The organism is Pseudomonas sp. F220 (genome assembly GCF_057813935.1).
In genome coordinates, this window is record NZ_JBVASJ010000033.1 from 1 (window position 1) to 55,562 (window position 55,562).

Sequence of the window (55,562 nt, forward strand, 5' to 3'; positions counted from 1 at the left end):
AGTCAGATGGCGTTAAAACGAATGGGGCGGCGGGCTTGGCCATGTGCACTACTGCTCAGTGAGGTCGAAGTCTGGTCAGTATATCGATATGCTTTTAGATAAACGAATTACACGCTCAGGACACTAGGCTCTCAATTCGGCGCCTAAGAAACGCCCCAACCAGAGCGGCCCTCCGCACCCGACAGTCATGCGGCTTTTTTTCGTCTGCGGTTTTTCTACGCCTGCGAGAAAATCCCCGTTATGTCGGGAGTGGGCGAATACAAGACCCGAAAGGGGAATATGTCCGGCCCGTCTCTGGTGGGTTTCTTAGCTCCCGACACCCATAACGAATGCCCTAAGAAAGCAGCCAGAGGTAAAGGAAATGCCTAATAACCTGACCTTCACGATGAAGGTAACCCGTCGTACCCGCACAGCAATTCAAGCGCTTCCATCCAAGGAGGCCCGTCATGTCTGAACCACTCATACCCATCCTTTTCATTCGTCATAACATCCATCTTCATGCCCTTCTGATGGAAAACCAGGTTTGGTTCTGCGCCCATGATTTGGGGCGCTTGATGGGCAAGTACCTCGACGAGCGCATGTCGCGCAAGCTCGATGCGGACCAACGGTAGATGATGCTGGTACACGCTCACGGCGCAGCGGAGGAATGTCTAATGCTGAGCGAGTCAGGCGTGTACGCCTTGTTGGTTTATCACTATTGCCCGGAGTATCGGTTGTTGCGTGAGTGGCTGACACATCAGGTGGTGCCGGCATTGCGTGATGCACGGCCGTTGCAGACAGTGGAGCGGCCGACATTGAGTGTGCTGGATTGGCCGAAAATGTCCCTCTGCATGCTGCATTGGCAGGATGAGCCTTGGATTCGGTTGCGGGACATGCCTTGTGTGTTAGCAGATGGTCCGTTGGGAAATCAGCATGAAACCTGGTGGCGGAAAGCATCACGCGTTTTACGAGGGTTCTGATCGTTGATTGTTGTATTGAAACCATCCGTCGCCTGAGACACCGGCGGCGGATTTGTTTTATGTGGCATATTCGCCAACGCCATCGCTGGCAAGCCATGCTCCTACGGGGGGAGCTGCGCCAGGTTCGGAAATCCCGATGTTAATAGGGCCACAGGAAAATTCTGCGGCCCTTTTTTCTGCTCGCACCAACCGCTACGGACTCACCCACCCAACCCACTAATCCGCCACGGACACACCGCCTCCCTAACCCCACTCGGCCCGACAATCTCCGGCGTCTGCCCCAGCGACCGTGCGCTCAGCACACTCCCCACCCGTGCAATCAACTGATCAAACCCCAACGTCGCATCCTCCTGCTGCAGCTTGCGCAGTTGTTCCACCACGGCGTAGGTGAAGGCGCCGTAGCTGTTGGAGCCGACCTGGTATTCGCTGGCTTTTTCGTTTTCTCTGGCGGCGTAGAGCATCAGGGGCATGTAGGGGCCGTGGTGGCCGTAGAGTTTGCCTTGGCGCAGCAGTTGGGCTTTTTTGTCGGGGCGCAGGCCGGTGGCGGCGCCTTGGGTGCTGCGGGTGCGGGTGAGTAGGCGGGATTTGCTGTCGTGTGCGCTGAAGTCGCGGCCGTCGCTGTCGGCCGCATACACCCGACGGTCCCAGTCGCCGGCGTAGGGGTCCCAGCGCAGCATGCGGTGGCGGATGTCGCTGGGCGGGGTGATGCCGCGCACGCGGCCGGTGCCGCGGGTCATGCCGCCGGCGTAGCAGCAGTCGAACATCACTGTCAGTTTGGCGCCGTGGCCGTCCGGGTCGAACGGCAGGTGGCTGTAGAACTGGCGGAACAGTTTGTCGGTGAAGTGGGTGTTTTCGTCGTCCCAGTCGAAGTCGTAGAGCACCAGGGTTTCATCCATGCGGTCGGCTTCGCCACTGCTGCTGTAGGTCGGCAATTGGGTGCCGTGGCCGGAATAGAACAGCACTCGCTCGTCTCCGGCGTGGGCACCTTCCACCAGCCATTCGAGGCGCTCGACGAAGTTCGCCCGCGTCGCTCGGGCGTCGTGCAGTAAACGAATGTCGCCAGCGTCGTAGCCGCTTTCCTGGAGCATGCGGCTGATTAGGTAGGTGTCGTTGATGCAGCCGTCGAGGCGGGCACTCGGGTCCGGGTAATCGTTGATGCCGACCACCAAGGCACGGCGTTTGCGTTGCCCGCTGCGGGACAGAAACGCCGGCACTTCCAGAATGCGTGCCGCCACCACGTCGCGGGCCAGTTGTGGCCAGAGGCTGGTCTGGCTGGTGGGTGCCGACAAGTAGGCCTGGGCCGCATGGTTGAGGTCGAGCAGGTCATCACGCAGCGGCACGCTGAACTCGGTTTGCAAGTCGATGCGCGCCGAGTCCGGCGAAGTGATTGGCCGGGTCAGCAAGCCGTCGTTGGGGTTATAGAGGTGAAACCAACGACGGATGCCTCGACCGTTTTCGCTCAAGCGCATGACCCGCCCGCCCCACACTTCGCGCATCACCAGCGGCAGCGCAATGGGCGAGCCGAAGCTGACGAACACCCGGCCGTCGATGCGCTTGAGCGCCGAGCCTTTCTTGGCCACCGAACGGCGCAAGGCGTCGTAACCGATCAGGCTACCCAGCCCTTGGGCGAAGATGATCTGCGGGTCGAACGCCTCGATCTTCGCCAACAGATGCTGGGTCAGTACGGTGCGCAAGTCGGCGTCTTCGATCCATTGCACAATAGCGCCAACGGTGGTGCGTAACATTTGATTGACCGGCAGACCCCAGCTGCCGAAGGTCTCGTCGGCCTTGCCACTGGCGTCTGCCCGCAACATCGCCAGGCCTCGGGTGATCTGGGCGAAGTCCGGCCCCTCCTTGAGCTGATCATCAAAGGGTAGAAAATCAATGTCCTGGTCATCAATGACGCGACCGTTCTGCGCCAGTTGGCTGCGGATCAGCGTGCGCCATTGTTCCTGCCAGTTCGCGTCGGTGCCGCCCTGCCCGCTGGCGGCCTGCGTGAATCCCACACCGGGCAGGCAGAGGACTCGCAGTCGCGCGGGCGCAACACCCGGCCCGGGCTCAGCCTGCAAAGCTTTGCTGACAGGCTGCGCAGTGGTTGGAGCACCAGCGGGTTGACTGTACGCGGTGACCATCAGGTCTTGTAGACGCCGCAGTTTCGCCTCCAGGCTGTCCGCACTCGGCGCGGCGGACGTGAGGGCAGCCAGGCCGGGATCAACCAGTGCCCGGGTGCGGTTGTCGATGAAATTGCTGACGCCTTGGGCGCTGTTTTTCCAGATCTGCTCCGGATCAAGACCGTCGAGATAACCCGTGGCGCTGTCCACAACCTGCCGGCTTTGTGTCGCCAGTTCGGACTCGATCAATGGCAACCCGGCGCGGCTTGGGACCGCGGTGGATGCCAGTTGCAGCGGTGGAGTCACGCTCGCGGCGCTGCGCCAGATCGGCGCATTGCCGAAGTGCTGGGCCGCTACCACCCGTGGACCAAGGGCGCTGCGCGGTAACTTGAAATGATCGCAAAGAAAGGCCAGCAGGCTGGTGTGATCGTAATGCTGCTGGTCAAGTGCGCCCGTCCAGGGAATCAAACCCGGTTTAAGCCACGGCGATGCGAGGATCGCCGGCACACGAATGCCGAGTCGGGTGAAGGGGTTGGGCCAGTCGACATCAGACGTTGCATTGGGCGAAACACAGGTCGGTGGCACCACATGGTCATGGAAGCCGCCATGCTCGTCGTACAGCAGCACAAACAGCGTCTTGTTCCACAGGTCCGTGTTGGCCGACAAGGCATTGAACACCTCGCCGATAAACTGATCGCCAAAGCGCAGGTCTTCCGGTGGATGATGCGACACGTTGGGCCCGAGTTTGCCATTGAGCAGGCCATAGCTCGGCTCGATCCAGGACAGTTCGGGGAGTTTGTTACCGGCGACATCCGACTTGAAGTCGTCGATGCTCAGATGCTGCAAACCACCCTTGACCAGCGCCGCCAACGGGATAGCACCGTCGGAATAAATGCGCACATCGTGGCCCTTGTCCCGCAGTAGCGAAAAAATACTGTCGCCGCCAAACTGCGCAATCAGGCTTTTGATACCGGCCAGCACGGTACCCGTGGACGGCATCAGCAAGTGACCGTTGCTACTGCCGAGCATGGCAAAAAAACGGTTCGGCCAGGTCGGGCCCGGCACCGACGCAAACCAGCGGTCGCACACGGTGAAGTTGCGCGCCAACCCCTGGATCGCAGGCAGCGGATCGGCGGCCGGCGTGGCGCCGAACGGGATGTAGTTCATCGCCCGCTGGGCCATGGATTGGGACCAGGTTTTGTACACCTTCAGGTCCGTGCGGGCCTTGTCGTAGGCGTCCTGCGCAAAGCCATCGAGCTTGGGTGCGGTCAGGCTGGTCTTGAGTGTCACGTCCAGTTGTTTCACCACATCGACGAACTCATGACCGAGGTCGAAACCTTCGCTGTCCTTCGCAGGTGTTGCCGGTGGCGAGGGTGCGGGCGGCGCCCACAGGGCGAAGTAGTCCGCAGTTTCCGGCGCTTGGGTGATCACGATCGAACTGCCACTGGCCAGCGTCAGCGGATTGGTGCTGGGTGTGTGGCGGTCGATGCCCTCGCACGCAGGATTGATACTGCTGTAATCCCCCAGCAAATGATCGAAGGAACGGTTTTCCATCATCAGCACGACGACGTGCTCAATCTCGGCGGGCCAGTTGTTCGGCATGTTTCGCTCCCTGAAGTGAAGTGCCTGATTTCGACGTCTCTGGTTTCGAAGCGCTCAGGGCTTGGGCGGCTGGACGGTTTTGCTACCTGTCAGGCGAATCATCTGGCTCAACATCTTGAACCAGAAGTCGCCACCCAACGAGGCCGCTAGCGCCGCCGTCATGACCCCAAGCAACCAGTAGCCGAACCAAACCGTTTTGTTTTTCTGATCGTGCTGTAAAAATGCTGGCAGGTTATTCCAGCCGATAGCGCCCTGAGGCAGCGCCTGCAAACTGCTCAACGCAGAGTCAAACTGGCACTGGGCTTTGTCGTCCCGGCTCGCGCAGACTTGATCGAGCGTAGCTGGCGAGTTGTCTTTCACCAGATTGTTGGCCATCTGCATGCCCGCCGCCCGCAAGGTGTCATTACGCACCAGGCCTTGCATGAGGTCGAACGCATTGACGTTGAGCACCAGGCAAATCACCAGCGAACAGACCAGCGACACGACTTTGGCATTGCGTCGCGTCCAGCCTTGGGCGCGGTCCATGACCGCATTGATCCATTGTTCCAACCGGGTTTTAAACGAGCACAGGAGTTCCTGCGCAGTCGTGACCTTGGCTTGGGCCGCTGCGAGTAGTGTCGAGAGTGCACGACGCAGATGGTCCGAGGGAATTTGCGCGATGCCCTTGGCCAGCGCTTCGTTGAGTTGCTCAAGCGGGATATCCAGCACCGTGGTGTCGTCTCGGCGCAACAGCAGATCAATTACGACCTGCGCCAACATTCCCGGGTCCAGGTAGCTGGGACGTTTGCCGGGCGGCGCCATGGCCTTGATCACCGGGTGATCGAGTACCTGCTGAAAGAAGTCCATGTCCTTATCGGTCAGCGCTTTCAATTTGCCGGCGAACAGCAGTTTCAGCGCGTCGTAGAGGTACGCTGCCCTGACTTTCTGGAAGAAGGATTGAATAATTTCAGTGAGGGTGGTGATGCAGATTCCGAGCAGTGTGAACAGCGCCAGCATCCCGAGGATAGCGTCCAGAACGACCGATCCAAACATCCCGACCTCCTTGTTGGCATGGCTAACGACAGGATGGGCAGTCAGCTCGGGATGGCACCTTATGACAAGGACGGGAGCACTGCTGCCACTGCACAACGCTAGTTAAGGTATTGGGTCTTGTCCATTCGTGAGCACATCCCGCCCAATACCGGCGACGAGTGTAAAAGAGTGGGTGCACCCCAAAGCCTCACCCGCTATTAATAGGCCATCCCTTCTCAGGATCAGCGAGCCAATGAAATTCGACAACGCCTACTGCCTCAGCCTCGACGAAAAGCTGTCGATCTATGACGTGCGGGATTTGAATTTCGACGAGACGATGGCGTTCGATTCGGCCAAGGAAAGCTTTCAGTGCCCTAACGATGAGTGCCGCGCGGCGTTTGATGCGCAGAATGTGTTGGGTACGTTCAATGCGAAGAACGTCAACTATGTAAGGACGCCGCATTTCAAGAATCTGCCCAGCACCCGGCACGCTGAAAGCTGTCCTTATGTCAGTTCCAAAGCGTTGGTGGCCGGAGAGGATGCCGAGGGTGATAACGATCGGGAGGAGCATTTCCCGTCTGAGTTGCTGCTGACGCGTCGCCAGTATGTGCGCAAACCACCCAGTTCGGCGGCAGGTGTCGCCTCTCCACGGGATGAGCTGAAGACACCGTCTGCGAACACGCCGACGGAGCAAACGCCCCGTGAAACGGCGCCGGACAAGACCAGCGTGTTTGCCCACCCGGTGGAATGCTTTGTGTCGAATTTCGACGACAAAGACACCCTCAAACGCATGCCTCTGAAAATTGGCGAGCACACGGCGTCTTATGGGTCGTTTTTCAAGAAGATCGAGTACCTGCAAGACAACAAGGGGCTGATTTACTGGGGCAAGATCAAGGAGATCAAAGACTACAAAACCAGCTTCCGGATCGACTTCGAGAAGAAGGTCTGGGTCGAGAAGAAGCCTTACTCAGTGAACGTCTACCTGAGCAAACAGCTGATCGAGAACTACCGCAAACGCAAAGCCTTCCTCGAAGAAATCAAGAACGCCATTGATAGCGAGCGGGAACTGTATTGCTTCTTCTATGGCGTGACGCCGGAGTTGAAGCAAGTGCCGAGCAAGAAAAACCCCGAGCAGACGTTCGGGGTATTCAGTGGCGATATCGAGAATCTGGACCATTTCATCATTCGCGAGGTGCCGGGGTTGGAGGGGAAGTAGCAGGTCAGACGATCCCCTGCGGGGGTTTTAGATACCCAATTCAGCTTTTCGAAGCGCCCATTCTTGAGCATAACGTTCTCTGTTCAGCTGACTGCGCAGCTCACGAGCCTCTTGGGCACTTGCCTCGCTGGCCCCACAGAATTTCTGTAACCAGTGGATCAGCATTTCCTCATCAGGAAAGTAGAGGTTTTTATGGCCCTTGCTGCCTCGAGGGGTTCGGTTGGTCCAAGTGTCATAGCCTGACGCAGCTACTTCATCCGGTAGCAGACACCCTGCATCGGCGGCGTACTCTTTGAAAATCCATACTATTTCGTTGAGATGCCCCTGAGCACTCCGGTCGCTGCGCCGGTAAAAACTGAACTCCCGATTGAACTCCGTGAAACGCTCATGCATGGATGGGTACTCGACCCACTCCAGCACTCCACTCTGCATCGCATGATCCAGCATGTTATTCATCCAACGCTGGGTGAAGGCCTGAACAAAGCCGTCCACATCGGCTTTTTTCATGTCGGCGAAGATCATGCAATATCGTGTTTGCAGGTGAATCGCCAGCAGTACGTGTTTGCGCTGGACGCTGATGGCATGCACCAGCCATTGCGAAAGCGCTGACGTCGAGTCGCCCGCGTGATCGTCAGCGATAGTGACCGAAGGTGGGTTTTGGACAGGCGTGATTTTCTTACCCTTGTGAACACGACTGAAAAAATCGCTGGCTGCCTCGGTGCAGTTGAAGACCAACATCCCCATTCCTCTTTGATAAATGTCCGTCCTCAGAACGACTCCCGTCACTCCTGGCGCACGATTTCTTCCACCCACTTCAGCTCGTAGGGCTGTCTGACGACGTCCTCCACGCCGCGCAATGTGTCCTCACTGAGCACCGACAACTCGGCGTCGATCAGCAAATTGTACATGACCATAAAACGCAAACTCATAACTGCGGATGAGCGACTGAAGTAGTCGAAGGCTCGAACCATATCCTTGTTCCGGTTGTGTACCAGGTCATACAACATTCCATACCGGGCATGTGCGGAGAGTGCGTCGTGTTAGCTAATGGTTTGAGCGTCGTCGAGAACACCCTGGCAGAAACGGTCCAGGGCCAATTGCCTCAGAAGCTTGAATTTTTTCCAATCGCTTTCAGATATTTGCATGAGGTCCTCCTATGAAAATCCATGAATAGGGAAACGAGCACGCGCCTATTTTTGCGGCAATTGCAGGTTCATTCCAACCGAATTTTTTCTGATCACGTTGTAAGGCAATGTCCTGTGGCACACCCGCCGCTGGGTGGGGGGTTAAGCTTCTACGCGGTCCGTAGCAGCTGCCGAAGGCTGCGTTCGGCTGCGCAGCAGTCGTAAATCATGCGTATGCGGTTTGACTGACAGATCGCAGCGCCTGGTTTTACGACTGCTGCGCAGCCGAACGCAGCCTCGCAAGCTCGACAGCTGCTACATGAGCAGAACGCAGGCTTGCAGGTTCGGCAGCTGCTACGGAGGAATGTGTGCAGCCAGAAATTCCTTAACTGAGCACTGCCTCGGCCTTACAGCAGCTCAAAACTCTGTACTTTCACATTCTGAGAGTCCAGTCCGATCAGCACCCTGAACTCACCGGATTCCGCCGCGTACTTCAAATGCGCGTTGTAAAACTTCAGATCATCCTCGCTGAGGGTGAAATAAATGACTTTCTCTTCCCCAGCCTTAAGCATGACCTTCTGAAAGCCCTTCAACTCCATGACGGGGCGACTGATGGATGCCCTCACGTCCCGAATATAAAGCTGCACAACCGTCTCGCCCTCTCGCTGCCCGGTATTTTTCACGACGACGCTCGCACCCAGCGTATCGCTGCGCTCCATGCGTTTGCTGGTCAACGTCACCTCGGACACACTGAATTGCGTGTAGCTCAGACCGAAACCAAAGGGGTAAAGCGGACCGTACGCCTCGTCGAAATAGCGAGAGGTCACTGCGCGAGGATTATCCGCCCGGGGTGGCCGGCTGGTGTTCAAGTGGTTGTAGTAAGTCGGAATCTGGCCCACGGAACGTGGGAATGTAATCGGCAGTTTCCCGGAAGGGTTGTAGTCTCCAAACAGCACATCAGCGATCGCGTTGCCGCCTTCGGTACCGCTGTACCAGGTTTCCAGCACAGCATCGGCGATGGCCTGTTCCTTTCCAATGGAAAGTGGACGGCCGTTCATCAGGACCAGCACCAAGGGTTTACCAGTGGCCTTCAGTGCTTTTATCAGATCGGACTGATAGCCCGGCAATCCCAGGCTGGCACGGCTCGCGCCTTCATACGACATGCCGCGGGACTCCCCTACCACCGCGACGACGATGTCGGCCTGCTCAGCGACCTTGACCGCTTCCTCGATCATTTGTTGTGCAGGGCGTGGATCGACCTCCACATCGGACGGGTTGGCGCCGGGCTGATTCAGATAGTTGAGGACCGATGGGTCATCCGTGATATCGGCGCCCCGGGCGTAAAGCAATCGGGTTGGGTCACCCAACGCATTGGCGATACCGTCATAGACCGATACCGCCTGCACCGGCGATCCGATAGAGCTCCAGGTACCGAGGATATCGAGACGGCTTTTCGCCAAGGGCCCGACAACAGCCAACACTCCGTCCTTTTTGAGCGGCAATACATCGGCCTGATTTTTCAACAGCACCAGACTCTTGCGCGCGACTTCACGGGCCTGTGCTCGGTGTAGACGGTACTCGGCATTGATATCTTGCGGGTCTTCATGGGCGGCGTCAATTCGCAAATAAGGATCTGTGAAAAGCCCCAGATCGTACTTGGCTCCCAACACTGCTTGCACAGCCTCGTTGATTTCCTCCGGCAAGACATCTCCTGATTTCAACAGTCCCGGCAGCTCATCTCGATACAGCGTGTCGGTCATGCTCATGTTTACCCCTGCCTTGATCGCCCTCATGGCGGCCTCTCGGCCATCACGCGCCACGCCATGGGTAACCAAGTCGTTGACCGCATCGAAATCGCTGATGATCAGACCTTTGAAATGCCACTGCCTGCGCAACAAATCATGTATCAACCAGGTATTGGAGGTGGCGGGCATGCCATTGATTGCGACGTAGGTCAGCATCATGGCCCCCACGCCAGCCTTTACGGCAGCACGGTAAGGTGGCAAATAGTCTTGATACATCCTGGGCAGGCTCATATCGACCGAGTTGTAGTCGCGGCCGCCCTCCGTCGCACCGTACAACGCAAAATGCTTAGCGCTGGCCATGACACTGTCCGCGGCACCCAGTGTCGACCCTTGCAACGCGTTGACCATCACTTGGGCATAACGCGAAGCCATATAAGGATCTTCGCCCAGACCTTCAGACACCCGCCCCCAACGCGGGTCTCGGGCGATATCGACCATGGGGGAAAACACCATGTCCAGGCCATCGGAACTCGCCTCCTTCGCCTCGATGCGGGCGCTCAAAGCGACGGCGTCCATGTCCCAGGTGGAAGCCAGACCGAGGCCAATCGGAAACAGCGTGCGATGACCGTGAATGACATCGTAGGCAAAGAACAACGGGATTTTCAAACGACTGCGTAAGGCGGCGTCCTGAAACGCCCGGAGGTCCGAACGACCAGCCACATAAAAGAGGCCACCGACTTGCCCAAGGGTAGCCTCTTCAAGAAATGTCTCTTGAGGCATTTGCTGGCTGATGCAGTTCAGTCTGAGCTGACCGATCTTTTCTTCAAGCGTCATGCGCTGCATGAGATTGGCGATGAACAATGCTTTGTCATCCCCGGGAACGGAATGCACCTCAGCCCACGCCGACTGACAAAGCAGCAAAATGATCAGGCTCACCACCGTTGTCATTTTCACTTTTGTCCGTCCTCGGACCAACAGTAAGGTTGCTGAGCCCTAGACTCGGCCAAAGGAAAATCAATGTCTACAGGCAGCTCCAACAACTAGACGAGAGTGAACAATGGGGGTGGCTACCGCTTTCCCAAGCGCAAAAACGCTACCTGGCACCCCATGCTCATCATGATAGCCATCGAAGGGCTTGGGACATGCCGAGTACCAGGGCAAGCGCCAACAGCCTGTCTGAGCGGAAAAATAGAATCGATCAAAAAATGAGTTTGATCCGGGGATAAAACAACTGTACAAAAACACAGTATTTTATTGAATCGCCACTCTCGAGCCCCGGAGAAAACCATGGCCTCTCTTGCGATGAAAATCACCCTCGAACGTATCGCCCTTTATCAATTCACCCCAGAACACTGCGCACAGGCTCGCGAGCTATTGGGCTGGAGCCGGGAGCAGTTATCTGAAGAGTCAGGGGTTTCAGTAGACGCCATCCAGCGGTATGAAGCACGAGGTGACTTGCTGGACGTCACTCGTTTGGCCTTGGCATTTCGGCTGGAGGCAGAAGGTCTGGTGTTTTTCCCGGGCTTCGCGCCGGGTAGAGGGATGAACATCAAAGGTTCCACACCTGATCCGGTCGGGCGGGATGATTACGCGATGATTGAGTAAGCGCAGTTTCTTCGTTGACGATTATCCCCATATAGGTATATTTTTAATGAGTACATGGAAGCCACTCCTATGGGTTAGCAGTAGCAAAAAAGACCTCAAACAACTGCCCGTGGATGTCCAGGATGTTTTCGGATTTGCCCTCCACCTGGCACAAGATGGCGGGAAGCATCCGCAAGCGAAACCATTGAAGGGCTTTGGCAGTGCAGGCTTGCTTGAGGTGGTTGAAGACTTCGACACAAATACTTATCGAGCGGTTTATACCGTTCGATTTGGTACGGCCATCTATGTCCTTCACTGCTTCCAGAAAAAGTCGACCAAGGGAGTCGAAACCGCACACTGCGAAATAGATCTGATCAAGAAGAGACTTCGGGCGGCTCAAGATCATGCAAGAGGATCGGAACATGATTGAAATCGAAGAAAGCACCGGTAACGTCTACAAAGACCTTGGGCATGCCGACGCCAATGAGATGCGGGTTAAAGCCCAACTTGCTGCAAAGATCGGCGAAATCATCAAGGCACAACACCTCACTCAGGTTCAGGCTTCAGAGATTCTAGGGCTGTCGCAACCGAAGCTCTCCGAGATGCTTCGGGGAAAGTTTCGCGGCATCAGCGAAGCGAAGATGATGGAGTGCCTTTCCCGACTGGGACGCGATGTGCAAATCATCGTCAAATCGGCCCCAAGATCGAGGCGCGAAGGTCGGATTGAGGTGGTTTTCGCTTAAGGCACCAGTTATCTCAGGCCAGATGGGTGTGACCCCGCTTCCGACGCTCTGGCAGTTACGTCTATCCAGCGCCTGGCCCGGCTGGGCACAGGATTACACGCTGTTGACGACGATCTGATCAGCCACGCTTTCGACCTCCAGCCACCATGCGCCTCCACGCTGGGGTTGAGTCAGGTTGAACGCTTCACCCATTTGCGGCGTGGTGATGGAGACATTTCGCTCCCAGGCCAGGGCCAGGATACGGTCGAAGGGTTCGTGCCAGGCATGCATCGACAAGTCGAACGTGCCGTTGTGGATCGGCAGCAACCAGCGGCCCTTGAGGTCGATATGCGCTTGGAGGGTTTGCTCTGGCTGCATATGAATATGCGGCCAATCGACGTTGTAGGCGCCGGTTTCCATCAGCGTCAGGTCAAACGGGCCGTACTGCTCGCCGATGCGTTTGAAGCCATCGAAATAGCCGGTGTCACCGCTAAAGAAGATCCGGGTGTCACCGTCGATCATTACCCAAGACGCCCACAGCGTGCTGTTGCCATCGAACAGCCCGCGGCCGGAAAAGTGTTGCGATGGCGTGGCGATGAAGCGAATGCCGTCCACCTCCGTGCCCTGCCACCAATCCAGTTGGCGCACTTTGCTGGCGTCGATGCCCCATTTGATCAAGGTATCGCCCACGCCCAGTGGCGCGAGGAAGTATTTGGCTTTGTCGGCCAGTTTGAGAATGGATTGATGGTCGAGGTGGTCGTAATGATCGTGGGAAAGAATCACCGCCTCAATCGGTGGCAATTCTTCCAGGCTGATGGGCGGCTGATGGAAGCGCCGCGGGCCGGCCCATTGCACTGGCGACGCGCGCTCGGCGAAGACCGGGTCGGTCAGCCAGAACTTGTCGTGCAACTTGAGCAACACAGTCGAATGGCCCAAGCGAAACACGCTGTGATTCGGCGCAGCCAACAGCGCTTCGCGGGTCAGGGTTTGAACAGGAATAACCCCGGCCGGGCGAGTATTGCGCGGTTTGTGGAACAGCATGTTCCAGAATATCCGCAAGGTTTTGCGAATGCCTTCGCGCGGCACTGTCGCGTGGTTACGGTAATGACCTTCGTCCTGCAAAGACGCTTTGAGGCGGGGGGCGCCGTGGGCGCGAGATGAGAGAGTGGCCATGATTGATGTGACTCCAAGGAAACCCGTGAGGTTCCGGTGTTCCGTTGTTGGACGATAACTGGCCAATGCATGCACGCTTCAGCCGAAAACTCTATTTCTTCACTGCGCATTTACACTGCACCGTGTAGTTTCTAGATTGCAACAAACAAGAGATTAAGTAAACTGCTGAGTGTAATTTCCAATTAACCCGCCGAAGCCAATTTATGACAGCTCTACTGCGCCTCACCGACCGAAAACGCGAAGCCATCATCCAGGCGGCCATTGTCGAATTCCGTGCCAACGGTTTCGACATCACCAGCATGGACAAGATAGCCGCCACGGCCGGAGTTTCGAAGCGCACGGTGTACAACCACTTCCCCAGCAAGGAAGAGTTGTTCGCCGAGATCCTGAATAAATTATGGACCAGCATCAGCGCTCAGCAGGACACGATCTACCACAGAGATCTCCCGCTACGCGAGCAACTGGAAGGGTTGTTGCGGGCCAAACTGCACATGTTGGCGGACAACAATCTTCTCGACCTGGCGCGTGTGGCGATTGCCGCCACAATCCACACTCCTGAGCGGGCCCAGGACATGGTCGCCAGGCTGGGTGAGCGCGAGGAAGGCCTCACCGTGTGGATTCGCGCAGCCCAGGCTGACGGCAGGTTGAAACCCGTCGACCCGTGTTTCGCCGCACAACAGGTGCAGGGGCTGATCAAGGCGTTCGCCTTTTGGCCACAAATCTCCATGGGCCAGCCGGCGTTGTCGCCCGAGATGCAGACCACCGTTGTAGAGTCTGCACTGGATATGTTCCTAGCCTTCTATCAGCTGTAGTTCGCCCAGTCGCGGAGGGACTATCAGACTCCATTGAGCCTACGAAGGGCACTGATTGTTCCGCCTGGAATAAATGACACTGTTCATGCGGTTTATCCGACGAGCAGCGACGCCAAGTAAATCACGACAAAGTGTTTCTGAAAAAACGGGTGCAGGGCTTAAAAAAAACAACGAGGCAAAGGCCCCCACTGGAAACCCTTAGAGGTTTTCCTCAGATCCGAGTGCTCGGGGCTATAGTAGGCGCCAGTCCCATGGCATTGCAGAGAGCACTATGAACTCAGTCAAACCCGAAGTAGAACCCGGCGCTAAAGTCGATCACCTGCGTTTTCACCGCCCCCACGCCCATCTGGCGACCACCTTCGGCAATGACAGTTTTGCCTTGAAGGCCGAGGCCTTTGCACGGTTTTTCGGTACGCCGACCTTCCTCGGCGCACAAACACTGATTGTCGTCATCTGGATTGGCCTCAACCTGGCTGGAGTGACGCAATTTGACGTCTATCCGTTCATCCTGCTGAACCTGGCCTTCAGCCTCCAGGCAGCCTACGCCGCTCCGCTGATTCTGCTCGCTCAAACTCGCCAGGCGGCCCGGGACAAAGCCCATTCCGACGCTGATGCCCAGCACCGTGAAGCCATTGCCACTGCCAACTCCGAACGGCAGCTACAAGCCGCCCAGACCACAGCACAGCTATTGGAATTACTTGAGCAAAATACCCGTTTGACCGAGATGACCAAGACCCTGACCGAGCGTATCGAAAACCTGACCTCGGAAATGCATCAGCATTTTGTACGCAAGGATGAGCCCAAAGCGTGAGCTGAAAACCCAAGAGGTCCGGGCCATTGCTAAGGCAAACGAACGTTGCGCGCCAACTCATCGAACAGCGTCACCACCGAGCGCAAGGCGCGACAGTCCGGGCGGGTCAGCAGCCATAGGCTGGTGTCGTAACCGAGTAGGGGTTCACTCAAGGGTTGCATCCCCGTTTCGCCGATCAGGAAGTCCGGCAGCGCCGCAACCCCCAAACCGGCACGCACCAGTTCGGTGACCGACAGCATGCTGTTGCAGCGGTAACTTGGCAGCACGCCGGGCAACTGCTGACGACGCCAGGCGACGGTGGGGTGATCCGGCAGGAAGTCATCCGGCGCGATCCAGGCAAGCCGGGCCAGATCACTGGGGTCGACCGATTGCAGGTAGGCCGCACTGGCACACACCCGGTACGACACGGCTCCCAGACACCGCCCGACCAAATGTTCCGGCGGTGTGCTGGTCAGGCGCAAAGCAATATCGGCATCGCGGCGGCTGAGGTTGGCAAAATCGTTGGATGTACTCAATTCAAGGGTCAAGGCCGGATACGTTGGCATGAACTGCGCCAATGCCGGCAAGAGCAAACCTTGCAGGACCGAATCGGTACAGGTCAGTCGGACCGTGCCGCTGATGACTTCCCCACCCTGCTCCACGCCTATGCGCGCCGCTTCCAGTGCTTGCTCGGCACGCTCAGCCTGTTCGGCCAAGGCTTGCGCCATGCTGGTCGGTAGATAGCCTGCGCGGCTTTTGTCGAACAGTTCCTGACCCAGAGCAGCTTCCAGTCTGCGTACCGCACGAAACACCGTCGACACATCGACCTTCAACAGGGCTGCTGCACGGGCCAGAGAACCACCGCGCACCAGCGCCAGGATCAGCGACAGGTCCGGGTAATCGAGTTGATAGTGCGTTGATGCACTGAGCATTTGGGTAAACGCCAATATTGATTGCGCGAACGCCAATCTATAGTGGGGCTCAGGAATCAACAAGCCTTGGTCGCACCGGGAGAACCACATGCAACCCCCCTCAGATAAACCCTGCATCCACATCGCACTGATCGGTGACTACAACCGCGAAGTCATCGCCCACCAGGCCATCCCGCTGGCGCTGACCATGGCGGCCGAGAGTGCCGATTTGAAGGTGCAGTTTGAGTGGCTGCCCACCGATAGCATCACATCGGCCACTCAGCTGAATGACTTCGACGGTTTCTGGTGTGTGCCGGCCAGCCCCTATCGCGATATGGACGGCGCCCTCCTGGCCATCCGTTATGCCCGGGAACAGCAACGACCGTTTCTGGGGACTTGCGGCGGCTTTCAACACGCGGTGCTTGAGTACGCACGCAATGTGCTCGGCTGGGCCGACGCCGAGCATGGCGAGACGTCACCAGAGGCCGCCCGCGCGCTGCTCACGCCATTAAGTTGCTCGTTGGTCGAGGCCCTCGACGGTATCCGCCTGGTTGAAGGCTCGTTGATCGCCAACGCCTATGGTGCACTGGACATCCGCGAAGGCTATCACTGCCGCTACGGCGTCAATCCCGAGTTCGAAACGCAATTGCTGACGCAAAGCCTGCGTGCCACCGGGCACGATTCGGCAGGCGATCTGCGGGCCGTCGAACTGCGCGGGCATCCGTTTTTCGTCGCCACCTTGTTCCAACCTGAACGCGCCGCACTGACCGGCACGATCCCGCCGCTGGTCAGCGCATTTCTCCTGGCCTGCGCGAGGTACCGGGCATGATCGCCAAGACACCAGCGGCGCCCTACTACGCAGTGATTTTCACCTCTGTGCGTACCGAGGGGGATCAAGGCTACGGGCAAGCCGCCGAGCGCATGGTTGAGCTGGCCCGTGAGCAGCCGGGATTTCTCGGCGTGGAGTCAGCCCGGGGTGAGGACGGCCTCGGCATCACAGTGTCTTACTGGGCCAGTGAGGCCGCGATCCTCGCCTGGAAACATCACGCCGAACACACTGAGGTCCGCGAACAAGGGCGCGCGACCTGGTATGAGGCTTGTCATACACGGGTGTGCAAGGTTGAGCGCGCTTACGCGTTTGAGCGTTAGCCGAGCGCTGCGGCGTTCTTCAGAGTTCATCGCGAGCAAGCTCGCTCCTACAGGTCTTGCATAATCCTTGTAGGAGCAGCCGTGTTGTGGCTCAATGTTTTTGGACCATGATGTAGGAGTGTCGACCTAAGGAAGCATCATGGGATATCGGGTTGTTAGTGCCGAGGAAAAAGCGGAAGCCATTCGCTTGGTTGTGGACATGAATTACTCCATACCTAAAGCCTGTGAGCTTACCGGTGTGGGGCCCACAGCTCTGCGCCGTTGGGTTCTTCGCTGGCGCCGGGAGCATGCGGGAATGTTGCAACCGACTCGGCCACAAGATCAGGAATTGATCGAGTCGTTGCAGGCCAAATTGGCATTGCTCGAAGCCGAGAACCAAGTGCTAAAAAAGCAATTGCCCTCTCATCTGAAGGTTCTGTTCGGTCGAACCAAGTGATTGATGGCGTTAGAGGGGCAATGTCGATTCGACGCCTTTGCTTGATCTTCGGTTTGGCCCGCAGCAGCTATTACGCAAAACGAAACCCCAAGCCGCGCCGCCTTGTCCCGCAGCAACTGGAGCGCAAAATTCGTGCAATGCATGGCGCACATCGCGAAGCACTGGGTGCTCGCGGGCTATCCAGGGAGCTAAGAATAGAAGGCATTTTTATCGGGCGTTACCGAATGCGGACCTTGATCAAGAGGCTTGGCCTGTCAAGGCAACGTCCCCGTTATGCCCACTATCGCCGGGCTACCAAACCTGCCATCACTGCGCCGAACATACTTGACCGGCGTTTTAATCCAGTCCGGCCAGACACGCTCTGGGCAGGTGATATCACCTACATCAGAGTCAAGGATGGCTGGTTGTATCTGGCAGTGGTGATGGATCTGTTTTCACGCAGGATCGTGGGTTGGGCCTGTTCAAGGACTGCTGACACCGAGCTGTCTCTCAAAGCTCTACGGCTGGCGGTAGCGATACGTCGCCCAATGCCTGAGCTGTTGTTTCACTCAGACCAGGGCTGCCAGTACACCGCTGACCGATTTGTTGCATATCTTGCAGAAAGCCGAATCGTCCAGAGCATGAGCCGGCGCGGCAATTGCTGGGACAATGCGGTGGTCGAGCGTTACTTCAGAACGTTAAAACACAACTGGATGCCGGAAAACGGCTACCGGAATCATTTTGAGGCAGAGAAGGATGTGATCGACTTTATCTCGCATTACAACCACCGCCGTTGCCACTCTGCCTCGAACCACCTGCCACCGGCTCTGTTTGAAGAGCTGGCGGCCTAAGTACTCCTACAGAATGGTCCAAAAAAACTGGACCATTACACCGGTCGACGCTCGATTGCTCGCGATGACGTCAGACCAGTCAACCATTTCCTCGAGGAAACACCCCCTCAACCCAGCGCCGGTTACATCAAACTACGCAACGCCAAAATCTCCGGCACGTCCTCGCGGCGCATGTATACCCGCAGTGGCTCGGTGATATTGATGCGGTCGTCGATGTTCTGGTCCAGCAGCAACTGGATCAGCTCGCGCTTGAGGGTCATGGTTTGATCGGCCGCAGGCTGCCAGACGAACTCGCAGGTGGGGATGATCGCGTCATCGGCGACGTCCATGCCGAAGGAGTCTTCGCTGAAGCGAACAATATGTTGGCCAGTCTTGCGATTCAAACCGACGAAACCTTTGAGTTGGTCGGCGGCCTGGCAGATAAGTTCGGAAGTGATGCGCATGGTAAACCTCACTGTGGGTCCAGAAGGACGGGTGATCGATGGTTTACACGCGGGGCAAGAGGGCAACTATTTTCAGGTTTCCCTCTGACGGGGAAACTGCTGGCCAAAGAGTACTGCAAAGGACCGCACAAAAGCGCTGAAAAAATGCCTCTCATTCAGGTTTATGTCGGTTTCGCGATAGCACTGGCGGCGCTCAATTGTTAGAAAGGTACTTCTTTGATATCGCTCTCCACGAAAGGACTTCGAATATGCCTGCCACCTTCCGCAAAAGCGCCCTGATGCTGAGTCTGATGCTCAGCCTTGGCCAGGCACAGGCCAGCAACCAGCTGAGCCCGACCGCTCTGGCCAGCGCAACCGGCATTCCGCACCCGGCGGTGATCGCCCACCGTGGCGCATCCTTCGATGCACCGGAATCCACAGCAGCCTCTTACAAACTGGCGCGTGACCTGGGTGCCGATTACCTGGAAATGGACCTGCAACGCAGCAAAGACGGCGTGCTGTTTGCCCTGCATGACAACAACCTGCAGCGCACCACTGACGTTGCCATCAAATTCCCCGAGCGCAAGGACAGTACCGCCAACGAATTCACCCTGGCCGAACTGAAAACCCTGGATGCCGGCAGTTGGTTCAACAAGGCGCACCCGGACCGTGCGCGCCCGTCGTATGTCGGTCTGAAGATCCTGACCCTCGACGAAATCATCGATATCGCGCAAGGCAACCCGCAGCACAAACCCGGGCTGTACATCGAAACCAAGGAGCCAAAGCAGTTTCCAGGTATCGAACGTGACCTGAAAGATAAATTGCAAGACCGTGGCTGGCTGAGCCCGGCCGGCTCGAAACTGGCGAAAAGCGATGTGGCGGTCGGCCAGGGAAAAGGCAAAGTCGTGCTGCAAACCTTCGAGAAGAGCAGCCTGGAACTGCTGCAAAAAGAAATGCCGCAGGTACCGAAAATCCTTCTGTTGTGGGTCGGTGAAGGCAGTATCGAACCTGAATCCAACGTCAGCTTCGCCGCCAGCGGTGAGAAGGACAAGGCCGCTTACTACGCTAAACAGCAGCCCAAGGACAAAGCCGAATTCGAGAAATGGGTCGATTACGCCAAGGCTCAAGGAGCCATTGGCACTGGACCTTCGGCAGCCCTGACCGATGGCGGAGATCAAAGCTATTCGGACCTGGTACAACCGTGGATGAACAACTTCACCCACGACAAGGGTCTGTTGGTGCATGTCTACACCATCGACGAACCGGTGGATTACAAGAAGGTAATGGACGCCGGTGTCGATGGCATCTTCACCAACCGCACCTCCGAGCTGCTCAAGTACTTCAAACGCCCGGCACCGGCCAGCGTCGCGCAGTTACTGGAGGCTAACGGCTATTAGGTGATCAATCAGCCGTGAAGACACCCGAGTGGACAGGCCACCTGTCACTCGGGCATGCCCAAATGCCGTTCAGTTAAGGAAATTGTAGGAGCAGCCGGTCGACGCTCGATTGCTCGCGATGGACTCAAGAGCGCCGCGTTTAGCCAGTAAACACGCGTTATCGTTAACGACCATCGCGAGCAAGCTCGCTCCTACAGTGGACCACATTCGCTTAACTGAACGGCATTAGGGCATGACTACGGTCTGATCCACGGTTAACTGAGGCGTACAGCGCCCTGAGGTGGAATTAAGGGTGAATTAAGTTCGGCGAGCTAATCTGATCCCACTGACACAGCTCACCTCAAGGAAAGAACTCATGAAAACGTTGACCGCCCTGTTCGCTGCTGCCGCTCTGACGCTGACTGCTGGTCTGGCCCAGGCTGACGTACGCCCTGACCTGATTCCAGGTCTGCTCAAAGCCGGCACTATCATGGACCTGGAAAAACTCAACGAGGCCGCCCTCGCCCAGCATCCAGGCACTACAGCAGCCAACATCACCGACACCGAGCTTGAGCAAAAAGGCACGGCCTACGTCTACCAGGTCGAACTAAGCGATGCCAAAGGTGTTAAGTGGGACGTACACCTGGATGCCAAAACCGCACAGGTGCTGAGCAATAAACAAGACAAGTAACAGGAACACGGTAAAAGCCGCGCGGCCTTCGGGTCGCGCGTTTTTTTTGCGTCAAGTAGTTCGCAACACTGGAGATCTAATGTGGGAGCGAGCTTGCTCGCGATGGCGGACTACCGGGCGGCATCAATGTTGATTGTGAGGTCCTCATCGCGAGCAAGCTCGCTCCTACAGGGTCGGCAGGGTGTTACGCCGAGGTGCTGACCAGTGACCCCGACGTGCTGCTATTCGAATCCTGCAAGGCTTGCAAAAGCGCGGCAGTAGCGGTCTGTAATGAGCCGGAGGTGGTTGCGATCTGCGATTGCGCGGCGGCCACTTCCGCAGCTTTTGCGTCATCACTTTTCTGACCTGCCTGAGCCGCTTCAAGTTGCTGCTGTTGCTCCTGCAATAGCTTCTGCAGTTCAGCAATCTGCTTGCGCAAGGCCTTCACCGAATCCGACTCTGTGCTGCTGGAACTGCTGCCGCTGGAAGCCGGTGCACCGCCCGCTGCGGCCTTCGCTGTGTCATTCGTTGAGGTGCCTGCCGCCGACGCTGACGTGCTGTCTGTCTTGCTGGTGTCGGCGCCGTCGCTGATCGCGACTTTGCTGGAAGTGGTGGAAAGGGTCTGGTTGATCGAGACGGAAGTGATGCTGACCATGGGCGGTTGATCCATGCAGGTTTAGGGATAAATCCATCATCGACGTTAACCGTTCAGTCTTTAGATTTATCGTGTACCGGCCCGGACACCGAGCCGATACACACTCACACCTGGAGGTGTCCGGTCATGCACTCAGACGTGCTGTCACCTCGTTCAGTTGCCCCGACAACCCGTGCAGATTCTGGCTCGCCGCTTCGGTGCGCTGCACGTTGTCCAGATTGGTACTGGCGATGCTGGTGATCTCGGTGAGATTGCGCGAAATGTCTTCGGCCACCGAGGTCTGCTCTTCGGCGGCGGTGGCGATTTGGCGGTTCATGTCTCGAATCGCTTCAACCGCCGCAGTGATGCGCTCCAGCATTGCGCCGGCCTGAGTGACCTGCTCGACGCTTTCTTCACTGCGCGACTGACCACTCTCTATCGCCTGGGCCGCATCCACTGCACCGGTCTGCACGGTCTGGATGATCTGATTGATCTCGATGATCGACGCCGCGGTGCGCTGAGCCAAACTGCGCACTTCATCAGCCACCACAGCGAATCCACGCCCGGCCTCACCGGCCCGGGCCGCTTCAATGGCAGCGTTGAGCGCCAGCAGGTTGGTCTGTTCAGCAATCCCCCGGATCACTTCCAGCACCTTGCCGATGCGCCCGCTGTCGGTCTCCAGGCGACGAATCACCGTGGCGGTATTGGCGATTTCACCGCGCATCTGAGTGATGGTGTGAATCGTCCCCTGCATGACCTTTTCGCCCTGCTGAGCCGAGTGATCGGCATCATCGGCAGCCCGCGCCGCGTCGGCGGCGTGGCGGGCGACTTCCTGAGCGGTGGCAGACATTTCGTTCATCGCCGTGGCGACTTGATCGGTGCGGTTGAATTGCTCGTTGGTACCTTGGGCCATAAGGCTTGCAATCGAATTCAGCTCACCGCTGGCGCTGTCCAGATCCGAGGCACTGCGCTGCAAATGGCTGAAGGTTTCTGCCAGGAAATCCCTTAACGTATTGGCGGCAACGGCCAGCTTGCCCAACTCATCCTGACGATTGCTCGCCACCCGCTCGGCAAAGCGACCCTGGCTGAGTTGCGCCACATACTCGATCAGCTTGCGGATCGGCTCCACCAGATGGCGGTTGACCAGCCACAGGCTGAACAGGCCGATCAACAGGCCCGAAGCAAGCATCACCACAATTCCCAGCAGCACAGTGCGATCGGCGCTGGCGCTGATCAATGTCGATTGCTCGGTGCCTTGCTTGCGTAACTCGTTGACCAGCTCGCTCATTTGCTCACTGGCGGCACGGTCCACGCCTTTGACCGCAACGTCTCCGGCCGTTGGATCAGCACCCGCTGCGACATAAGCGTCGCGACCCTTCTGATAGGCCGTGCCCAAGGCCCGGTGTTCTTCACGCAGTCGCTCGATGCGTGCCTTGAGCTGTGCATCGATTCCCTGTTGGCTGGCCAGCTGGCCAAGAATGCCCTGAACATCGCGTTGGCGATCTTCAAATTGCTTCCAGTACTTGTCCAGCTCAGCCGGTTGCTTGCCACGTAACAGGACGTTTTTCCATTCCTGAACCTGAACCTTGAATTGCAGGTTGGCCTCATCGATCAGTTGCGAGGTATGCAGCGGGCCTTCGATCAGGTTTCGATAGCTCTGAACCCCGTTGGAGAGAAAGTGAAAGCAGGTCAGGGCGATCAACAACATCGCGAACAGGCTGCCGCTCAGCAGCGCCAGGATTTGAGCTCTCAGGGACTTTTGCAAAAACATCGTATGGGATCTCATGCCAGGGATAAAGCAGGCCATCTAGGGGCATGCATGACGTCCAGACATCCCTGTCACCAACAACCAGGCCTATGGCCCAAACGCGAAAGGTTACGTGAGCGTGATCGGCGCGCCGTGCGCATTCTTTAATGGGGCCGACCACCGGTCATGACTCGCGCCGCCAAACCGTCACAAAACTGTCAAACAGCCTTGCCATGATGCGGCTCAAGTGAACCTGTGAAACGTCCTACAGGCACATCCCGCCAGCGAGACTCCATGAACCACAGCATCGACCAAAGCCATCGCGATACTGATCTGTTTGGCCTGCTCTACGGCTTCAGTTTTCGCCCAGGCGAACGCGGCCGTGAGATCGATTCGGCCAAGGCTCTGGAATACTTGCAGCAACCCGGTGACCCCGACGAGTTTCTCTGGTTGCACCTGAACCTGGCCCACGCCGCCTGCGAGCGCTGGATGAAAACCCATTTGGCGTTGCCGGAAGAATTCTTCGAGGCGCTGCATGAAGGTTCACGCTCCACACGCATAGAACACGTCGATTCGGCGCTGCTGGCAGTGGTCAACGATGTGGTGTTCAACCTGAGCAGCATGGTGTCTTCGGACATCTCGACCCTTTGGGTCTGCGCCCGCAGTCGCCTGATCATCAGTGCTCGCCTGCAACCCTTGCACTCGGTGGACAAGCTGCGCTCCTCGGTGAAGGCCGGTGAGCGCTTTCGCTCACCGCTGGAACTGCTGGTGCATCTGCTGCGTGATCAGGGCGAAGTGCTGACCCAGATCGTGCGTAAAACCAGCATCAGTGTCGATCAGATCGAAGACCAGTTATTGTCCTCACGCCTGTCCACCAACCGCGCCGAACTGGGTGCCAACCGCCGGGTGCTGGTGCGCCTGCAACGCTTGTTGGCGCTTGAGCCAGGTTCGTTGCTACGGCTGCTCAACCGCCCACCGCAGTGGTTGCAGAAGGACGACGTCAAGGAGCTGCGCAAGTCCACCGAGGAGTTTGCGCTGATCATCAACGACCTCATGGCCCTGGGCGAACGCATCAAGCTGTTGCAAGAAGAAATCGCCGCCAACCTCAACGAACAAAGCAACCGCACCTTGTTCACCCTGACCGTGGTCACCGTGCTGGCGCTGCCGATTAACATCATTGCCGGGTTCTTCGGCATGAACGTTGGCGGTATCCCGCTTTCGGGCGACCCCGAGGGTTTCTGGATTCTAGTGGCACTGGTGGCGACCTTTACCGTGCTGGCCGGACGGTGGGCGTTTCGCAAACGGCAGGATTATTGAGTCAAGTGGGCTTAAAGGATTTCAGGCCCGGCACAATCCCTGTAGCAGCTGCCGCCAGGCTGCGTTCGGTCTGGGCTGCAGTCAGACAGAGCGGTCGTAAATCCTGCCTCCACGGTTAACCTGAAAAACTGCGGTGTCTGATTTTACGACTGCTTCACAGCCGGACGTAGCCTGACGGCAACTGCTACGAAATGCGCGCGGTCCCGGGAAGCGCACTCCGGCTCGTTAACCCGACCTGCAAGCCAAACGCCAACACCCCGGTCAACGGTGCCGAAAAACTGCTCAGCCCGCCTCCCACAAACATCAACACCAAGCCCAGTGCCGTCCCGCCAAACCAGGCCGTCAGCCCGACCGGGTTGAACGCCGCCACGCTGTGTATCGCCGTCACATCGCTACGCCCATAGAGAATTTGCGCAAGCGCAACACCCACCCACGCCACCACGAAAATACCCTGATAAGCCAGTGCCTTGAGCAGATAGGCGAACACATCCGCCAGCATCAGCCCATACACAATCAACCCCACCGCCACCGCCCACATCAGGTACGAACCACGCAAGCCGAAGCGGGCGAAGAACGCCTGCATGTTCAGCGTCGCGAGGTAGTAATTGGCGGTGTTGATCCGGGTCTGCGTAGCCCAGACGAACAGTAAGCCCCACAACCCCATCAACTGCAGAATCGCCATCACCACCGAAACTTCGTTCAGCGCACCTTCATGGGGAATGCTGCTGACCAGGTAGATCCCGGCTGCGCCGTTGAGCAGGAAAGTCACCGCATAAAACGGCATGCCGAAGTTCCAGCGACCGTGGTAGGTGGCGTCTTCAGGCTTGCCGAAGCGGGCGTAGTCGAAGGTGAACAGCATCAGCACCCAAACGCCCATGTAGGCGACGAAACAATCCCACCAGCCGAACGCGCTGGGTGTCGCTGGACCGAAATCCAGCCATTGCGGCTGGTAGCCATAGCGGACAATGGACAGGCCGACCGCGAACAGCAAACCGCCGAGATAGACCGGTAGCAGCACGCCGTTAAGCTTGTCCAGCCAGTGCTGCACGCTGCCCAGAATCATCGGCACGCTGTACAGCACCACCAGCAAGGCTGCGAGTGGATAGACCAGTTCCGGGTACAAATGATTGAGCGCCACGGCGATCACCGAGCCTTCGAACACCGCGTAATAGATCGCCGTGGAGAAGAAGATCAGCGTCGCCAGACAGGCACCCGTGCGACCGAACAACAGCCGTGAAAACAGCGCCACCGACAGGCCGCTGCGAATGGCGAAACGGCTGAGGACCGAGTTGATGAGACCGTAGCTGATCACCGACAGCAGCATGCCAATCAGCGCATTACGTGTGCCGTAGGACAACGCCAACGACGCGCCAACCACGATGTAGAACATCGCGCTGCACACGGCCCACCAGGCCATGGTCAGGGACAGTCGGCCCATCCGTGCATCTGCCGGGACCGGAACGCTGGTCGGGTCCTGCCCGGTTTGACTCGATTGCGATAAAGCAGCCATATGCGTGAACTCCAAAACCAATCAAAGGTTGAAGCGCGGGCAGCCGCCACCGCACCGAAGTGCGGTGATTGCTAACCTTTTGGCATTACCCGCGCCAAGCTGCGGGCAGAATCAGGACGGGAACAGCTTGCTCAGACAACTGAGTTTTTTCTTATAGGAGCGCCGAGCCTCCAGCGCCTCTTCGAGGGTCACCGCGACAAAACGGGCCTTTTGATTCGGTTGCATCTGACCGATCAGGTCAAGGTCAGCGCTGATCACCGTGCCGATCATCGCGTAACCGCCACCGGACACCGCATCGCGATGCAACACGATCGGTTCGAGCCCGGCCGGAACCTGGATCGAGCCGATGGGATAACAACTGTCGACGATGTTCGACGGATCGGAACCGGCGCCGAACGGCTGTTCGCGCGGCTGGAAAGTCAGCGCACTACCGCCCTTGAAGCGATAGCCGATGCGGTCCGCTTCCGAGCCGACGGTCCAGGGTTCGGCGAAAAAACTCGCCGCGGCAGATTCAGTCAGGCGGTGGTAATACAGACCCGGTACCACCCGCAGAGTGATCTCGCCGCCCAGTGCCTGACGCAACGCCATCGGCAAACTGGCCCCGGCGCGGCTCTTGCCACTGTCGATGCCAATCGGCAATTGATCGCCAATCGCCAGGCGTCGTCCTTGATAACCACCCAGCGCACCGAGGGCGTAAGTCGAACGACTGCCGAGCACCAACGGCACATCGATGCCGCCAGCCACTGCCAGATAAGCCCGGGCGCCAGCCTTGGGAAAGTCAAAGCGCAGCACCTGCCCGGCGCGCACGGTGAAGGCGGTGTCGGGGTGCATCTCGACACCGTCGACCCGTGGCGTCATGTGTGCGCCGCAGACCGCCACCAAAGCGTCCTGCTGAAATTCCAGCTCTGGGCCGAGCAACGTGCACTCCAGCGCTGCCGCCCCTGCTGGGTTGCCGACCAACTGGTTGGCGGCGCTCAGAGCGTATTGATCCAGCGCGCCGGATGGCGGAATGCCAAGGTGGTAGTAGCCTTCGCGGCCCAGGTCCTGGACCGAGGTGGCCAGGCCGGGTTTGAGCACCTTGATCATGCCAGCACCTCCTGCAAAGATTTGGGATAACCAATCGGGTCAGCCAGAAACGCGTCCAGCGAAAACTCCACCGGACGAATGCGCAGGTCAAAACGCCCGGCCTCGACTTCAGCCACCGCATGGTCGTAAGCCTCGCGATCCATGGGTTTGAACTGAACGATATCGCCGGGACGGAAGAACACCATGTGCTCTTTCAAATAGGCGAGGTTCTGTGCCGGGTCGTAGATCGGCGCCGGGGTGACGCCGAACATTTGATAACCGCCGGCACCGCGTACCGAGTAAATGCAGCCAAAGCAGCCGCCATGGCCGAGGGTCAGTTTCGGGGTGTCGGTGCGCGGCCGCAGGTACTTGGGTACCTGCAACTGCCGCTCGCGCTCGACCATCTGGAACATGAAGGGCAAGCCGGCGACGAAGCCGACCATCGAGACAAACCACGGCGCGCCACTGTGGGCGGCGATAAAAGCGTCGACGTCAGCCAGGCCATTGATCCGCGCGGCGTACTCCAGGTCCGTGGCGCTCGGGTCTTGATGGCGGTCGCGAAAACGCATCAGGGTTTCGTGGGTCCAGGGATCGTTGTACAGCACCGGAATTTCGATGATCCGCGTGTGTAACGTACGCTCGGCCACGGCCTCGGCTTCCGCGCCTTTCACCACTTCGAGCAGGGCGTGCGGAGCGATGCGATCCGGGTCGAAACGAATCTGGAACGAGGCGTTGGCCAGGCACACATCGAGCACGCCTTCGAGCGCCAGACGCTCCACTGCACGGGTCACCGCCATGCCTTTGAAGAACGCCTCCAGGGACATGCTTTCGCTGACCTCAGCAAACAGATGTTCATCGCCGCCAAAGCTGTAGCGGATTGGACTGCTCATGACTCACCTCCGCTGCGGCGCTCGGCCAGCCAGGTTTCCAGGGTGCCGGTATGGAAGTCGGCGCTGTGCAGCCACGGCTCATCCAGCAGTTCGCGATGCAGCGACAAGGTACTGGCCATGCCGGTCAACGTTGTATGTTCCAGCGCGATCCGAGCGCGAGCCAAGGCTTCGGCACGATCGCGGCCATGCACAATCAACTTGGCCAACAGCGAGTCATAGTACGGCGGCACGCGGTAACCGGGATACAGATGGGTATCGACGCGCACGCCGGCACCTTGAGGCCAGATCAGTTCTTCCACCAGCCCGGGACTCGGGAAAAAATCTCGCGCCGGGTCTTCAGCGTTCAGACGCATTTGCACCGCGGCGCCGTGCATCTGGATATCACTCTGGCGCAGCCCCAGCGGCTCGCCGCCAGCGATACGCAACATCGCCTGGACCAGATCGATGCCGGTGATCAGTTCACTGACCGGGTGCTCGACCTGAATCCGCGTGTTCATCTCGATAAAAAAGAACTCACCGGTGCTGTCGTCGTAGAGGTATTCCAAGGTACCGGCGCCCTTGTAGCCAAGGGCTTCAGTCAGGCGAACGGCACTGGAACAGAGAGCCTCACGTTGCTGTGAATTCAAAACCGGGGACGGCGCCTCTTCAAAGATTTTCTGCCGACGCCGTTGCAGTGAGCATTCGCGTTCGAACAAATGCACGGCATGTTTACCGTCGCCCAGTACCTGGACTTCGATATGCCGAGCCTTGCTGATAAAGCGCTCCAGATACACCGCTCCGTTGCCGAACGCCGCTTGCGCTTCACGCTGGGAACGAGGGAATTCCTCGGCCAGTTGGGCGGCGTTTTCAGCCAGGCGAATACCGCGCCCGCCGCCACCCGCCGAGGCTTTGATCAGCAGCGGAAAACCCACCGATTCGGCGGCCTTCAACGCGGACTCGAGGTCAAACAGTTCACCGGGCGAGCCCGGCACTACCGGCACGCCTGCAGCCTGCGCAGTGCGCCGCGCTTCGGCCTTGTCGCCCATGCGCCGAATGGTCTCCGGGCTTGGACCAACGAAGATCGCTCCGGCCGCTTGCACCGCTTCGGCGAACGCTGCGTTCTCGGACAGGAAGCCGTAGCCTGGATGCACTGCATTGGCGCCGCTGGCGTTCAAAGCGCCGAGCAGGGCCTCGACATTCAGGTAACTTTTATCGGCACGGGCCGGGCCAAGGACCTGCACCTCATCGGCCATGCGCGCCGCCAGCGAATCGACATCCGCCTCGCTGCACGCGGCGACAGTCGGGATGCCCAGTTCTTTCGCGGCGCGAATAATCCGCACAGCGATTTCACCGCGATTGGCGATCAACAGTTTGGTAATGCGCTGAGTCATGATCGCGTCCTCACTCGTCGTCGAGTGTCGCGACGATCTGACCCGGTTCCACCGGATCGCCGTCTTCCACCCTAAAGGCTGTCACACGACCGGCCGTCCCGGCGGTCAGTTCGGAAAACTGCTTCATGACCTCGATCAGACCAATCACGGTGTCAGCGCTAACCTGCGCACCGACCTCGACAAAGTCCGGCGACTCGGGCGTGGCCTTGCGGTAGAACGTCCCCGGCAACGGGGTGATAACAGTGTATTCGGCCATGTCTGTTCCTCTTGGAATAGTTGTAGAAAGGCAGGCAAAAAGTGAAACCAGTTTTGAACCCCCGCGTCTGAGCGCGTGGTGTTCCGTTAAAACGTCATCGGGGAGCGCACACCTCGATCCCGGCCTGATCGAGCGCGGCACGTGTAGCCTCGACCAGATCCAGCGCACCCGGCGTGTCGCTGTGCAGGCAGATGGAGTCAAATTCGATGGCCAGGTCTTCACCCTCGACAGTACGTACCAGGCCTTGCTGACAAGCGCGCAATACCTTGGCGGCGACGGCGGCCGGATCAAGTGCCCGAACGTTGCGGGTGAACACGATGGAGCCGCTGAGGTCGTAATCGCGGTCGGCGTAAAACTCGCGAATCACGGGTTGGCCCAGCTCGGTAGCAATGCGCCAGATCACTGAATTCGGCATGCAATACAGCAGCAGTTCAGGGTCGAGGCGGTTGAGGTTTTCGACAAATAGCCGCGCTGCCTCCTCGTCCCGGGCCAGGTGCATGTAGAGCGCGCCGTGGGGTTTGATGTGTTGCAGCGGCACGCCTTGAACGCGGGCCATTTCCCGCAGGGCGCCGAGTTGGTAGAGCATGTCGTCCACCAGCTCCTGGGCCGGTGCATTGATGTGCCGACGACCGAAACCCACCAAGTCGCGAAACCCCGGATGAGCACCGATGGCCACGCCCAGCCGTTTGGCCTGCTCGACGGTGCGACGCATCGTGCCGGGGTCGCCGGCATGGAAACCGGTAGCGATATTGGCCGAGCTGATGAAAGCCATCAGCTCATTGTCGACGCCATCGCCGATGGTCCACGGGCCGAAGCTTTCACCCATGTCCGAATTGAAATCCACTGCCTGCATCACGCTTGCTCCTGACTCTTGTGACTTCATGCAGGCCACGTTAAATTCCCGCCACCCCCTTGGGAAGATCTATTAACAGATAGGGTATCTTCTGAAAAACAGATACCTTAAAACCTGTCTACCCCTCAGGAAACGACCATGTCCCTTACCCTGCGTCAGGTCCGCTATTTCGTCGCCACCGCCGAAATCGGGCAGATTTCCCAAGCGGCGATCCATCTGAATATTTCTCAGTCGGCGGTGACCACGGCGATCAAGGAACTAGAGGGGATGCTAGGCACGTTGTTGTTTCAGCGCTCGGCCCAGGGCATGAGCCTGACCGATGCCGGGCGGCATTTTCTCAATCGGGCCTACGTGATTTTGCGCAGTGTCGACGATGCACTGAACAGCCCGCTACCGGACTATCGCGCCAGTGGCGTGCTGCGCGTCGCGGCCAGCTATACGGTGATCGGCTACTTCCTGCCCCATCACCTGCAACTCCTGAGCCACTGGCATCCGGACGTCGCCATCGAGGTCCATGAGCAGGAACGTCAGGCCATTGAGCAAGGCCTGTTGGAAGGTCGTTTTGACATGGCAGTGGTGCTGACCGCCAACCTCACCCACCCGGACATCGTCTCGGAAATTCTCTTCAATTCCGAACGTCGCTTGTGGCTGCCCAGCCATCACCCGCTGTGTGAGCGCTCGGCGGTGAGCCTGGCAGATGTGGCGCAAGAACCCTACATCCTGTTGACCGTCGATGAAGCCGAACAAAGCGCAATGCGCTATTGGGAACACGCCGGCCAACAACCCAAAGTACGGGTGCGCACCAGTTCAGTGGAAGCGGTGCGCAGCATGGTCGCCAACGGCAGCGGCGTGGCGATCCTCTCCGACCTCGTTCACCGCCCCTGGTCGCTGGAAGGCAAACGCATCGAAACCCTGACCGTGACCGACCCGGTGACGCCCATGAGCGTCGGCCTGGCCTGGCACCGCGAGCACGCCTTTACCCCGGCGATGCAAGCGTTCCGTGATTATTTCCACGATGCGTTCCTGGCGCCGCAGCAGCATTCGGTGCGGCGTTGATTGCGGTGGATCACGTCATCCGACTCAGCTGCACCCGCTCGCGCACCACGTCATATGCCCAGTGGTAGAGGTAGGTGTACGGCAGGAAAAACAGCAGCACGCCGAGGTCCAGGATCAATGCCTGCAACAGGCTGATGTTCAGCCACCAGGCAATCAACGGCACGCTGACCGCCACCAGACCGCCTTCGAACAACAGCGCATGCAGTACGCGGGTCCAGCCGTTCTGAGCCACGCTAAAGCGCTTGAGCAGACGGTCGAACAGGCCGTTGAACAGTACGTTCCAGCCCAGTGCGATCAAGCCAATGGCGATGGTCGCAACGCCCATATCGAGTACCGGCTTATCCATCAGCCAGGCGAGCAACGGCGTACACACTATGACGGCGAGAACTTCAAAACCAATGGCCTGGAAAATACGTTCAGTAATGGATTTGTGGGTGCTCATGACTAAGCTCCTTAAGTGACTGTGTTGCCATCATTGCCCATCCAGCCGATACTTCATAACCAATAACCATCGATCAAGGCGATAGTTCATGGCATCCCACGAAGTGTTGCTGGCGTTTGTCCAGGCAGCGACCCAAGGCTCGTTCTCTGCGGCTGCACGCAAGCTAGGCAGGAGTCAGTCGACCATCAGCGCGGCCGTCGCCAGTCTGGAAATCGACCTGGACGTGATTCTGTTCGATCGCAGCAGCCGTAAACCAACCCTTACCCCGGCCGGGCACGTGATGCTGCAGCGCGCCGAAGACATCCTGGCCGCGACCAGTCGGCTGGAAATGGCCGCCAGCCAGCTGTCACAAGGCTTTGAGCCGAAGCTGACCGTGGCCCTTTCCGACACCTATCAGTCCGACCGTTTCGAAGCGTGCTTGAGTGCATTCGAGCAGCGTTACCCGGACCTGGAACTCGAATGCCTGATCGCCGAATGCGACGACCTGGTGGCGCTGGTCCAGCGCGGCCGGGCGCAGATTGCCTTCGCCGAGATGCAACCGAGCTACCCGGCGGACCTTGCCAGTTCGACGGTCGACGAACGCACGGAAATTGCACTGTTTGTATCCCGCGAGCATCCGCTGGCCGCGCTGAAAAAGGTCAACAAGGACACCTTGCAACAACATCGAGAGTTGCGCCTGGCGACCATCGTCAATCCTTATGAAACCCGCGCGCAGGGCCGCGTCTGGTCGGCACCGAGTTACTTGATGCTGCTGGAAATGGCTCAGCGGGGGTTCGGCTGGGCGCCATTACCGCGCTGGCTGGTCGGCCGCTTTGGCGCCGGCTCACTCCATGAACTCAACGTGCGCGGCTGGCCACGGCCGGTGGCAGTGGATGCACTGTGGTCACGTCTGCATCCGCCGGGCCCGGCGGGGAGTTGGTTGCTGGGGAAAATGTTGGAGTAAAACCGCGCTTAGAACAGTTTCAGCTCTTCAAGCCGCCGCTCGATAAACCGCCGTTCCGGTACTTGCTGAGTCAGTTCAAGGGCACGCTGATAAGCCTCTCTGGCTTGCTCGACGCGCCCCAACTGCCGGCAAAACTCGGCCCGTGACGCATGTGCCAGGTGGTAATCGAGCAACTCGCCTCGGGCCAGAATCCCCTCGATCAATTCCAGCCCCGCCAGCGGTCCATCACGCTTGGCCAGGGCCACCGCGCGATTCAACTCGATCACCGGTGAAGGCACCGCCCGCAGCAATACGTCATAAAGCCCGACGATCTCGACCCAGTCGGTTTCCTCTGCTGTCGGTGCTTCGGCATGCACCGCCGCGATCGCGGCTTGCAGGCAGTATGGGCCGAAGCGTCGAGTGCTCAGCGCCTGCTCCACCCACCCACAACCTTCGGCAATCAGTTCGGTATTCCACAGCGAACGGTCTTGCTCATCCAGCACAATCAGTTCGCCCGCCGCCGAGGTCCGGGCCGGGCGTCGCGACTCGTGCAGCAGCATCAGCGCAAGCAGCCCCATCACCTCGGGTTCCGGCAGCAACTCCATCAGCAAACGAGCAAGGCGTATGGCCTCGGTGGTCAGATCTTCACGCGTCAACTGCGCGCCCATCGAAGCCGAGTAACCTTCGTTGAAAACCAGATAAATCACCCGCAATACGCTGTCCAAACGCTCGGGTAGTTCAGCCATGGACGGCACTTGATAGGGGATTTTTGCGTCACGAATTTTCGCCTTGGCGCGCACGATGCGCTGGGCGATGGTGGCCGGTGCCGTGAGAAAGGCCCGGGCGATTTCCTCAGTGGTCAGGTCGCAGATTTCTCGAAGCGTCAACGGTACCTGAGCGTCCGCCGCCAAGGCCGGGTGACAACAGGTAAAGATCAATCGTAGACGATCATCCTCCACGTCTTCCTCGCTCCAGTCGGCCTCTTCGAGCTCTTCCACCTGGCTGACCAACGCCGCCTGAGAGGCACTGAAACGCGCCCGCCGACGCAACCCGTCAATGGCCTTGAAGCGCCCGACCGACACCAGCCAGGTGCGCGGATTGTCTGGCACGCCGTCACGCTGCCAGCGCTCGACCGCGACGAAGAAGGCCTCATGCAAAGCCTCTTCGGCAAGGTCGAAATCACCGAGCAGGCGAATCAGGGTCGCGAGTATCCGCCGTGACTCGGTGCGATAAACCGTCTCGACCAGTGCCTTGACCGCCCCGCTCGCGTCCCCTGGCATCAGTCAGGCATGCCTTCGGTTACCAGCGTTACCAGTCGGTCCAGGCTTTGTCCCCAACCGTCATGAAAACCCATCGCCTCGTGAGCCTGACGATCCTCTTCAGTCCAGTGAATGGCGCGCGCGGTGTAGAGCGTTTTTCCGTAGACCTCTTCAAGGGTCACTTCGGCGGTCATGAAGGGTTTCCCCGAGGGAATCCAGCCCGGTTTGAAGGCATCGGTGAAGACGATCCGCCGTGGCGCGACGATCTCCAGGTAGACACCCTGGGTGGGATATTCGCTGCCGTCCGGCGCGCGCATCAGGGTGCGAAACTGGCCTCCGACCCACAGGTCCATCTCACATTCCGGCGTGGTCATGCCATGGGGGCCCCACCACTGCGCCAGCAATTGCGGTTCGGTCCAGGCACGGAAGATCTTGGCGCGGGGGGCATCAATCAAACGGCTGATGGATAACTCAAATTCAGCAGGCTGCTGCTGAGCTGGTTGAGCGGTCATCGAGTATCTCCTGCTTATGAGTGTTATCAGGGATTCAATTCACGTACGGGGCGCACTTCAACACTGCCAACCCGGGCCGCTGGGATGTTGCCAGCGACCTGAATGGCCTCGTTGAGGTCCTTGGCATCGATCAGATAAAAACCGGCCAATTGCTCTTTGGTTTCAGCGAATGGCCCGTCGGTGATCGACAACTTGCCATTGCGCATGCGCACGGTGGTGGCGGTCTGCACCGACTCCAGCGCCTCGGCAGCGAGCATCCGGCCACTGCCCTGAACCGACTCGGCGTAGGCCATGCACTCCACATCCTTCGGGCTGTCGGGATGACTGTGCAGCTGATGCTCGTCGCTGTAGACCAGGCATAGGTATTTCATGAAATTCTCCGTCATCAAGCTGATCAACTATGGCTGCTGATTCGAGGTTTGGCGAAAATCCCGACGATCAGGGTTGCAGATCGAACAACGCCGTACCGCTCATCGTGATGAGTTGTCGAGCGGCCGCTGGTGCACAGCGTTCAAATCGAGAAGACACCACTAGTCGTCTGGCATAAACCGAAATCGACACGATCGACGTGTTGCCACAAAAATATTTCTGCCCGCCGCAAACTCGTTAGAATCCAGACCTCACATTCGTCGCAACACGGACATCGCTCGTGACTACTCAGCTTGTGCCCTACGAAAGCCTGACTCCCACTCAGCGCCAACAAGTCGAAGCCATCGAAATCCCTGCGCAGCAAAAGGAATTCTCAGGCGATATTCACGGTGCCTTGCACAGCCTGCTGTCCAAACCCAACCCTGGCGTCAAAGGCTTCGCCCTGCTCTCGCAGGAAATTCCCGTGGCCTTCCTGCTGCTCAAACGTCCGCCGTGCCTTCCCCATTGGGCCGATGAAGACACCGCCACACTGCACGCCCTGCAAGTCGACCACCGCGTCCAAGGCAAAGGCTATGGCAAAGCCTGCCTGCAAGCCCTGCCGCTAGTCGCTCGTCAGGCCTGGCCGGAAATCAATGGGTTGATGCTCTCGGTGGACGCTCACAATAAAGTGGCGCTCGACCTGTACCTCAAGCAAGGTTGGGTCGATACCGGCGAAGCGTATAAGGGCCGGATCGGCTATGAACGCAGGCTGGCCCTGGCCTTCTGAACACGCGACAGTCTTTATTGAGCCAAAAAAAGGGCCGCGCTGAGGCGCAATGCTGTTCAGTTAAGGAAATGAGGTCTCTTTTGTAGGAGCAGCCGGTCGACGCTCGATTGCTCGCGATGGACTCAAGGGCGGCGCGTTTATTCAGAAAACACGCGTTATCGTTAACATCCATCGCGAGCAAGCTCGCTCCTACAGGGTCGCAGCGCTCGCTTAACTGAACAGCATTGCGCTCTGAGGCGGCCCTTGGCGTTTACATCACAGACTCAACGCCATTTCATGCCAGGCCATCCCGCCATGGTCGGATGCTGAAGCCTTGAGGTAGATAAAACCGAACTGCTCATAAAACGGTACATGCCGCTCTTTGCACATCAGGTGGATGCTTGCCTTGTTCAGGCCTCGCATGCGGGTAATGAACTCGCTCATCAAGCGCTTCGCCAAACCCTGCCCTTGATAATCCGGATGCACCACCACCGACATGATCACCACATGCGGCCCGTCCGGGTCATGGCCGATCAGTTCCTTGAAGGCTTCATCAGCCATTTCCACCTGGTAAGCAGCGCCGGAGTTGATGAAGCCTGCGACCACACCATCGACTTCAGCCACGATAAATCCCTGAGGCCAAGTGGCAATGCGCGTGGCGATTTTCTCCCGGGTTGCGGCTTCGTCGCCCTCGTAAGCAACCGATTCGATGGCAAAACAGCGGTCCAGATCAGCGGACCGGACCACGCGGATAACAGTGTTTGACGATTTCATAGGAGACAACGGCTACCTTGTAAGGTGAAGACGACAGACGCAATGGCAGGTGATTTTAACAACAGCTGAGGACAGGGGATCTTTGATGCGGCAGTTTCTGACAAAATTTTGGATGCAACTCGATGATGGCCTCACCAAGGACGTCTTCGACAATCTCAGAAACTTTCTGATGTGCGCCCTGCTATTCGCTGCGGGCAACGATGCTTTACGCGGCGACTCGCGGCTGTTCCTGGGCTTGTTCGTTTCTCATCTGGCCGGTTGGGGGTTGATCTGTCTGGCGGCGCTCCTAATGCTGTTGAACATCTGCGATGGCCTGAAAAAGCTCTCGAAGCTGCGCTATCACGTCGCCCTTCAAGTGCTGGTGTGTTTGCTTTACATCATCCTGGCGGAGCGCATCGTCGAGATGGTCTGGAACTACAGATCGCCTTGATCGCGAGCAGCGCTCCTTGCTGCCCGCGACTGGCTTCGACAGAGTCAGTCGGGCTTGAGCGGCAGCCAAATCTCCAGAACGCCTGACCCCGTTTGTGGGTTGAAGTCTGCGCTGTAGCGTTCGAACTCCGGCGCAACCGCCGCTGTATGACCGGACTTGGGCAGCCAGGTTTTCCAGATGTATTGAAAGGTCTTGGGCAACGTAGCCAGCGAGCCTTTATGCACGAACACCGCATAGCGCTGTGGCTGTACTTCGATCCAGCGGTACTGCTCAGGCAAATCATCGAGCTTGCTGATTTCGACACCGGCGATGTATTCAAAACCGCCCTTGCCGTCCGGGTTGCAACAAATGCCGTAGGTTACGTCGTCCTTTTGGCCCGGGACTTTGCCGATATGCGGAATGAATTTTTCCCAAAGCTGTGGGATGCCTTGAGTTGTCTCGGTAGTAAACCGCCCGCCAAGTCCCGCAATCAGAAAAAAATGTCCATGTTCAAAGCGCGGCTCAGCAACCACGAAGTTTTTTTGCTCGTCCATGAAGGCGACCTCAATGAAAGATGGGTTCGGCTGGGAGTATAGAAGCCAAACCAGATTCCCCCAGTCAAAGCCCCGGAAGTTCAGCCACACCCGCCGAGCCGACAAACTCCCGATAGCCAGAAACAATCACGTAGACCGCGAAATAGCAGAAGATCGCCGCAGATGCCATGTATGAGTAGCGCAACAGTTTGTCGCCCAACAACTTGCCACCTTGGGTCGCGGCCAGGCACAAACCACCACACCAAAGCAGCCCGGCACAGAAGAATCCCGCCAGAAACAACCCGGAGCTGAGCAGACTCCCGCCACCGGAACGAGCAATGAGCGTGCCGCCGACTGCTGCGAACCAGAGGATGGCGCTCGGCGAGGACATTGCCAGAAAGATCCCGCGAAAAAACTCACGCCGATGGGAGCCGCTGCTCACCTCGCCCGCCTCGGCCAGCGTCGCTTGATGATAGATCGCCGAATAGATCATTTTCGCCGCGAAGTACAACAACAATGCTGAACCGCCGACCCACAGTACCCAGCGCACGGCCGCGTACTGCAACAGCACCGTCATGCCGGCCAATGCCAGCAGTGCGTAGATCAGATCACCCACGCAGGTCCCGAGCCCAAGGGCAAAACCCTGAAAGTAACCGCGTTGCATGGCGAGGGTGATCATCGCGATATTGGCCACGCCGATATCCAGGCACAGCGAAAGGCTCAGCAAGAAACCACTGGTAAATTCCATCGTTCATTCCATCGAAAGCGGTAGGTTGTGAGCAGGTATTAAACGCTGCATTTTTAATGCGGCTTTCTATCTCAGCGTTAGCGCGCGTTGTATCGCAGAAAGTGCGTCGGTGGTAAATGTGCCGAATGTCGTCGCAAACGGCCATCGAAATATTTGATTACGCGCTCTGGACAACCTGCCATCACTGCCCTTATCTTCCGCCACAGGCCACCGCAGTGGCCAACGTCGCTCGGACGGTTCCGGGCGCTTACGTACCAGAGGCACCCATGGCAGACAACGGTTCGCCGCGCCGCTTTGCGCGCATTGATCGACTCCCCCCTTACGTATTCAACATCACTGCCGAGCTGAAGATGGCCGCCCGTCGTCGTGGCGAAGACATCATCGACTTCAGCATGGGCAACCCCGACGGCCCCACGCCGCCGCATATCGTCGAAAAACTCGTCACCGTTGCCCAGCGTGAAGACACTCACGGTTACTCCACGTCCAAGGGCATTCCGCGTCTGCGTCGGGCGATTTCCAATTGGTACAAGGATCGCTATGAGGTCGACATCGACCCGGAAAGCGAAGCCATTGTCACCATCGGTTCCAAGGAAGGCCTGGCGCATTTGATGCTCGCCACCCTCGACCAGGGCGACACGGTACTGGTGCCGAACCCGAGCTATCCGATCCATATCTACGGTGCCGTGATTGCCGGCGCCCAGGTGCGTTCGGTGCCGTTGATACCTGGCGTGGACTTCTTCGCCGAACTGGAACAGGCGATTCGCGGCTCGATCCCCAAGCCGAAGATGATGATTCTCGGCTTCCCGTCCAACCCTACCGCACAGTGCGTGGAGCTGGATTTCTTCGAACGGGTTATCGCCCTGGCCAAGCAATACGACGTGCTGGTGGTCCACGACCTGGCCTACGCCGATATCGTCTTCGACGGCTGGAAAGCTCCCTCGATCATGCAAGTGCCGGGCGCCAAGGACATTGCGGTGGAGTTTTTCACCCTGTCCAAGAGCTACAACATGGCCGGCTGGCGCATTGGTTTCATGGTCGGTAACGCCGAGCTGGTCAACGCCCTGGCGCGGATCAAGAGTTACCACGACTACGGCACCTTCACCCCGCTGCAGGTCGCGGCCATCGCGGCGCTGGAAGGTGATCAGCAGTGCGTGAAAGACATCGCCGAACAATACTGCCAACGTCGTAACGTGCTGGTCAAAGGCCTGCATGAATTGGGCTGGATGGTCGAAAACCCGAAAGCCGCGATGTACGTCTGGGCCAAGATTCCGGAAGCCTACGCACACCTAGGCTCGCTGGAATTCGCCAAGAAACTGTTGGCTGAAGCCAAGGTTTGTGTATCGCCGGGGGTGGGTTTCGGTGAATACGGTGATGACCACGTGCGTTTTGCACTGATCGAGAATCAGGACCGGATTCGCCAGGCGGTGCGCGGGATTCGCGGGATGTTCAGGGCGGATGGGCTGGTGCAGAAGACCAGCAACAGTTAAGCCCCCCTGTAGGAGCCGCCGCAGGCTGCGATCTTTTAGCGATCCTGAAATCGCGAAGATCAAAAGATCGCAGCCTGCGATGGCGTTTTTGGGTCTTACAGCAAACTGATCGGATAGCTGACGATCACTCGGTTCTCGTCGTACTCGTTGTTGCTGTAGTCGCGACGTATGGTCGAGTTGCGCCATCTGAAGTTGAGGTTTTTCAGGGTGCCGCTCTGCACGGTGTAGCCCACTTCGCTCTCGCGACCCCACTCCTTGCCGTCGGTGGTGGTTGCGGTATGGACGTTGTCGCCGCTGATGTAGCGGTTCATCAACGTCAGGCCGGGCACGCCGACGGCTGCGAAGTTGTAGTCATGGCGCAGTTGCCAGGACTTTTCCTTGGCGTTGTCATAGCTTGAGTTGTAGCTGTCGTTCGCCAGGGTGCCGCCGCTGGTGCCGTTGACCCGCATCCAGGCGTCGTCGCCGGTGACTTTCTGCAGGCCGACATAGAAGGTGTTGCCGCCGTACTTGGCCGAGAACAGCCCGGACCAGGTCTTGTTGTCCAGATCGCCGGCCCGGGCGCTGCCGTCCTCCTTGCCATAGAAAAAGCCCAGGTTGGCCCCCAGAGTCCAGTCACCCAAGGGCTGAGTGTGGATCAGGTTGAGGAATTGCTGGCTGTAGATGTCCTTGAGCTCCGCGTTCCACAGACCGATCTGGGTGCGTTTTTCATTGAAGGTGTATTCGCCGCCTTCGAAATTGAAGCGGTCGGAGGTGAACGCCGCTTTGCCGGTCATCGACATGTCGCTCATGCTGCTGTCGTCACGCGGGCTGTTGGCGCGGAACTGGCCGCCGTAGAGCGTCAGGCCGTCGACTTCCTTCGAGGTGATCTGGCCGCCACGGAACGTCTGTGGCAGCGAACGACCATCGTCTGAACGCAGGATCGGCAAGACCGGCATCCATTCGCCGACTTTCAATTCGGTCTGGGAAAGCTTCGCCTTGAAGGCCACGCCCAGGCGACCGAAGTCATCGGCCGGACGGCCGTCGTGATCGAGCGGCAGCAACTGCGTACCGCCAGTGCCGCGTCCGCCGTCGAGCTTCAGCGAGTACAGGCCGAGGACGTCCATGCCGAAACCGACGGTGCCCTGAGTGAACCCGGACTTGGCATCGAGGATGAAACTCTGGGTCCACTCTGCGGCCTTGTCCTGAGCATGGGTCGGGTTGGTGAAGTTACGATTGATGTAGAAATTACGCAGGTTCAGGTTGACCTTGGCGTCTTCGAGAAAGCCGGATTCCTCGGCCATGGCCGGCAGTGTCGCGCTCGCCAGGGCAATGGCCAGCAGGGAGAGTGGAGTGGCTGGGGAAAAGGTGAATGGCTTCATGTAATCGGATTCTCTAATTGTTAGGGATGAAGCGGGGCGCTGCCGCAACGTCGTGTTGCGGACAAAAGTGTCGAATTGAAGGAACGAGCGGGCTGGATCAGCCGGAGTTGGCAGGGCGCTGGGTCATGGGGTCGAACCTGTTGTTATTGGTTTATGTCGGTGCGGTGGATGAAATGCCGGCAGGTGAAGGCGATGGTTCGTCGCCTGGATGACCTTCAGGAAATGCTGCAGATGGAGCGTAATCATCTCGCCGTGTCCGACGTCGGGCCAACCATCTGACCCGAAACTTGCGCTTGCCCGGTGAGGGTTAAGACGGTATCTACGGGTGTTCGGTCAGACCACCAACGACAACAGCAGGATGAAACCCAGCGCCACGACGGACAGGATGGTCTCCATCGCCGTCCAGGTCTTGAAGGTTTCAGCGACAGTCATGTTGAAGTACTGCTTGACCAGCCAGAAACCCGCATCGTTGACGTGAGACAGAACCAACGAACCTGCGCCCGTTGCCAGCACCAGCAATTCCCGGTTAACGCCCGGAATCATCCCCACCACCGGCACCACGATGCCCGCACCAGTAATTGTTGCGACTGTCGCCGAGCCCGTGGCGACGCGGATCACCGCGGCCACCAGCCATGCCAGCAGAATCGGTGAGATCTGCGCATTCACCGCCATATGGCCGATCACATCACCTACACCGCTGGTTACCAGCATCTGCTTGAAGCCACCACCGGCGCCAATGATCAGAATGATCGCAGCCGTCGGCGCGAGGCTGGCGTCGAGCAGTTTGAGTATTTTCTTCGAATCGAAACCACTCTTGTAGCCGAAGGTGTACAGCGACAACAGCAAGGCCAGCAGCAAGGCAGCGATCGGGTGGCCGATCATGTCCATCCAGTTACGAACACCGTTACCTTCGGGCAGCGCCACATCGGCAAAAGTCTTGAGCAACATCAGGAACACCGGCAACAGCACGGTGATCAGGGTGATGCTGAAACTTGGCAGCGTGGAGGCTTCCGGCTCATGGGCCAGTTGATCCACCAACTCCTGATTCGGATGACCCGGGATGTATTTGGAGATGAACGAACCGTACAAGGGACCGGCAATGATGGCGGTCGGCAACGCGACGATCAGACCGTAGAGAATGGTTTTGCCGATGTCAGCACCGAATACACCGATGGCCAGCAACGGACCCGGGTGTGGCGGAACCAGACCGTGAACCGCGGACAGACCGGCAAGCAGCGGGATACCGATCTTGATCATCGACACGCCGGTACTCCGGGCGACGATGAACACCAGCGGAATCAGCAGCACGAAGCCGATTTCAAAGAACAACGGAATACCCACCAGAAAGGCCGCGCACATCATTGCCCATTGCACGCGCTCTTTGCCGAACGCCTGGATCAGGGTACGGGCGATCTGATCCGCTCCGCCTGACTCGGCCATCATTTTGCCAAGCATGGTGCCCAGCGCCAGGATGATACCCACGAAACCGAGAACACCACCGAAGCCGTCCTGGAAGGCCTTGATAATTTTGTCCACTGGCATGCCCGAGGTCAGCCCGAGGAAAGCGGCCGCGATGATCAGTGCAATGAACGGATGCAGCTTAAACCGGGTGATCAACACGATCAGACCGATAATGGTGACCACTGCATCGACTAGCAGATAGGTCTCTTGGGACATGCCAAACATAGGGGGGTGTCTCCTGTTTGTTGTTTTTATTAAAGCGGGTTTAAACCGTCTGCTAATGGGACAGCGCTATCTCTTCGAACAAAACTCAAGCCGTCGGTTCCAGGCCATGTTCGAGCCACCAGGCATGAGCCAGCTCAGCAAGACGTTCAACACGTTGAGTGGACGCGTCGAGGGCCAGGGTCAGCGGTTCGCCGACGGGCGATTCGAGGGTGGCAAACTGGCTGTCGATCAACGTCGAAGGCATGAAATGACCCGGACGATGGGCGACTCGCTCAGCGGCGACCTCCGGAGTCAGTTCAAGGAATACGAAACCCAACCCCGGCAATGCACGGCGAAGGCGTTCACGGTAGCTATGTTTGAGGGCCGAGCAGGTCAGCACCGGGCGCTGGCCACTGGCATCGACGCGGCGCAGTTCATCGCACAGGCTGTCGAGCCAGCCGGCACGGTCGTCGTCGTTCAAGGGGATGCCCGCACTCATCTTTTCGATATTGGCGACAGGGTGGAAAGTGTCGCCTTCAATGGCGGTGGCGCCGCTGAGCAGGCACAAAGCCTCGCTGACGCACGTTTTGCCGCAGCCGGCGACGCCCATGATGACCAGGGCGGTGATGGATTGACTCATGTAACACCTCAGCGCGCAGACAGCGCTACCTTTGCAAGTAAAACTCTAGTGCAAAAATAGATTTTGCCGACGCCTTCTTGTCATTTTTATGGGTTGTAACGTGTGCTGTTTCGACGCTGAAGAGTGGGATCAGGCAAGCCACACTCAAGCATTTGCAGCCGCATCAAGACAGCGCTACCTTAGTGCCTTGAATTTTGTTTGGCAAGCCGTCCGATGACCTCCTCAAAAAACGATAAAAATACCCGAACCACGGGACGCCCTACCCTCAACGAAGTCGCGCGTCTGGCCGGTGTTAGTCCGATCACCGCTTCGCGGGCCTTGCGCGGCATCAGCAGCGTGGCCACTGAACTGGTGGAAAAGGTCCAGCAGGCTGCGCTCGAACTGAACTACGTGGTCAACCCCGCCGCCCGTGCCCTGGCCTCGGCCCAGAGCCATTCGGTGGTGGTTTTGGTGCCGTCGCTGTCCAACCTGTTGTTCATTGAAACCCTGGAAGCCATTCACACCGTCTTGCGGCCCAAAGGCTTTGAAGTGTTGATCGGCAACTATCACTACTCGCGCGACGAAGAAGAAAACCTGCTGCGCAATTACATGGCCTACCAGCCGCGTGGTCTGTTGCTGACCGGTTTTGACCGTACCGAAAGCGCTCGGCGGATGATCGAGGCGAGCAACGTTCCCTGCGTCTACATGATGGACCTGGACCCCGGTGCCGGGCTGAACTGCGTCGGCTTCTCGCAACTGAGCGCCGGCGAGACAGCGGCCGAACATTTGATCTCACGCGGTCGGCGACGGCTGGCCTATATCGGCGCGCAACTCGACCAACGCACCCTGCTGCGTGGCGAAGGTTTCCGCCGCGCGCTGCAAAAAGCCGGTTTGTATGATCCGGACCTTGAACTGTTGACCCCGCGTCCATCGTCGGTCGGTCTGGGCGGCGAATTGTTTCTGCAACTGATGACCAGCCATCCACAGGTCGACGCAATCTTCTTCGGCAACGACGACCTGGCTCAAGGCGCCCTGCTCGAAGCCATGCGCTTCGGAATCAAGGTCCCGCAGCAAGTCGCTATCCTCGGCTTCAACGATCTGCCCGCCTCGGCTCACATGGTGCCGCGCCTGAGCAGCATCAGCACCCCGCGAGAGGCCATCGGCCGCCGCGCCGCCGAGCAGATGTTGACCTTGATGGCTGGCAACACCGTGGCCAAACCGGTGCAGGACATGGGGTTTGAGTTGATGGTGCGCGAGAGTACTTAAGCGCGCATCAAGGACGCAGGTTCATGGCGCTGAGCAACACACCGCTTGTAGCTCATGAGCCGGGGACGCAAAGAAGCCGGGGATGTTCAAGGCTTGCCAGAGACGTCCCCATAACGGGCGAGCTAGCGCGGCTGAGGCGCTCGTCTGGACAGCAATATCCAGGCGAGCACTGCCACCCAGATGACAGAAGCGCCGTAATTGATTCGTTGATACAGACCAAACCCTTCCCCTGCTGCAACCGCCTTGCCCATCAGCGGCAACACCAGCAGCGCGATTAAGGTGCAGGCCAGCGAGAACCAGGCAAACCACCTGAGGTTCATCAGGCGCGGCGCCAGATAGATCCAGAGCGCACCGGCGATCAGCAGCGTGAGGAACATCACCATGCCCGATAGGTTATGCAGGTTCTGACTGTCCGACGGATGCGTCAGATCGCAGCGCAGATCGCAGGAAAAATAACCGGTACACAGGCTGGCGACGCCATGCAGCGCAATCAATACGCCGCTCAACCGGGCAAGCTTCGAGCCTTTGAACGTTTCGAACACGGCGACACCGAAAACGATAAACAACACACCCAGCGGGAAGTTGTTGATCAGCGGCGACAGTTCATAGGTGGGTGCGCCCAGCGCTCCCAGCTCACTCATCGCCTGATTGAGATGGCTATAGCCTGGATACAGACTGCCGGCGATGGCGACGCCAATGGCCAACCATATCGGCGTGATCAATCCCGCCAGATACGCATACGTCAACATTCCCTTGTTCAATTGCGCCGCACTCCATTGAGGCCATGCCCGAGATAGACGGGTGGCATGGGCTCTGGAATTTAGACGCTCAAGCAACGAATGTCATCCTCTACCGCTAGTACGATCTTTGAATCGCACCCATGGTGAAATGTCTGGCACCCAATCCCCCAAACACTGCTAGATTCTCTGGGCCAAATCACCATAGCCAGGGAAGCTCGATGGGAAACTCGCTCAGAATTTTAGGTAAATCCTCTTCGATCAACGTCCGAAAAGTCTTGTGGACCTGCCATGAGCTGGGCCTGACCTATGAGCGCGAAGACTGGGGCAGCGGCTTCGCCTCAACCCATACGCCAGAGTTTCTCCAGCTCAATCCCAATGCCCAAGTGCCGGTGATCGTCGACGAGGCAGGCGTGCTTTGGGAATCCAACACCATCTGCCGATACCTCGTCGGCAAACAGCAAAATGCCGACCTGCTGCCGACCGAACCCGCAGCGCGGGCGCGCGTCGAACAATGGATGGATTGGCAAGCGACTGAGCTTAATCCGTCGTGGAGTTACGCGTTCGTTGCACTGGTGCGAAAAAATCCGGACTTCCAGGATCCACAGCGTATCGCCGCTGGTATTCGCGGGTGGAACGAGAAAATGGGCATTCTCGAGCAGCAACTGACCGTGACCGGTGCCTATGTGGCCGGTCCTGACTTTACGCTGGCAGATATCGTCATCGGCTTGTCGGTCAACCGCTGGTTGATGACGCCGATGGAGCGTGCGAACTATCCGGCGGTTATCGCCTACTACGAAAAACTCAGTACTCGCTCAGGTTTCAGGGAGCACGGCCGCAATGGTCTGCCTTGAGCACAAAGCCGTTCAACCACACCCGTAACTCATTCAAAGAGGCAATCCATGAAAGGACTCAACGTACTGCTGACAGGCGCCTGTGGCAGGATCGGCAAGACATTTTTCGAAGCGTCGCAGGACCGCTACACCTTCATCCTCACCGATCTCGTTGACCCAGACTTCGCCATCGGCGCCCATCGCTTCCTGCGACTGGATCTGACCGACAAACAGGCCTTGAGCTCGGTCCTCGAAGGCGTCGATGTGATCGTTCACCTGGCCGGTATCCCCCACGCAACAGCCTCGTTCGATGAACTGTTGCCCAACAATATTCTGGCCACCACCTACCTGTTCGAGGCCGCCGTGGCGGCGGGCTGCAAACGGTTGATCTTCGCCAGCAGCGCGCAGACCATCGAAGGCTACCTGGTGGACCGACAGATCACGCCGGGCATGCACGTCATGCCGGCCAACCTGTATGGCGTGAGCAAATGTTATGGCGAAGCCTTGTGCGCCTTTTATGCCGCCAAACACGACCTTTCGACCATCGCCCTGCGCATCGGTGCTTTCGAGTTCCCGGATCGCCACGAACTGACCAACGCCCGTGACCTGAGCGCCTGGCTCAGCCCAAGAGACGCCGTGCAATTGTTGCAACGCTCGGTAGACGTCGAAGGGGTGAAGCACCTGATCGCCCACGGTATTTCCAACAACCGCTTCAAGCGTCTGGACCTGAGCGAAACCACCCGGGTATTGGGCTATCAGCCGGTGGACGACGCGTTCCAGATGTTTGATTTGCCGATTGAGTACTCGTAATACCCATGGACTGAAAAAGTTTTAGGTCCCCATAAAAACCATCTCTTCTCCTCCGCCGCCTAAGCATTACAGGCATCTGAGGCTCAAAAGGCCCGTCTCAGGGCCCTCTATGAAACGTTAATGCTAAAGATTATCATTGGCTATAGCATTTTCAAAAGGTACTCTCTGCGCACTTTGTCATTGAAAGTCACAAGGAGTCGGACTTGACGCTCGCGCATATCGAAAAACAGCAGCAATTGCTCTCGCGCTGGAGTGAGGCGCTCGATACCCCTGCCTTCAGATCCCATCGAATCACGCTCGACCATTTGAGCAACGCTTTAGAGCCCGCGTCGCAACGCAGCTTCCAACGCCTGATCCAGGCGCTGTTCCGCGAAGGTCTGATCAATCCCGACGACTGTGAATACGACGAGCACACCCACTGTTGGTTACCGCTCGAGAATGGCGCCCATCTTTGTTTTGAACATTTGTCGGGCGGACGAATGAACAGCTGGGACGTGCGTGGCAGCATTACGCTGCACAGTCCCGCAAGCCTGCCTCATAAAATCCAGCTGCCTTCTGAATTGCTGGCCCATCTCAGCACCCGGCTCAACCCGGCTGCGTCGAGCGAGGTACTGGAACGTCTGGCCCTGGAGCTCGATGACAGCTTTAGCAATGACACGCTGTGCCTGGCCTTCCATCATGGCTGGACCCTCCAGCTGAAAGACCGGATCGACTCGGCCTGCGAAGACAATCTACTGGCCTGGCTCAAAAACGGCAGCGTGCTGGAGAACCCGACCTCGCTGCTGGAACAGTGGGGCACGCTGGGTCATCCCTGGCACCCGAATTACAAGACCAAGCTGGGCCTCAGTGCCTCTGAGGTCATCGCCTTTTCGCCAGAGTTCGAGGCGAAATTTCCAATTGTGTTGTGCGCCCTGCACCGTCAATACACCCACGTCGAATCGCTGACAGGTACGCCGGATTATTGGGAGTGGTGGCAAGGCAATTTCCCACAAGCCGCCGAACAACTGCAGGCGCAATTGCAGAGCAGAGGGTTGGATAGTGCGGATTACCTTCCGCTCCCCGCGCACCCTTGGCAGGCCCATGAAGAATTACCCCGTTCATTCGCCAATGAAATCGCCGACAACCTGCTGATCCTGACCGATATCGTCGCGTTCACCGCTCATCCCACCATGTCGTTTCGCACCGTTGTGCCGGATGCCAGCCGCACCGCGCCGATGGTCAAACTCCCGGTGGCATTGCGTCTGACCAGCGTGCAGCGCACCGTCTCGCCGCGCTCGGCGCGGATGGGGCCGCGCATCAGTCATCTGTTGCTGAAAATTCTTGATCAAGAGCCGCAGATCCAGCGCTTGCTGAACATCGTGCCGGAACGCATCGGCGTGCATTACGCGCCACAACCGGTGGACGACGAACGTTCACGGCATGCCGCCGTGCTTTACCGGGACAACCCGCTGAGCCTGTTGAATACCGGTGAAATGGCCGTACCGGTCGGCAGCCTGTTCGCGATGGATGAGCATCAGCAGCCCTTGCTTCGTCAGTGGGTGAGACTGGCCCAGGGACGCGATGACAGCGAAGCCATGCAGGCATTCTTCCGTGACTATCTGTCGATTGCCGTACCGAGCCTGCTCGGCATCTACCTGATGTATGGCGTGGCCTTCGAAGCTCACCAGCAAAACAGCTTTATGGTGATGGGCGCCGATGGGCAATTGAACCGCCTGCTGGCGCGCGACTTCGGCGACATTCGCATTGATCGCAAAACCCTGCATGCCCATGGCCTCGATATTGAGCTGCACGATCCGAAGATGACGCTCTACGACGAGTCCGGTTTTGTCCGCGACAAACTCCTGCACACCACGTTCATGTGCCACTTGGGCGAACTGGCCCTGCTCTGCGCTCGTCATTGGAACGTGCCGGAAAATCTCCTGTGGGATGAACTGGCAGCGCAGGTCAGTGATTGCTTTGACGCATTGCGTGAACGCGTCGAACCGCAGCGCTGGGAAACCGAGCGTCACGCCTTGCTCGTGCAGGACTGGCCGGCCAAGTCGTTTATGCGCATGCGCTTGCTCGACAGCCATGCCGATATCGTCGGCCGCCTCAGCAACCCACTGCGTGTTAACGCCCATGGCAGCTAAAGGCAGCGCTTTACGGCTGTTGGTGCTGATCCAGTTCATTTCCATGGGTGCCATGGAAATGAGCGGTCCGTTCTGGCCCTTGCAGATTCAACATCTGCTCAGTCCCGAACAGGCCCACTACACCGCCCTGCTGTCCGCCATGGTCTATGCCGGTCCGATGCTTGCGGCCATGCTCTTGACGCCGTTGTGGGGTCGCCTCGGCGACCGCACCGGGCACAAACCGATGATAGTTCGGGCATTGCTGGCGTTGGCACTGTGCCAAGGGCTTGCGGCCATTACGCTCGATCCGTGGTTGCTGGTAGGGATCCGGGTGATGCAAGGCGCACTGGCCGGCTTTCTGGCCGCCGCTCAGGCATACGCCCTGGCCTGCTGTGACAGCTCGGAGCGCGGGCGAACGCTGGCGCGCCTGCAATCGGCAACGGCCGTCGGCTCGCTGGTGGGGCCAGTACTGGGCGGTTGGTTGATGGATGTTTCCGGGTTTGCCCTGCTCTGCTACGGCGCCACGCTGATTTGCCTGCTGTGTGCACTGGGCAGCTTCTTCCTGCCCGCTGATACAGCGCGGTCAGCGCAGAAAAAAACACCCGCCAGCGCGACCTTACCAAAGGGCTGGATGGGCGGAATTCTGCTGGTAATCGTGCTGATCCAGGCCGCAAAAATGATGCCTCAACCCTTCTATGCGCTGTATGTCGCCGATGTACTGCAAGCGCCCGGCTGGCTGATTGGCGCGACCTATGCCGCGAGTGCCGCGACCCTGGCCATTTCCGCGCCGCTGTGGGGACGGCTGTTCGATCGCTGGCAACCGGCCTACACCCTGCGCGTCATCGAGGGCGTGGCGTGGTTGTGTGCGCTGACCCTCGCCGCAACCGCGCTGGCCAACGAATGGATCGGTTTTCTCGCCACCCGACTGTTGTGGGGCGTTTGGCAAGGTGCCTTGCTGCCAGTGGCCTATGCCCTGATCGCCAATACCGTTTGCCCCACCCAACAGGGTTTTGCCCTGGGCCTGGGCAACAGCGCGGCGAAAGCCGGCGCACTGCTGGGTGCCGTCCTGGGCGGCATCGGTATGGGGCTGGTCGGGCTGGACCATAGCTTCTGGCTGGTAGCCATGACCTACGCCTTGGCCGCTTTGGGCATCCGCTGGGTACGAGCCTCAACCGCTATGCAGCCCACTGCTTTCTCTACCAACACTCATCAAAACTAAAAAAAGACCGCACCATGACCCGAACCAAGTTATCCCTGTTGATCCCGCTGATTGGCTCCTTCAGTGCCCCGACCTGGGCCGAAGAAACCAAGCAACCGGCCTCTCTGAACCTGCAAGCCACCGTCGTCTCGGCCACCCGCAGCGAAGCAAGCATCGCCTCGATTCCAGGCTCGGTACAAGTCATCGACGAACAACAGATCCGTGAACAAAGCGGCGCCGGTCGCCGAGTGTCCGACATCCTTGGGCAACTGGTGCCAGGCATCGCGCCGTCCAGCGGCGGCATGAGCAACTTCGGTCAGACCCTGCGCGGGCGCAACATGCTGGTGTTGATCGACGGTGTGTCGCAAAACGCCACCCGTGACAACTTCCGCCAACTCAACAGCATCTCGCCCGCCAGCATCGAGCGCATCGAAGTAGTATCCGGCGCGAGCAGCATCTACGGTGCCGGCGCATCGGGCGGCATCATCAACATCATCACCAAGCGCAACCAGGGCCAGGACATCGCCTACAGCAGCAAACTGGGAATGAGCAGCGGCAACAACCTCAACCGCAAAGGCTTCGCCTACGAGGCGTTCCAGAGTGCGACAGGTCGCCAGGACGCGCTGGACTGGTATGTCTCGGCCGACATGACCCAACGCAACGACCAGTTCGACGGCAACGGCAACCGCATTCCTCAGGACACGTCCCAAGGCAGCAACATGGACACCGAAACCTATGACCTGCAAGGTCGGTTCGGTTATGAGCTGGATGCCGACAAAAAAATCAGCCTGTCGCTGCAAGACTACAAAGACCAGCAGGACACCGGTTACACCAAGGATCCAAAAAACCTCAACGAAGCCGTCGCAGTCAAGGGCTTGAAGCTTGACGATCAGCCCTACACCCATAACCAGGCGGTCAACCTCAACTACGCCGACAAGGATTTCTACGGCCAGGGCCTGCAAGTCGAAAGCTACTGGCGTCGTGCCGATGCACTGTTCTTTCCCGACCTGTCACGCGGTAAAGCCGGCGTCTCGGACAACAATAGCGTGCAAGACGTTTATGGCCTGCGCGCAGCCATCGACACCCCGCTGCCGTCCATTGGCGCTGCCACCGGCAATCTGGTCTGGGGCGCCGACTACGACCACGAGCGCTCCCGTCAGCGAGGCGACCAGTACACGGTCAACGGCCTGAACTACACCAAGACCGGCACCACCTATGAAATGGGCCCGGACATCGAAACGGCCACCAAGGCGCTGTTCGGGCAGATGTCCTGGGACATCGGCGACTGGACCCTGCGCGGTGGCATACGGCGCGAATGGATCGAAAGCGAAGTGGCCGACAGCATCGCCTATGGTGAAATCGTCCAGACCGGGAACCGCGCGGTCTTGCCTGGCGACACCCTCAAGTACGACGCCACCCTCTACAACCTGGGGGCGGTCTATCACCTGAGCGAAAACCAGGACATCTTCGCCAATTACAGCCAAGGTTTCTCGCTGCCCGACATCCAACGCTTCCTGCGGGACGTCAACAGTCGCTTCGATATTCAGACCCTCAATGCCCAAGCGATCAAAGTCGACAGCTACGAGCTGGGCTGGCGCGGCAACTGGGACAAATGGCAGGCCGACGTCACCGTGTATGAAAACACCTCGGACGTGACTCAGTTCTACGACGCCAATGACCGTGTACTGCGCCTGATCAACCAAAAAGAGCGAGTACGCGGCATTGAAAACAGCCTGACGTATCGCCCGACCGATCACTGGTCGGTGGGCGGCACCTATGCCTGGGCCAAAGGCGAAACCGAGCAGGACGGCAAATGGATCGACCTGCCGGCCACCCGCATTTCACCGGCCAAAACCACCCTGTTCGTCGGCTATACCGAGGACGACTACAGCCTGCGTCTGCAGGGTATGCGCCTGAACAGCTACGACGCCGCCTTCAAGGACAACAACGGCCGCGACATCGAAGGCTATACCCTGGTAGACCTGCTCGGTTCGGTGGAGCTGCCGGTCGGCCGTCTCGAAGGCGGGATCTACAACCTCACCGATCGCAACTACCAAAACCTGTTTGCCCAGGCCAATGCCCGAGCGCCGTTTGCCAATGCTGGAGGTCGCACATTGAGTGTGAGTTATTCGCTGGATTGGTAAGCAGCAGGGCAAGGTGACGATTTTAAGGCGTCGCCTTGCGTCTGGACGAGGTCACCCGGATTTCGACTTGATGCAGGAAAAACGCGGTCGAAAGCGGCAAGGTTTGGCCGCCCTGTGTTCCCCCTTGGCAGGCATGATGCTGCCATCCCCCGGAAAATCGGGGCATGGCCGTATCGGCATGCAATTTGCCCATAACCTGTCGATAGCAATCATTCAGGTGCTCGAATCATGTTCGTCAACGCCCAGAAATCCCCATCGGTGCAGCCCACCCAGCGGTCCGATATGGACCCGAGCACGGCTGCCGCCAGCGCGATTTACAGCGGTTTGATGCAAAACGTGCAAAATGCCACGAACCATCAGGCTACCGCAGCAACGCAACAAACCAGCAACACGGTGAGCGACAACGTCGACGCTGCGTTCGCCAAAACCCGCGTGCTGCTGCAAAGCACTGCGCCGGCCACCAGCGCACCGAATGCAACCACCGCCACGGACAGTACGGCGAGTACCGATTTCAAGGCCTACATGAGCAAAACCCCTGAACAGCGGATGCGCGACGGTGTTCTGAAAGAGTTGGGTATTACCGAGGACAGCTTGAAAAGCATGTCGCCTGAAAAGCAACTGGCGATCGGCAAAGAAATCGCCCAACGCGTCGAAGACAAGATGAAGTTGGCACAGACCGAGAAAGAGAACAGCGCCACCGGCAAACAAGTCGCCGACAAGTTTCTGGCGACGCTTTAGGACGTCTCGAACAGAACTGCAAAGGGTTCCCTTTCAGGCTGCGATGCCTGGAAGGGAACCCTTTTTAATGGCTCAACGGTTTAACTGATCTGCAGTGTCGAGTTGAACTGACTGATCGCATCCACCACGTGCCGCGAGCCTTGCTGGATCTCCATAATCACTTCGCCAGCCTCATTGGCCAGTTCCACACCAAGCCCGGTGCGACTCAAGCTCGATTGCATGCTCGAGACAGCGCTCAGTGACAGGTCATGGTTCTTGCGTACCACGTCGACGATCTCAAGGGTCGCCTGACTGGTGCGTGCAGCCAGGCTTCGCACCTCATCGGCGACCACCGCAAAACCTCGCCCATGTTCTCCCGCCCGCGCCGCTTCGATGGCCGCATTCAGCGCCAGCAGGTTGGTCTGATCGGCAATCCCGCGAATGGTCTGAACGATGGTGCCGATGATGTCGGATTGTTTACTCACCGCATCGATACTGAGGGCTGCTTCGTTGAGATCCTTGGAGATTTCTTCGATGATCTGAACCGTCTGCTGCACCACCTGCGACCCCTTCCGGGCACAGGCGTCGTTCTGCACTGAGGTGGAGTGAGCGGATTCGGCTGCGGTCTGCAAGGTGCTCACCTGCTCAGTGATATCACTGGCGAACTTGACCACTTTGTACAAGCGGCCCTTGGTATCGAAAATCGGGTTGTACGAGGCTTCGAGAAACACCGTGTGGCCATGCTTGTCGACCCGTTCGAAGCGATGGGAGTGATATTCACCGCGATTCAGCGAGGCCCAGAATGCTCTGTAGTTCTGTGATTCGCTTTCGGCACGATGGCAGAACAGGCTGTGATGCTGGCCGACCACTTCGCTGAGCGAGTAGTGCATGGTTTTCAGGAAGTTTTCGTTAGCGCTGATGACCTCGCCATCCGGGGCAAACTCGATCACCGCCATGGAGCGGCCAAGAGCATTGATCAGGCTCTGGTTTTCGTGCGCCTTGTAGACCCGCGCGGAAATATCCGAAGCCACTTTGATCACGCTTTGTACTTGCCGGTCAGGGCCCAGGACCGGCATATAACTGGCCTCGAGCCAGATCTCTTTACCGCTCTTGTCCAGCCGTAAAAAAGTACCACTAACCGGTTCACCACGGCCCAGATCGCGCCACAGTTTGGCGTAGGCTTCGCTGCGATAGAACGCTTCTTCGCAGAAAATCCGGTGATGTTTGCCACGGACTTCCTCGACGGTATACCCCATGGCGCTGCAAAAATTATCGTTGGCATTGAGGACGATACCGTCAGGTGTGAACTCGATCATCGCCATCGAACGACTGACCGCTGCCAGCTTGGCGTTCGCCTCGCTCAGAGCGCTGGTAAATCGTTCAATTTCAAGCAGATCCGACTTGCGATGTAAATTAAACATGGTGCTATCACCTTCAGCGCTGTCTTTAGTTTGACGGAAGTTTCAAGTCTTTCACTGGACCCACTACAACTTTCCACAGAACAGGCAAACGCATCCCTACAAGAAGGATAAGTGTCAGGTGATAAATGATGTTTAATCGGAGTGTCCCTACCGCAACGCTCTTATCAAGCCATCCTTTTCTTGACGGCCCGGTCTCGGGCCCAACCTAACATTGACAAGTAATTCCATTTAAGAAGCATTCCTTTTAACAATAGTGCCTTGGGTAGCGCACTCTTGACGCTTGATCACGGCTTTAACTTAGACCAGACATACTCACCGACCTGCACCATGGCGTGGGCGGCAGCCTGATGACTACGTCATATTGTGATCGACACCCGTTGTCACGGCTGAGCATAGACAGCTGCTGAACGGATGCAAGGCCACTATTGCGCCACCATCCATTTTTTTCGGATATAAGAATAACTCGCACAATGGAACTCATGAACCGCTATGCCTGGCGCACCATCTCCAACAGCGCTTGCACTGACGTGGACACTGCCCTGCCCTGCGGAACGACCAGCGCGAATTCTCGATGAACCGGTGTCGTCAGAGGGAGGATGCGCAGGCCCTTGTGATCCGTTGGCAGGGTCATTTCGGGAACCAGAGTCACACCGACATTTTCCCGAACCAGCGTGAACGCACTGCTCCACTCGCGGACCTCAACCCGGACGTCGAGCAACTCCAGACCGGCATCCGCCGCCAGGCTGCGGGCATTGACCGAACAGCCGCCGGTGGCCAGTACAAAGGGCTGCGCAGCCAACTCTGCCAACGATACGCCGACCGTACCCGGCCGCCGAGCCAAGGGATGACCGATTGGCAATACGCCAACCCAGTCATCGCGACCCAACAAACCGGCGTTACGTTCAGCAGACGGGTTCAACACCACTCCCACGTCAATCAGCCCGGCACTGAGCAGGGCTTCTACCTCGTCATCACTGACCTCCAGCGCCACCACCTGAATACCGGGATAAAGCTGATTGAATTGGCGCAGCAACGGCGGCAGGAAGGTGGCCAGCACCATGGGGAAACTTGCCAGGCGAATCGTGCCGCGCCGAATGTCTTTCGCGGCATCGACAGTGGTCCGAATGGTCTCCAGCGCCCCGAGC

General features: G+C 58.3%; 54 protein-coding genes and 2 pseudogenes (1 of these 56 running past the window's edge). 26 read left to right on the forward strand and 30 right to left on the reverse strand.

Features of this window, described 5'->3' with window-relative positions:
- Window positions 1-446: 446 nt before the first annotated feature.
- Window positions 447-959 (forward strand): annotated as a pseudogene (locus ACZYSM_RS22815) (BRO-N domain-containing protein).
- Between the two features lie 200 nt (window positions 960-1,159).
- Here the strand turns inward: ACZYSM_RS22815 and ACZYSM_RS22820 are convergent.
- Complete coding sequence (locus ACZYSM_RS22820) at window positions 1,160-4,672, reverse strand: alkaline phosphatase family protein (protein ID WP_489074840.1); 3,513 nt, start codon at window positions 4,670-4,672, stop codon at window positions 1,160-1,162.
- A gap of 54 nt (window positions 4,673-4,726) precedes the next feature.
- Window positions 4,727-5,704 (reverse strand): hypothetical protein, encoded by a 978-nt coding sequence (locus tag ACZYSM_RS22825; protein WP_489074842.1) that lies wholly within the window; start codon window positions 5,702-5,704, stop codon window positions 4,727-4,729.
- A gap of 232 nt (window positions 5,705-5,936) precedes the next feature.
- On the opposite strand from ACZYSM_RS22825, the gene ACZYSM_RS22830 reads away from it, so the two are divergent.
- Window positions 5,937-6,899 carry a hypothetical protein gene (locus ACZYSM_RS22830; RefSeq protein WP_489074844.1) on the forward strand — a complete coding sequence of 321 codons (963 nt, stop codon included), beginning with the start codon at window positions 5,937-5,939 and terminating at the stop codon, window positions 6,897-6,899.
- Between the two features lie 27 nt (window positions 6,900-6,926).
- Here the strand turns inward: ACZYSM_RS22830 and ACZYSM_RS22835 are convergent, their stop codons facing one another.
- The 3 genes from ACZYSM_RS22835 to bglX all read right to left on the reverse strand — a co-directional run bounded on the left by ACZYSM_RS22835 (window position 6,927) and on the right by bglX (window position 10,722).
- Complete coding sequence (locus ACZYSM_RS22835) at window positions 6,927-7,637, reverse strand: DUF6933 domain-containing protein (protein WP_489074846.1); 711 nt, start codon at window positions 7,635-7,637, stop codon at window positions 6,927-6,929.
- Window positions 7,638-7,681: 44 nt separating this feature from the next.
- Window positions 7,682-7,813 carry a hypothetical protein gene (locus ACZYSM_RS22840; RefSeq protein ID WP_489074848.1) on the reverse strand — a complete coding sequence of 44 codons (132 nt, stop codon included), beginning with the start codon at window positions 7,811-7,813 and terminating at the stop codon, window positions 7,682-7,684.
- Between the two features lie 617 nt (window positions 7,814-8,430).
- Entirely contained in the window at window positions 8,431-10,722 is a 2,292-nt protein-coding gene (bglX, locus tag ACZYSM_RS22845) for a beta-glucosidase BglX (protein WP_489074850.1), read from the reverse strand.
- A gap of 333 nt (window positions 10,723-11,055) precedes the next feature.
- Here bglX and ACZYSM_RS22850 point away from each other — a divergent pair, with 333 nt between their 5' ends.
- Genes ACZYSM_RS22850 through ACZYSM_RS22860 form a run of 3 tightly spaced genes read left to right on the forward strand, consistent with a single transcriptional unit; the run spans window position 11,056 to window position 12,095 of the window.
- On the forward strand, window positions 11,056-11,373 hold the full coding sequence (locus ACZYSM_RS22850) for a helix-turn-helix domain-containing protein (RefSeq protein ID WP_489074852.1): 318 nt from the start codon (window positions 11,056-11,058) through the stop codon (window positions 11,371-11,373).
- A 46-nt stretch (window positions 11,374-11,419) separates the two neighbouring features.
- Window positions 11,420-11,782: a type II toxin-antitoxin system RelE/ParE family toxin gene (locus ACZYSM_RS22855; RefSeq protein ID WP_489074854.1), complete on the forward strand. Its 363-nt coding sequence runs from the start codon at window positions 11,420-11,422 to the stop codon at window positions 11,780-11,782.
- Window positions 11,775-12,095, forward strand: coding sequence for a helix-turn-helix domain-containing protein (locus ACZYSM_RS22860; RefSeq protein ID WP_489074856.1), 321 nt, complete (start codon window positions 11,775-11,777; stop codon window positions 12,093-12,095). Before ACZYSM_RS22855 ends, ACZYSM_RS22860 begins: the two co-directional genes overlap by 8 nt.
- A 93-nt stretch (window positions 12,096-12,188) precedes the next feature.
- Here ACZYSM_RS22860 and ACZYSM_RS22865 read toward each other — a convergent pair whose 3' ends face one another.
- Window positions 12,189-13,247 carry an MBL fold metallo-hydrolase gene (locus ACZYSM_RS22865; protein WP_489074858.1) on the reverse strand — a complete coding sequence of 353 codons (1,059 nt, stop codon included), beginning with the start codon at window positions 13,245-13,247 and terminating at the stop codon, window positions 12,189-12,191.
- Window positions 13,248-13,450: 203 nt separating this feature from the next.
- Between ACZYSM_RS22865 and ACZYSM_RS22870 the strand changes: the two genes are divergently transcribed.
- Together ACZYSM_RS22870 and ACZYSM_RS22875 are read left to right on the forward strand one after the other, a co-directional pair.
- Entirely contained in the window at window positions 13,451-14,059 is a 609-nt protein-coding gene (locus ACZYSM_RS22870; protein ID WP_489074860.1) for a TetR/AcrR family transcriptional regulator, read from the forward strand.
- Window positions 14,060-14,330: 271 nt separating this feature from the next.
- Window positions 14,331-14,870, forward strand: a complete 540-nt coding sequence (locus tag ACZYSM_RS22875) for a DUF1003 domain-containing protein (RefSeq protein WP_489074862.1) — start codon at window positions 14,331-14,333, stop codon at window positions 14,868-14,870.
- 29 nt (window positions 14,871-14,899) lie between these two features.
- Here the strand turns inward: ACZYSM_RS22875 and ACZYSM_RS22880 are convergent, their stop codons facing one another.
- Entirely contained in the window at window positions 14,900-15,844 is a 945-nt protein-coding gene (locus ACZYSM_RS22880) for a LysR family transcriptional regulator (RefSeq protein ID WP_489074969.1), read from the reverse strand.
- 25 nt (window positions 15,845-15,869) lie between these two features.
- On the opposite strand from ACZYSM_RS22880, the gene ACZYSM_RS22885 reads away from it, so the two are divergent.
- The 4 genes from ACZYSM_RS22885 to ACZYSM_RS22900 all read left to right on the forward strand — a co-directional run bounded on the left by ACZYSM_RS22885 (window position 15,870) and on the right by ACZYSM_RS22900 (window position 18,175).
- Window positions 15,870-16,589 (forward strand): CTP synthase C-terminal region-related (seleno)protein, encoded by a 720-nt coding sequence (locus tag ACZYSM_RS22885; RefSeq protein ID WP_489074864.1) that lies wholly within the window; start codon window positions 15,870-15,872, stop codon window positions 16,587-16,589.
- Window positions 16,586-16,909, forward strand: coding sequence for an antibiotic biosynthesis monooxygenase family protein (locus ACZYSM_RS22890; protein WP_489074866.1), 324 nt, complete (start codon window positions 16,586-16,588; stop codon window positions 16,907-16,909). Before ACZYSM_RS22885 ends, ACZYSM_RS22890 begins: the two co-directional genes overlap by 4 nt.
- A gap of 139 nt (window positions 16,910-17,048) precedes the next feature.
- Window positions 17,049-17,345 carry a transposase gene (locus ACZYSM_RS22895; RefSeq protein WP_489074868.1) on the forward strand — a complete coding sequence of 99 codons (297 nt, stop codon included), beginning with the start codon at window positions 17,049-17,051 and terminating at the stop codon, window positions 17,343-17,345.
- Between the two features lie 20 nt (window positions 17,346-17,365).
- The gene (locus tag ACZYSM_RS22900; protein WP_489074870.1) at window positions 17,366-18,175 is read left to right on the forward strand and encodes an IS3 family transposase; all 810 of its coding nucleotides are present in this window, start codon (window positions 17,366-17,368) and stop codon (window positions 18,173-18,175) included.
- A 122-nt stretch (window positions 18,176-18,297) separates the two neighbouring features.
- Here the strand turns inward: ACZYSM_RS22900 and ACZYSM_RS22905 are convergent, their stop codons facing one another.
- Window positions 18,298-18,618 carry a DUF2025 family protein gene (locus ACZYSM_RS22905; protein WP_489074872.1) on the reverse strand — a complete coding sequence of 107 codons (321 nt, stop codon included), beginning with the start codon at window positions 18,616-18,618 and terminating at the stop codon, window positions 18,298-18,300.
- Window positions 18,619-18,866: 248 nt separating this feature from the next.
- Between ACZYSM_RS22905 and ACZYSM_RS22910 the strand changes: the two genes are divergently transcribed.
- The gene (locus ACZYSM_RS22910) at window positions 18,867-19,994 is read left to right on the forward strand and encodes a glycerophosphodiester phosphodiesterase (RefSeq protein WP_489074874.1); all 1,128 of its coding nucleotides are present in this window, start codon (window positions 18,867-18,869) and stop codon (window positions 19,992-19,994) included.
- A 355-nt stretch (window positions 19,995-20,349) separates the two neighbouring features.
- Window positions 20,350-20,664 carry a PepSY domain-containing protein gene (locus tag ACZYSM_RS22915; RefSeq protein WP_489074876.1) on the forward strand — a complete coding sequence of 105 codons (315 nt, stop codon included), beginning with the start codon at window positions 20,350-20,352 and terminating at the stop codon, window positions 20,662-20,664.
- A 184-nt stretch (window positions 20,665-20,848) separates the two neighbouring features.
- Here ACZYSM_RS22915 and ACZYSM_RS22920 read toward each other — a convergent pair whose 3' ends face one another.
- Together ACZYSM_RS22920 and ACZYSM_RS22925 are read right to left on the reverse strand one after the other, a co-directional pair.
- Window positions 20,849-21,298 carry a hypothetical protein gene (locus ACZYSM_RS22920; protein ID WP_489074878.1) on the reverse strand — a complete coding sequence of 150 codons (450 nt, stop codon included), beginning with the start codon at window positions 21,296-21,298 and terminating at the stop codon, window positions 20,849-20,851.
- 124 nt (window positions 21,299-21,422) lie between these two features.
- Window positions 21,423-23,048 (reverse strand): methyl-accepting chemotaxis protein, encoded by a 1,626-nt coding sequence (locus tag ACZYSM_RS22925; protein ID WP_489074880.1) that lies wholly within the window; start codon window positions 23,046-23,048, stop codon window positions 21,423-21,425.
- 270 nt (window positions 23,049-23,318) lie between these two features.
- On the opposite strand from ACZYSM_RS22925, the gene ACZYSM_RS22930 reads away from it, so the two are divergent.
- Window positions 23,319-24,341, forward strand: a complete 1,023-nt coding sequence (locus ACZYSM_RS22930; protein WP_489074882.1) for a transporter — start codon at window positions 23,319-23,321, stop codon at window positions 24,339-24,341.
- Between the two features lie 184 nt (window positions 24,342-24,525).
- Here ACZYSM_RS22930 and ACZYSM_RS22935 read toward each other — a convergent pair whose 3' ends face one another.
- The 6 genes from ACZYSM_RS22935 to ACZYSM_RS22960 all read right to left on the reverse strand — a co-directional run bounded on the left by ACZYSM_RS22935 (window position 24,526) and on the right by ACZYSM_RS22960 (window position 30,285).
- Window positions 24,526-25,851 (reverse strand): purine-cytosine permease family protein, encoded by a 1,326-nt coding sequence (locus tag ACZYSM_RS22935; RefSeq protein ID WP_489074884.1) that lies wholly within the window; start codon window positions 25,849-25,851, stop codon window positions 24,526-24,528.
- A gap of 111 nt (window positions 25,852-25,962) precedes the next feature.
- Entirely contained in the window at window positions 25,963-26,937 is a 975-nt protein-coding gene (locus ACZYSM_RS22940) for a 5-oxoprolinase subunit C family protein (protein ID WP_489074886.1), read from the reverse strand.
- Entirely contained in the window at window positions 26,934-27,806 is an 873-nt protein-coding gene (locus ACZYSM_RS22945) for a 5-oxoprolinase subunit B family protein (protein ID WP_489074888.1), read from the reverse strand. Before ACZYSM_RS22945 ends, ACZYSM_RS22940 begins: the two co-directional genes overlap by 4 nt.
- The gene (locus ACZYSM_RS22950) at window positions 27,803-29,176 is read right to left on the reverse strand and encodes an acetyl-CoA carboxylase biotin carboxylase subunit (RefSeq protein WP_489074890.1); all 1,374 of its coding nucleotides are present in this window, start codon (window positions 29,174-29,176) and stop codon (window positions 27,803-27,805) included. Before ACZYSM_RS22950 ends, ACZYSM_RS22945 begins: the two co-directional genes overlap by 4 nt.
- Before the next feature lie 10 nt (window positions 29,177-29,186).
- On the reverse strand, window positions 29,187-29,432 hold the full coding sequence (locus ACZYSM_RS22955; RefSeq protein ID WP_489074892.1) for an acetyl-CoA carboxylase: 246 nt from the start codon (window positions 29,430-29,432) through the stop codon (window positions 29,187-29,189).
- Between the two features lie 94 nt (window positions 29,433-29,526).
- Window positions 29,527-30,285, reverse strand: coding sequence for a 5-oxoprolinase subunit PxpA (locus ACZYSM_RS22960; protein WP_489074894.1), 759 nt, complete (start codon window positions 30,283-30,285; stop codon window positions 29,527-29,529).
- Window positions 30,286-30,423: 138 nt separating this feature from the next.
- Between ACZYSM_RS22960 and ACZYSM_RS22965 the strand changes: the two genes are divergently transcribed.
- Window positions 30,424-31,341, forward strand: a complete 918-nt coding sequence (locus tag ACZYSM_RS22965) for a LysR family transcriptional regulator (RefSeq protein WP_489074896.1) — start codon at window positions 30,424-30,426, stop codon at window positions 31,339-31,341.
- A gap of 10 nt (window positions 31,342-31,351) precedes the next feature.
- Here the strand turns inward: ACZYSM_RS22965 and ACZYSM_RS22970 are convergent, their stop codons facing one another.
- Window positions 31,352-31,783: a multidrug/biocide efflux PACE transporter gene (locus ACZYSM_RS22970; protein ID WP_489074898.1), complete on the reverse strand. Its 432-nt coding sequence runs from the start codon at window positions 31,781-31,783 to the stop codon at window positions 31,352-31,354.
- A gap of 88 nt (window positions 31,784-31,871) precedes the next feature.
- Between ACZYSM_RS22970 and ACZYSM_RS22975 the strand changes: the two genes are divergently transcribed.
- Window positions 31,872-32,726, forward strand: a complete 855-nt coding sequence (locus tag ACZYSM_RS22975) for a LysR family transcriptional regulator (RefSeq protein ID WP_489074900.1) — start codon at window positions 31,872-31,874, stop codon at window positions 32,724-32,726.
- An 8-nt stretch (window positions 32,727-32,734) separates the two neighbouring features.
- On the opposite strand, the gene ACZYSM_RS22980 is transcribed toward ACZYSM_RS22975, so the two are convergent.
- From ACZYSM_RS22980 to ACZYSM_RS22990, 3 genes are read right to left on the reverse strand one after another with little or no spacing between them, the layout of a single operon-like run.
- Window positions 32,735-33,985 (reverse strand): RNA polymerase sigma factor, encoded by a 1,251-nt coding sequence (locus ACZYSM_RS22980; RefSeq protein ID WP_489074902.1) that lies wholly within the window; start codon window positions 33,983-33,985, stop codon window positions 32,735-32,737.
- Window positions 33,985-34,476: an SRPBCC family protein gene (locus ACZYSM_RS22985; protein ID WP_489074904.1), complete on the reverse strand. Its 492-nt coding sequence runs from the start codon at window positions 34,474-34,476 to the stop codon at window positions 33,985-33,987. Before ACZYSM_RS22985 ends, ACZYSM_RS22980 begins: the two co-directional genes overlap by 1 nt.
- A 26-nt stretch (window positions 34,477-34,502) precedes the next feature.
- The gene (locus tag ACZYSM_RS22990) at window positions 34,503-34,847 is read right to left on the reverse strand and encodes a YciI family protein (protein WP_489074906.1); all 345 of its coding nucleotides are present in this window, start codon (window positions 34,845-34,847) and stop codon (window positions 34,503-34,505) included.
- A gap of 278 nt (window positions 34,848-35,125) precedes the next feature.
- On the opposite strand from ACZYSM_RS22990, the gene ACZYSM_RS22995 reads away from it, so the two are divergent.
- Window positions 35,126-35,611, forward strand: a complete 486-nt coding sequence (locus tag ACZYSM_RS22995) for a GNAT family N-acetyltransferase (protein WP_489074907.1) — start codon at window positions 35,126-35,128, stop codon at window positions 35,609-35,611.
- 255 nt (window positions 35,612-35,866) lie between these two features.
- Here the strand turns inward: ACZYSM_RS22995 and ACZYSM_RS23000 are convergent, their stop codons facing one another.
- Window positions 35,867-36,364 (reverse strand): GNAT family N-acetyltransferase, encoded by a 498-nt coding sequence (locus ACZYSM_RS23000; protein ID WP_489074909.1) that lies wholly within the window; start codon window positions 36,362-36,364, stop codon window positions 35,867-35,869.
- 112 nt (window positions 36,365-36,476) lie between these two features.
- Between ACZYSM_RS23000 and ACZYSM_RS23005 the strand changes: the two genes are divergently transcribed.
- The gene (locus tag ACZYSM_RS23005) at window positions 36,477-36,794 is read left to right on the forward strand and encodes a hypothetical protein (protein WP_489074911.1); all 318 of its coding nucleotides are present in this window, start codon (window positions 36,477-36,479) and stop codon (window positions 36,792-36,794) included.
- Between the two features lie 44 nt (window positions 36,795-36,838).
- On the opposite strand, the gene ACZYSM_RS23010 is transcribed toward ACZYSM_RS23005, so the two are convergent.
- Both ACZYSM_RS23010 and ACZYSM_RS23015 read right to left on the reverse strand, forming a co-directional pair.
- Complete coding sequence (locus ACZYSM_RS23010; protein ID WP_489074913.1) at window positions 36,839-37,327, reverse strand: GyrI-like domain-containing protein; 489 nt, start codon at window positions 37,325-37,327, stop codon at window positions 36,839-36,841.
- Window positions 37,328-37,391: 64 nt separating this feature from the next.
- Window positions 37,392-38,054 (reverse strand): LysE family translocator, encoded by a 663-nt coding sequence (locus tag ACZYSM_RS23015; protein WP_489074915.1) that lies wholly within the window; start codon window positions 38,052-38,054, stop codon window positions 37,392-37,394.
- Between the two features lie 266 nt (window positions 38,055-38,320).
- Between ACZYSM_RS23015 and alaC the strand changes: the two genes are divergently transcribed.
- The gene (alaC, locus tag ACZYSM_RS23020; protein ID WP_489074917.1) at window positions 38,321-39,541 is read left to right on the forward strand and encodes an alanine transaminase; all 1,221 of its coding nucleotides are present in this window, start codon (window positions 38,321-38,323) and stop codon (window positions 39,539-39,541) included.
- Window positions 39,542-39,636: 95 nt separating this feature from the next.
- On the opposite strand, the gene ACZYSM_RS23025 is transcribed toward alaC, so the two are convergent.
- The 3 genes from ACZYSM_RS23025 to ACZYSM_RS23035 all read right to left on the reverse strand — a co-directional run bounded on the left by ACZYSM_RS23025 (window position 39,637) and on the right by ACZYSM_RS23035 (window position 43,204).
- A complete protein-coding gene (locus ACZYSM_RS23025) occupies window positions 39,637-40,899 on the reverse strand; it encodes an OprD family porin (protein WP_489074919.1) in 1,263 nt (420 codons plus the stop codon).
- A gap of 333 nt (window positions 40,900-41,232) precedes the next feature.
- Window positions 41,233-42,585 carry a GntP family permease gene (locus ACZYSM_RS23030; RefSeq protein WP_489074921.1) on the reverse strand — a complete coding sequence of 451 codons (1,353 nt, stop codon included), beginning with the start codon at window positions 42,583-42,585 and terminating at the stop codon, window positions 41,233-41,235.
- A gap of 85 nt (window positions 42,586-42,670) precedes the next feature.
- A complete protein-coding gene (locus tag ACZYSM_RS23035) occupies window positions 42,671-43,204 on the reverse strand; it encodes a gluconokinase (RefSeq protein ID WP_489074923.1) in 534 nt (177 codons plus the stop codon).
- A gap of 213 nt (window positions 43,205-43,417) precedes the next feature.
- On the opposite strand from ACZYSM_RS23035, the gene gntR reads away from it, so the two are divergent.
- Window positions 43,418-44,449: an HTH-type transcriptional regulator GntR gene (gene gntR / locus ACZYSM_RS23040; protein ID WP_489074925.1), complete on the forward strand. Its 1,032-nt coding sequence runs from the start codon at window positions 43,418-43,420 to the stop codon at window positions 44,447-44,449.
- A 122-nt stretch (window positions 44,450-44,571) separates the two neighbouring features.
- Here gntR and ACZYSM_RS23045 read toward each other — a convergent pair whose 3' ends face one another.
- Entirely contained in the window at window positions 44,572-45,198 is a 627-nt protein-coding gene (locus ACZYSM_RS23045; RefSeq protein ID WP_489074927.1) for a DUF998 domain-containing protein, read from the reverse strand.
- Window positions 45,199-45,407: 209 nt separating this feature from the next.
- Here ACZYSM_RS23045 and ACZYSM_RS23050 point away from each other — a divergent pair, with 209 nt between their 5' ends.
- The 6 genes from ACZYSM_RS23050 (at window position 45,408) to ACZYSM_RS23075 (ending at window position 53,017) form a co-directional block, all read left to right on the forward strand.
- A complete protein-coding gene (locus ACZYSM_RS23050; RefSeq protein WP_489074929.1) occupies window positions 45,408-46,040 on the forward strand; it encodes a glutathione S-transferase family protein in 633 nt (210 codons plus the stop codon).
- Between the two features lie 48 nt (window positions 46,041-46,088).
- Window positions 46,089-46,829 (forward strand): NAD-dependent epimerase/dehydratase family protein, encoded by a 741-nt coding sequence (locus tag ACZYSM_RS23055; RefSeq protein ID WP_489074931.1) that lies wholly within the window; start codon window positions 46,089-46,091, stop codon window positions 46,827-46,829.
- A 203-nt stretch (window positions 46,830-47,032) separates the two neighbouring features.
- Window positions 47,033-48,958, forward strand: coding sequence for an IucA/IucC family protein (locus tag ACZYSM_RS23060; RefSeq protein WP_489074933.1), 1,926 nt, complete (start codon window positions 47,033-47,035; stop codon window positions 48,956-48,958).
- Window positions 48,948-50,156, forward strand: a complete 1,209-nt coding sequence (locus ACZYSM_RS23065; protein WP_489074935.1) for an MFS transporter — start codon at window positions 48,948-48,950, stop codon at window positions 50,154-50,156. Before ACZYSM_RS23060 ends, ACZYSM_RS23065 begins: the two co-directional genes overlap by 11 nt.
- A 14-nt stretch (window positions 50,157-50,170) precedes the next feature.
- Entirely contained in the window at window positions 50,171-52,279 is a 2,109-nt protein-coding gene (locus tag ACZYSM_RS23070) for a TonB-dependent receptor (protein ID WP_489074937.1), read from the forward strand.
- Window positions 52,280-52,507: 228 nt separating this feature from the next.
- Window positions 52,508-53,017, forward strand: a complete 510-nt coding sequence (locus tag ACZYSM_RS23075; RefSeq protein WP_489074939.1) for a hypothetical protein — start codon at window positions 52,508-52,510, stop codon at window positions 53,015-53,017.
- Window positions 53,018-53,097: 80 nt separating this feature from the next.
- Here the strand turns inward: ACZYSM_RS23075 and ACZYSM_RS23080 are convergent, their stop codons facing one another.
- The 3 genes and pseudogenes from ACZYSM_RS23080 to ACZYSM_RS23090 all read right to left on the reverse strand — a co-directional run.
- The gene (locus ACZYSM_RS23080) at window positions 53,098-53,670 is read right to left on the reverse strand and encodes a methyl-accepting chemotaxis protein (RefSeq protein ID WP_489074971.1); all 573 of its coding nucleotides are present in this window, start codon (window positions 53,668-53,670) and stop codon (window positions 53,098-53,100) included.
- Window positions 53,644-54,417 (reverse strand): annotated as a pseudogene (locus tag ACZYSM_RS23085) (PAS domain-containing protein); the annotation flags it as partial. The pseudogene ACZYSM_RS23085 and the gene ACZYSM_RS23080, both read right to left, overlap by 27 nt.
- 487 nt (window positions 54,418-54,904) lie before the next feature.
- Window positions 54,905-55,562, reverse strand: partial view of a LysR family transcriptional regulator gene (locus ACZYSM_RS23090; RefSeq protein WP_489074941.1) — the 3' portion only. It continues 215 nt past the right edge of the window; only the last 658 of its 873 coding nucleotides appear in the window; the start codon falls outside the window, past its right edge; the stop codon is at window positions 54,905-54,907.

Excerpts from the sequence above, each read along its gene's own strand:
- ACZYSM_RS23050 (WP_489074929.1), top strand. The coding sequence starts at position 45,408 with ATGGGAAACTCGCTCAGAATTTTAGGTAAATCCTCTTCGATCAACGTC.
- ACZYSM_RS23065 (WP_489074935.1), top strand. The coding sequence starts at position 48,948 with ATGGCAGCTAAAGGCAGCGCTTTACGGCTGTTGGTGCTGATCCAGTTC.
- ACZYSM_RS22905 (WP_489074872.1), bottom strand. The coding sequence starts at position 18,618 with ATGCGCATCACTTCCGAACTTATCTGCCAGGCCGCCGACCAACTCAAA.
- ACZYSM_RS23000 (WP_489074909.1), bottom strand. The coding sequence starts at position 36,364 with ATGAAATCGTCAAACACTGTTATCCGCGTGGTCCGGTCCGCTGATCTG.
- ACZYSM_RS22910 (WP_489074874.1), top strand. The coding sequence starts at position 18,867 with ATGCCTGCCACCTTCCGCAAAAGCGCCCTGATGCTGAGTCTGATGCTC.
- ACZYSM_RS23075 (WP_489074939.1), top strand. The coding sequence starts at position 52,508 with ATGTTCGTCAACGCCCAGAAATCCCCATCGGTGCAGCCCACCCAGCGG.
- ACZYSM_RS23005 (WP_489074911.1), top strand. The coding sequence starts at position 36,477 with ATGCAACTCGATGATGGCCTCACCAAGGACGTCTTCGACAATCTCAGA.
- ACZYSM_RS22915 (WP_489074876.1), top strand. The coding sequence starts at position 20,350 with ATGAAAACGTTGACCGCCCTGTTCGCTGCTGCCGCTCTGACGCTGACT.
- ACZYSM_RS22900 (WP_489074870.1), top strand. The coding sequence starts at position 17,366 with ATGTCGATTCGACGCCTTTGCTTGATCTTCGGTTTGGCCCGCAGCAGC.
- ACZYSM_RS22985 (WP_489074904.1), bottom strand. The coding sequence starts at position 34,476 with ATGACCGCTCAACCAGCTCAGCAGCAGCCTGCTGAATTTGAGTTATCC.
- ACZYSM_RS23015 (WP_489074915.1), bottom strand. The coding sequence starts at position 38,054 with ATGGAATTTACCAGTGGTTTCTTGCTGAGCCTTTCGCTGTGCCTGGAT.
- ACZYSM_RS22940 (WP_489074886.1), bottom strand. The coding sequence starts at position 26,937 with ATGATCAAGGTGCTCAAACCCGGCCTGGCCACCTCGGTCCAGGACCTG.
- ACZYSM_RS22980 (WP_489074902.1), bottom strand. The coding sequence starts at position 33,985 with ATGCCAGGGGACGCGAGCGGGGCGGTCAAGGCACTGGTCGAGACGGTT.
- ACZYSM_RS22885 (WP_489074864.1), top strand. The coding sequence starts at position 15,870 with ATGCAACCCCCCTCAGATAAACCCTGCATCCACATCGCACTGATCGGT.
- ACZYSM_RS22945 (WP_489074888.1), bottom strand. The coding sequence starts at position 27,806 with ATGAGCAGTCCAATCCGCTACAGCTTTGGCGGCGATGAACATCTGTTT.
- alaC (WP_489074917.1), top strand. The coding sequence starts at position 38,321 with ATGGCAGACAACGGTTCGCCGCGCCGCTTTGCGCGCATTGATCGACTC.
- ACZYSM_RS22950 (WP_489074890.1), bottom strand. The coding sequence starts at position 29,176 with ATGACTCAGCGCATTACCAAACTGTTGATCGCCAATCGCGGTGAAATC.
- ACZYSM_RS23035 (WP_489074923.1), bottom strand. The coding sequence starts at position 43,204 with ATGAGTCAATCCATCACCGCCCTGGTCATCATGGGCGTCGCCGGCTGC.
- ACZYSM_RS22935 (WP_489074884.1), bottom strand. The coding sequence starts at position 25,851 with ATGGCTGCTTTATCGCAATCGAGTCAAACCGGGCAGGACCCGACCAGC.
- ACZYSM_RS23010 (WP_489074913.1), bottom strand. The coding sequence starts at position 37,327 with ATGGACGAGCAAAAAAACTTCGTGGTTGCTGAGCCGCGCTTTGAACAT.
- ACZYSM_RS22930 (WP_489074882.1), top strand. The coding sequence starts at position 23,319 with ATGAACCACAGCATCGACCAAAGCCATCGCGATACTGATCTGTTTGGC.
- ACZYSM_RS22875 (WP_489074862.1), top strand. The coding sequence starts at position 14,331 with ATGAACTCAGTCAAACCCGAAGTAGAACCCGGCGCTAAAGTCGATCAC.
- ACZYSM_RS22890 (WP_489074866.1), top strand. The coding sequence starts at position 16,586 with ATGATCGCCAAGACACCAGCGGCGCCCTACTACGCAGTGATTTTCACC.
- ACZYSM_RS22860 (WP_489074856.1), top strand. The coding sequence starts at position 11,775 with ATGATTGAAATCGAAGAAAGCACCGGTAACGTCTACAAAGACCTTGGG.
- ACZYSM_RS22820 (WP_489074840.1), bottom strand. The coding sequence starts at position 4,672 with ATGCCGAACAACTGGCCCGCCGAGATTGAGCACGTCGTCGTGCTGATG.
- ACZYSM_RS23030 (WP_489074921.1), bottom strand. The coding sequence starts at position 42,585 with ATGTTTGGCATGTCCCAAGAGACCTATCTGCTAGTCGATGCAGTGGTC.
- ACZYSM_RS23045 (WP_489074927.1), bottom strand. The coding sequence starts at position 45,198 with ATGTTGACGTATGCGTATCTGGCGGGATTGATCACGCCGATATGGTTG.
- ACZYSM_RS22925 (WP_489074880.1), bottom strand. The coding sequence starts at position 23,048 with ATGTTTTTGCAAAAGTCCCTGAGAGCTCAAATCCTGGCGCTGCTGAGC.
- ACZYSM_RS22970 (WP_489074898.1), bottom strand. The coding sequence starts at position 31,783 with ATGAGCACCCACAAATCCATTACTGAACGTATTTTCCAGGCCATTGGT.
- ACZYSM_RS22865 (WP_489074858.1), bottom strand. The coding sequence starts at position 13,247 with ATGGCCACTCTCTCATCTCGCGCCCACGGCGCCCCCCGCCTCAAAGCG.
- ACZYSM_RS22920 (WP_489074878.1), bottom strand. The coding sequence starts at position 21,298 with ATGGTCAGCATCACTTCCGTCTCGATCAACCAGACCCTTTCCACCACT.
- ACZYSM_RS22975 (WP_489074900.1), top strand. The coding sequence starts at position 31,872 with ATGGCATCCCACGAAGTGTTGCTGGCGTTTGTCCAGGCAGCGACCCAA.
- ACZYSM_RS22825 (WP_489074842.1), bottom strand. The coding sequence starts at position 5,704 with ATGTTTGGATCGGTCGTTCTGGACGCTATCCTCGGGATGCTGGCGCTG.
- ACZYSM_RS22840 (WP_489074848.1), bottom strand. The coding sequence starts at position 7,813 with ATGGTCATGTACAATTTGCTGATCGACGCCGAGTTGTCGGTGCTCAGT.
- ACZYSM_RS23025 (WP_489074919.1), bottom strand. The coding sequence starts at position 40,899 with ATGAAGCCATTCACCTTTTCCCCAGCCACTCCACTCTCCCTGCTGGCC.
- ACZYSM_RS22895 (WP_489074868.1), top strand. The coding sequence starts at position 17,049 with ATGGGATATCGGGTTGTTAGTGCCGAGGAAAAAGCGGAAGCCATTCGC.
- ACZYSM_RS22855 (WP_489074854.1), top strand. The coding sequence starts at position 11,420 with ATGAGTACATGGAAGCCACTCCTATGGGTTAGCAGTAGCAAAAAAGAC.
- ACZYSM_RS23070 (WP_489074937.1), top strand. The coding sequence starts at position 50,171 with ATGACCCGAACCAAGTTATCCCTGTTGATCCCGCTGATTGGCTCCTTC.
- ACZYSM_RS23055 (WP_489074931.1), top strand. The coding sequence starts at position 46,089 with ATGAAAGGACTCAACGTACTGCTGACAGGCGCCTGTGGCAGGATCGGC.
- ACZYSM_RS22850 (WP_489074852.1), top strand. The coding sequence starts at position 11,056 with ATGGCCTCTCTTGCGATGAAAATCACCCTCGAACGTATCGCCCTTTAT.
- ACZYSM_RS22990 (WP_489074906.1), bottom strand. The coding sequence starts at position 34,847 with ATGAAATACCTATGCCTGGTCTACAGCGACGAGCATCAGCTGCACAGT.
- ACZYSM_RS22870 (WP_489074860.1), top strand. The coding sequence starts at position 13,451 with ATGACAGCTCTACTGCGCCTCACCGACCGAAAACGCGAAGCCATCATC.
- ACZYSM_RS22965 (WP_489074896.1), top strand. The coding sequence starts at position 30,424 with ATGTCCCTTACCCTGCGTCAGGTCCGCTATTTCGTCGCCACCGCCGAA.
- ACZYSM_RS22835 (WP_489074846.1), bottom strand. The coding sequence starts at position 7,637 with ATGTTGGTCTTCAACTGCACCGAGGCAGCCAGCGATTTTTTCAGTCGT.
- gntR (WP_489074925.1), top strand. The coding sequence starts at position 43,418 with ATGACCTCCTCAAAAAACGATAAAAATACCCGAACCACGGGACGCCCT.
- ACZYSM_RS22960 (WP_489074894.1), bottom strand. The coding sequence starts at position 30,285 with ATGCAGGCAGTGGATTTCAATTCGGACATGGGTGAAAGCTTCGGCCCG.
- ACZYSM_RS22955 (WP_489074892.1), bottom strand. The coding sequence starts at position 29,432 with ATGGCCGAATACACTGTTATCACCCCGTTGCCGGGGACGTTCTACCGC.
- ACZYSM_RS22830 (WP_489074844.1), top strand. The coding sequence starts at position 5,937 with ATGAAATTCGACAACGCCTACTGCCTCAGCCTCGACGAAAAGCTGTCG.